Raw genomic sequence first — 57,671 nt, 5'->3', positions numbered from 1 at the left:
CAGGGCCTCCAATAGTAATTTCTTGACCGTCAAATTCATTATTATCTGTTAGAGCCAGCATTATATGAGCGACATCACGAAGGCAAATCCATGAGACCTCAAGTTTTTCGTGATGCGGATAACGAAAAACATTCCGTTCTGTAATGCCAGGTCGTGTCCATGCGGCGAGCAGGTTATCCATATAGATGACTGGCTTGACCGTCACATTAGAGTGCTGTGATTGCTGCAGCCGATTAATCATTTCCCGTCGAACGCGGGGTGCCTGAAATTCTATATCCCCTTCTGCAACATACATGCTGGTGTTAAAGATGATTTTTTTAGGTGCTGCTATATCGCAAGCAGTGAGGAGGTTATCAAACATGCTGAGCAGTTTGTTCTCATCGTTAAAGGAGGATGAGGGCATATTGATTAAAACATAATCCACTGCCTGCAAAGCGAGAATGATGTCCGATTTGTTGTTGGCGAGGTCAGCTTTTTTCCAGCTAAGATTTTCGTTTTTTAATTTTGCCTCACGGCTTAATGTACGTGACTGGCCAATGGCTGCCACCTCATAGCCTTGCTCCAGAGCGGCGAGAACTTGTTGATAGCCTTGCTGGCCAGTTCCGCCGATGACACATAATTTCATTAGCTTTCTTTTGCGGTGATGGCGATAAGGTCTTTATAGCCATTAATATAGATAATCAATGCAATTGGCGCCGAGAAAAGACCAAGCAACCCCATTGATAAGCCGACACTCATTGGATCCTGAAAAATATTCTCTGTAAAGAACGCAACGAATGTTGGGCCTAAACCCATGCCCATGACATTGCCAGTTACAACAAAGATACCAGCAACCATTCCTCGCATTTTATTAGGGGATATGGTTTGAAGTGTAACTGCTAACTGCGGGAGTGGTATGGTAACAAAAAAACTTGCAAGCGCTAAGAATATTAAGCAGTTCATTCCATCACTCTGTTGTCCGGCAATAAATAAAAACATTGCAGTAAGAGTGGTACTCATCATGAGCATCAATAAAGGATAACCCTTCAGATTAAAATGCTTCATTATTCTTGCAACTAAGGGTGAGGACAAAACGCCAAGACTGCCGGTTACTAAAGCCACAAGGCCATAAATTCGGCCCGCATCTGAAATATCCCACTCGTGAATACGAATTAACAGAGTTGGGGACCATGCTTGAATACTGTAAAGCAGAATAATCATAAACGGCGAACCACCTAAGAAAGCTAAATAGACCTTCCAGTTTTTCTTCATGAAACTTAAAGCTTCTGATAATGGCATTGCATCATCTGTCTCGGTTGCTGAGGCAGTTCTTTTTGGTTCTTTAATACACGCGTAAATTAAAGCAAATATTATTCCCGGGGCTCCACAGATTATGAGCGTTACTTGCCAAGGTTGTAGGATGCCGAATACAGGTATTTCAAGAGGTGGTGAGGATTGAGAAATTTCAATAACTTGCGCGCCCGCTATTAATGCAATTCCAGCTCCAAGATAAGGTGCCATTGAAAAAATACTCATCGCCAATGCTAATTGATTTTTATTAAAGATGTCAGGGAACATCGACCAAACTGCCGGAGTAAGCGCAGCCTCTCCAGCGCCAACAAAACCTCTTGCCAATGCAAGTTGCGTATAATTTCCTGAGAGACCAGCAGCAATAGTCGCAAAGCTCCAGACTAGTATACCTCCGATGATTACATAAATTCTCGAAAATACATCTACCAGTCTGCCAATTGGTATGCTCAAAAGCACATATGGGATTACAAAAATCAAACCCTGAAGATAGCTAATTTGAACATCTGAGAGGTCCATATCATTTTTAATAGGCTCAACAAGGAGGTTTATGACCTGCCTATCAACAAATGAAAATGTGTAAGTCAGAGTAAAGAGTGCTAATAACGACCATGTATAAAATCTATTGCTTGATTGATTTTCAGCTTCATATGACATGTAAGGTACTTTCATAATCAAAAAGGAAATCAAAACTCCAACAAAATATTGTAACTTGCAAGTCTCATTTGGAATAAATTTTGTGATTTTGGATTTTAGTTTTTATACTTGATAGGCCCAGAGCCAATAAATAGATTTATATTATGATTACTCTTAAAGAGCTAAAATACGTAACGCTTTTAAATAAACATAAAAATTTTAGTCAAGCCGCAAAACACGCTGGAATTTCACAGCCAGCTTTAAGCATGGCTATTTCAAAACTTGAGGAAAAGCTTGATCTGAATCTTTTCTATCGTGATACGAACGGCATGGTTCGTTCTAATATTTATAGTGATTTCTTATCTAACGAGGGTGGCAATATAGTTAAAAATGTCGACGATGTTTTGTTCCGGCTCAAAAGTATAACAAAAAAAATACAGGCAGTGTTGTTTTTGGTGTTGGAAATATTGTAGCTGAGAGTATTTTGCCTGGCGCTTTAAAAAGTTTTTGCAGTAAAAATCAAGAAGTCTATCCCAATTTTATCAGCGGATATTGGTATGAACTCAGGGAAAAGCTGCTCCGACAAGAGATTAATTTTTTTATAACTGCTAATCATCTTGATGCAGTTGACGAAGAAATTACTCAAGAAGATTTTATCAATTTGAAGGTAAACTTTTATGCCCGCGTTGATCATCCGCTAACAACGCTTGATAACATTAAATGTGTTAACCTAATTGAATATCCAGTTATTACATATCATACTGTTAGTTCTAAAAAATATATCTTTGACAGACTGGAAACTCAGCAGCAAATCGATAAGCTTGAAAAAAACTTTCCTGCAGGGAATTTAGAAAGTGTAAAGCTTGCAGTACCCATAGTTTCTGAGACAGACTACTTGATTATGTCACCTGAAAAATTTTTTAGTAATGAAGTTAACCAAGGTCTGTTAAAAGTATTAGAAATAGATGATTTTGATTTAACTTTAAAAATAAAGCTAGTCACCAGGTCTAATGCAATACTGTCGCCCATTGAATTGGAGATGGTTGAAAGCCTTGCTTTGGAAAGAGACGCTTTTGTTGGCTTTCAAAGTAATAATTAAATATACTATATAAGTTTTCCTTATAAGCGATAGGTTACTTATAAGGAAGGCATTTTTCAGTTGCTTGTGCATCAAAGTTGTTAAATATTTTTAGGTAAGTAATTTATTTCGGAGGGGAAAATGATAACTAAATTACCATTAAAAAAGGTTCTGGTATCCGCATCAGTTTTAATGACTGCGTTTGCCGGAGCAATGTATAGTGAGGCTAAGGCTCAAGCAATTGATGAAATTGTTGTCACCTCACAGAAACGTGCCGCGGGGATTTCCGTTCAGGATATCGCGACTAGTGTCACAGCAGTGAATGCTGATTTAATTGAGGCTACAGACTCGATTGATCTTACAGATGTTGGCAGATTAGCTCCAAACGCTACGCTTCACCCATCCGCTACTTTTGCATCCACACCTAATTTTCTAATCAGAGGTATCGGGGTAAGTGGTACTACAAGATCTCTTGATCCATCAGTCGGTGTCATCGTCGATGGTGTCTATCTTGGTTTCCCAGTCGGTGCAAACCTTGATATGTTTGACAGAGAGTCTGTAGAGATTTTGAGAGGCCCTCAAGGTACTCTGCTTGGTAGAAATGTTACTGGTGGCGCGATAGTTGTAAGAACAGCCCGACCAACAGGTGAATTTGGTGGTAAAGTTAACATAGTTGCTGGTGATTATGACCGACTTGATGTATCCGCAAGTATTGAAGGTCCGCTGGTTGAAGGCAAGGTATCTGCCAAAGTTGCATTTATGAGCCGGAGCCGTGATGGTTACTGGGAAGATAATAACGGAGGGACAATTGTTCCTTCTGTAGCGTCAACAACATTTCGTGGTGGAGCTGCAGTTACTCTTGCAGGGGAAGGTCCCTCAGGAACTAAGCCTGACGTTGACTTAACTATCGTCCGCCCAATGCTCTATTTTACGCCTAGTGATAACTTGGATATAACTCTAATGGCTGAGTTCTTAAGAGATAAGAGCGGCACAGCTAATAGTAGAAATTTCGTTCACCCAACCGCCGCCCCAAGACTTTCTCAATTATTTGGTTATACACCTCCTAGTGATCCCTATGAGATTAATCACAACTTAATGGGTGGCAATGACCTTGAAACGGATACATTTATTGCAGAGTTCAATTATCAAACTCAGAATGGTAAATTGACGGGTATAGCCTCTTACAGAGAGCTGACTTACGACTCAAGCACAGACTTTGACGGAACTCCGTTTACTATTTTCCACTTCCCTGATAACCATGAGGAGCAGGAACAGACCACCATGGAACTAAGGTATGCTGCAAACGTTTCAGATAAATTAAGTTATGTGGTCGGTGTAAGTACTTTTGATCAAGAATTCTTTGTTGGCGAAAGGCGTCTAATTGGCTCACTTGATATATCTGGCGCAACAGAACTTGAACATGAGACAATGGGTATATTTGCTGAGCTTGATTATATGATGACAGATCAGCTCAAGTTAACAGTTGGCGCACGTTATACAGAGGAGGAGAAAGATGTCCTCTTTAACGCCATAGGCTCATGCAATACTGACTTTACAGGATGCCAAGGTGCTAACGCCGGTTTAACTAATGGTGGTAAATTTGACGACACCACACCGAAGGTTGCTCTGACTTATTTCGTTAATGATGATGTTAATGTATATGCAAGTTACACCGAAGGTTTCCGTAGTGGTTCCTTTGATGCTCGTGCTCGCACTACTGACTCTTTCTTAAATAGCCGCCCTGGTCCTGAAACAGTCGAGAGTTTTGAATTAGGTTTCAAGTCATTACTAAACGATGACAAACTGCTTTTGAATGTCGCTGTCTTCTCTGCTAAATATGATGACATTCAAAAATTAGCACTCGAGCCATGTCAACTCGGCACTCCAGGTTGTGACACTGGTAACATCCAGAGACTTATCAACGCTGCAGAGGCAACGATTGAGGGTATTGAAATCGAGACTAAAGCCTTCGTTACAGATAGTTTAGTTCTCGAGGGGGCGCTAGGTTACACAGATGCAGGTTATGACAGTTTCTCTGGTTTTGATGCTGACGGCACACCAGGTTACGATCCAGTAACTGATCCCGCTGCTGCAGCTGCGTTGGATTTCGAAAGAGTGCCAGAGTTAACCTATACTGTGGCCGCAAGCTACAATGTCCCAATGGCAAGTGGCTCAGAGCTCGATTTCAGAGTTTCATATGCCTTTACTGATGATTTCACTAATGATGCCACAGGAACTGCGGCAATTGCGACTGAGTCATATGGACTGCTAGATGCCAGTGTTTCATACACGCGTGATAGTGATGGCCTGAAGCTCACTCTATTTGGTAAAAACATTACTGACGAAGAATATCACGACTTTGCTCTAGATAATGCACTAACCAGATTGACATGGGGTGGCACACCATCGACGTATGGAGTTAAGGCAGCCTACTCATTCTAATTGAGTTAGTTTCTGTAAATTTACGGGCCGGATATAATTATTCGGCCCGTTTTTTTATAAACACATGTCACCACGAGGGTTTTAAATGAAAAGTTTTTCTTTATTTGTTTATTCTCTTTTATTGACACTTATCTTTTACCCGCAAGATTTATTAGCTGAGGGTAAAAATGATTATGAAAAAGTACTCCTTTGGGGTGACTTACATGTTCATAGTAATTTTTCATTTGATGCATATTCTTTTGGTAATACCGCTCTTGGCCCAGATAAGGCATATGAGTTTGCCAAGGGGTTACCTGTAAAGGCGCCAAATGGTGAGCTGGCTCAATTAAGTACCCCACTAGATTTTTTATTGGTTTCTGATCACGCAGAATACCTAGGATTATTTTTGGGACTAGAGCGGGATGACCCAAAATTAAAGAATTCTGCTCTGGGTCAGAGATGGCTGAATTATTTTCAATCAGGAACCCAAGCGCCTATTTCACGCGAATATGTTCAAATGATTGAAAGACAAAAAGATATTGAGTTACTGCCAGAGGATTTTAATAAGAGCGCTTGGTCAAAATTATTAGACTTTGCAGAAAGATATAATGAGCCGGGTGTTTTTTCAGCATTGATTGGATTTGAGTGGACGTCAATGATTAATGGAGACAATTTGCATCGAGTCGTCGTTTACAGGGATGGAATGTCCAAGGCTCAAAAAATGCTTCCCTTCTCGGCCTTAGATAGTCCTGACCCAGAGGATTTATGGAAATTCATGGGGAAATACGAGCAGTCAACTGGAGGTCAGGTAATTGCCATTCCTCATAATGGCAATGTTTCCAATGGCGTAATGTTCTCTGATAAACGTGTTGATGGAAGTGATTTTGATGCTTCATATTCAGCAAAAAGACAAAAATGGGAACCTCTTTACGAGGTGACCCAAGTAAAAGGCGATGCTGAAGCCCATCCATATCTTTCTCCGACAGATGAGTATGCAGATTTTGAAACTTGGGATCAGGGTAACCTTCGGATGGAACCAAAAGACAAAAAAATGCTTCAGGGAGAGTATGCCCGCGCCGCATTAAAAAACGGTTTGGTCTTATCAAACAAATATGGCACCAACCCGTTTAAATTTGGTTTAGTTGGGGGAACCGATACGCATAATGCTTTGAGCACATCCGACGATGAAAACTTTTATGGAAAATTTGTTGACTCACTTCCTAGTGAAGAAAGAACCAGCTCTAGTTTGGGAGACAGGTTATGGGATAATTGGAGATTATCAGCTTCTGGGTATACTGCAGTTTGGGCCAAGGAAAATACCAGAGAAGCAATTTTTGATGCCTTGAAAAGAAGAGAGGTATACGCAACCTCTGGACCTAGAATTTTACTTAAATTTTTTGGAGGTTGGAACTATGCAAGTGAGGACTTAGAAGCTCCAGAATTTTTTAACAAAACTGCATATGAAGACGGGGTTCCTATGGGGGGGAGTTTTACCAATCTAAATAGTGAGGCGAAACCTCGTTTTGTTTTCAAAATATCTAAAGATCCAAAAGGCAGCAAAATTGATAAATTTCAAATAATTAAGGGATGGGTTGATGAAGACGGACAGATTGGGGAAAAAGTTTTCACTGTAATGGAGTCTGCTGATGGTAAAGGCCTAGATACTTTTGTTGGTATTTGGGTTGACAAGGATTTTAAGATTGATCAAGAGGCTTTTTATTATGCCAGAGTCCTGGAAGTTCCTACTAAGCGGTGGTCAACTTATGATCAAGAAAGATATGATGTTTCATTAGATCCGGAAATACCAACTTTAATTCGTGAAAGAGCCTATTCCTCTCCAATTTGGTTTGAACCCAATCGGAAATAAAATTCAAAATGTTTGAATTGGTTTTTTAAATTTTATTATAGGAAAGTTAATTTGTTAAATTCGTAAATGTTCAATTCATTAAATAATTTGAAGGCCAAATACGTCTATAAGAATAACTTATAGGATGATTATTTGCATATAAGTTTTGATGTATATAATTGAAAATATAGGATTTTTAACTTCTAATTAAAAATTAGATAAAAATAAATTACATGGAAAATCTTCATGACAGGTAGGCTGAATAAAAAATCAATTATTGTAACTGGTGCTGGTTCAGGTCTTGGTAGGGCTTCAGCAATTAAATTAGCGGAAGAAGATGCGCAGGTCTTTTGTGTTGACGTTAATCCTGAAACCGTCAAAGAAACTTCAGATATAATCACTTCCCGAGGCGGAGTTGCATCTCACCATCAGGCTGATATGTGCTCAGAAACTGAAATCATTGCGATGGTTACAGAGGCTGAAAAAACCTATAATGGGATTGATGGATTGTTAGCAAATGCTGGTATTGCAGGTACCGGCGCAGCCCATGAGACTTCTTTGGAAGATTGGGATCGTCTCATTAAAGTTTCTTTAACTGGCAAATGGTTGTGTGCGAAACATGTGATACCGCATTTTATTGCTCAAAAATCAGGTAATATTGTGTTTCAATCTTCTATTTGTGCACTGAATGGTTTCCCAAAATTAGTTGCCTATACAGCCGCAAAAGGGGCAATTGCAGCAATTACTCGTCAAATGGCTTCTGATTATGGGGAATATAATATCAGAATAAACGCGATAGCACCCGGCACGATTGAGACTGAACTTGTTCGAGAAACTTACAAACAGAGACTTGAAGCCGCTAAAAGTGATATTACAGTTGATGAGAGCTTATCTCAGACGGCTAGTCGTTATCCCCTTCGCCGACTTGGACAGGAAATGGATGTTTCAAATATGTCAGCTTTTCTTTTTTCAGAAGATTCTAATTGGATGACAGGCGCCGTTATTCCTGTAGACGGTGGTTACACAGCTAGGTAATGGTAGGTGTACATGAAAGGTAAAAATTTATCAGATATAGATTTGTTCACTGAAGAGGTTTCAGATTGCCCTTTCCCTGCTTACAAAGAAATCAGGGAAAGTGGGCGTGTTTACCAAGAGCCACGCTATGACAATTATGTCCTGACCCATCATAATGATATTCAATCATTAAAAAATGATCAGGTTTTTGATGCGCGGCACGGTGTAGACCCTGCAGGAAGATTCTCTGAGGGGACGTACCCTGATATCAACCGAACTGATCCACCACGTCATGCAAAAATGAAAGCTTTTCTGTATAAGTCGTTTTCGCCTAAGGCTATTCAATCTTGGGAAGATGAAATAAGCAAAATTTTTGTTGAGCATTTTGACAACATTGCATGCGATAATTCTGAACAGTCTTTTGATATTGTTCACCATGTTTGTTACCCAGCGCCCGCTGCTGTTATATGTCGTATGCTCGGATTTTCAGACGATAGACGGGAAGATTTCCAACGTTGGTCAGCTGCATTAGTTGAGAGGTTGGGAACAAACATTTCAGAAGAACAGAGAAACGCACTTATAGAAATGGCGCGTTTCATTCGGTTAAAGGCTGAAGAAAAAGAAAAAAATCCAGGCAGTGATCTTATGACTGAGATAGTTTTCGCTGAGGTAGATGGAGAGAGACTTTCTCGCGAAGAAGTTGTAGCCAACGGGGTTTTCTTTTTGGCTGCTGGACATGAAACAACCGCAAATTTTCTCAGTAATTTTATTTACCAAATTTGTACGATATCGGGTTTGTTTGAAAGTTTGCAATCCGACAGAACCTTATTGAAACCGGCTCTGGAGGAGTCTCTGCGTCTAGAGAGCCCAGTTCAAAATATTTGCCGAACTGTTAAGGATGATATGTCAATTGATGATAAATTTATTTTACAAAATGACCGGGTGATGTTTTCACTTGGCGCAGGAAATCACGATCCAGATGTTTTTGAGTGTCCCGAGGATTTTAATTTAAACCGGGACAATCTTAATCAGCATCTGGCTTTTGGCTATGGTCATCATCAATGCTTAGGCGCGAGATTGGCACGTCTTGAGGGTGAAATTTTTGCTAATATCCTTTTAGATAGATATGAAAAAATTGAACTCGCAGGAGATTTTGAACGTCAACCAGGCAATGTTATGAGGGGGTTTAAGTCCCTTAGCATTAAATGTTCATAAATTTTTAAGGTTTGTAATGCTATCAAGATCAGATAATCCAACACTAATAGACTTGCTAAAACATGCAGCAGAAAAAAACCCAGGCGGGCTTTGTCTCAGTATGGATGGGGTTAAATGCAGTTTTTCTGATCTTTATCAGGGGGCTTTAAAAAGAGCTGAGTGCTTAACTAATCTAGGTGCACAAAATGGAGATAAAGTTGGCATTCTCTTACCAAACGGAATTGAATATTTAGAAATCTTTTATGGTGCGATGTTAGCTGGATGTATTCCAGTTACAATCAATAACAGATATAAAGTAGCTGAACTCAAGTATGTGCTATCCCATGGTGATGTTAGGTTTCTTTTCACAAGTGCAGCGCAAGAAACCAATTTTTTAAATACATTGAATGAAGCTTTTTCTGACTTGGACGATACCCAAAATAGTCAAAATTTATCAGATGCCCCGGTTCTGGAAAAAATTTATATTGTTGAGAATCCACCAAATTCAGATATTTCAGATACATCATTTCTTTCAAATTTAAATAAAGGCAATTTCAACCCGCCTATTATTAAAAGTGACGATATTGCCTTTATAATGTTTACTTCTGGGACGACGGCTAATCCAAAAGCATGCTGCCTATCACACAGGTCGGTTGTTGGTAATGGATTTGCACAAGTTGAGCGATGGCAGATGACGGAAGAAGATCGAATGTATGACCCCTTACCGTTTTTCCATATGTCGGCAATCTTACCATTAACAGCATCCATATGTTCAATGTCATCTTTGTATGCAACAAGGTATTTCAGCGCTGATGAGGCTGTTGAGACTTTTATAAATGACGAAATCACAATTGGGTTTATTGCATTCCCTACACTAACAAATGAAATAATTAATCATCCAAAATTTGATGGTGCGGCGTTATCTTCTGTTCGGCTCGTCAATAATGTTGCGCCAATTTCTACTCTTGAAATTTATGATAAGTCTTTCGAACACGGAGTTGGTGTTTCTGCTTTTGGAATGACAGAGGCCGGCGGCGTTATTTGTTATGGAGATGTCGATGATAGTTTGGAGAAGCGTTTGAACACATGTGGCAAGCCATTTCCAGGAATTGAAGTTAGAATTTCGAACCCTGAAAACCCTAGTGAGGTGCTTGGTGCAAATCAAAAAGGTGAAATACAAATACGTGGATATTCCCTTTTTGAAGGATATTATAAAGATGAAGAGGCAACTCAGAATGCCATGACTGATGATGGGTGGTATCGTTCTGGTGATTTAGGTGCGCTAGATGAAGATGGCTATTTATCGTATCTCGGTCGTTGGAAAGACATGTTAAAGATTGGTGGCGAAAATGTTGCCGCACTTGAAATAGAGTCTCACATCAATACTCACCCTAGTGTTATTCTCTCACAGGTTGTCGGTATTGAAGATGAACGATATGACGAAGTTGCAGCTGTTTTCATTGAAGCGGTGCCAGGTGCAAACGTTTCTTCTCAGGACATCATTGACTATTGTAAAGGTCAAATATCCAATTTTAAAATTCCAAGATATGTCGTATTTGTTAACGAATGGCCGATGTCAGCGACGAAAATTCAGAAGTTTAAGTTGAAATCATTTGACCTTGGAGAAAAATATTCTCCGTAACCCAACTTAGATTTCCTGTTTAATGTAGCGATCAATTTCACGATGTAAGTGACGGATACGGTCTTCCTGCTCACACCAGAGCGGGCCGTTAAATCCGCGTGATTTAACACCCTGCTGGACGCTGGCAATCAAATCCACATCTTGATTAAGCACCTCTCCAAGATCAGCCTCCATATCGGCGCTGAAATGTTCAATCTCAGGGCGAATTGCGCCGGTCACATCCATGCCTTCAGGAAGACCCATCCAGCCGGGTACAGTGTAACCGGGGTCATCAACATAACGGAACATGGTCATTGTGTCGTAATAAAATCTTTCAGGGTCAGTGGCATGCGGCACAAATCGCATCAGGAAGACGCCCTCAGGGTGCATGCCGATTTGAACATTCGGAAAAAAGCCAGTAGCCCAGCTATCGGTGAGTTGCCCGTCTGTCAGATTATCATAGAAATCGAGACCGAACTTTTCACCACGTTCGCGTTTAGCTTTTTGAATAGCGACACGCACATCCTGAGCTGAGCCCTTAAAGTTCTCGGGATCAATGCCTGCTTCCATCATCATGAAGGTTTGATAGGGATCAATTGTTTCCTGATCTGCCACCCGGTGGGATTTAACTCCAATCGGCACAATCATTCGGCTAAAACCATTCGGATAAAGATCTACTTGCACAAAATCTTCCATAACGCCTTGTGTTTGAGGGTGAATATGCGGCAGGTGGTAGGACTCATAAAACGCATCCACGCCAGTCTTCCAATTAGCCATCCATTCTGTGCGCACATGGCGTATGACATTCATTTTATCGATTTCGTAATTTTCAATATATCCCTTCGGCAGGCCAATCCACTCCCTGAGGGGCGGCGCATTGCCGTCCATATTGATGAAAATCAGACCGCCAATTGTTTCGCAACGAATTTCAGTAAGGCCAGGACGATGTGCGATTAAATCAGCATCATAGGTTTCTTCATCTGTGATAGATGCAAGCGCACCATCTGTGTGGAATTGCCAGCCGTGAAACGGGCAGGAAAATTTAGGCACATTGCCTTGCTCAACTTGGCAGACACGTTTGCCACGATGTGGGCAGACATTGTAAAAGGCTCGGATTTTATTGTCTTCGTGGCGGACGAGTAGAAACTCTTCATGCCCGTGGCGATGGGTAATAAAATCACCCGGCTCTTTGAGATCCGGCGTGACACCTGCCAATAACCAGACTTTCGGCCAGAGCCGTTCCCATTCTTGTTGCATATAGTCACGGCTGAAATATCGCTGCGGGTCAGGTATATCGGCCCCAATATCATCCGGGCGGGGCATTTTTGCCTCAAGCGTTCCGGGGGGTGCGCCTAAATCCATTGGCCATTTCACATCTAACTTTTCAGACATTCCAATCTCCCAAAATAAACTATGCACTCTTCTCGATACGGAAACCTTTGCGGGGGAAATGCAAATATATTTCCCCGACATCAATTTGTGTGCGACGTATAATTATTTCTTCATCATTGGCCATTTCAAGAAATCCTGCAACAGGGACAATGCCATAATCATCAGGTTGGATTGTCACAGGGTCACCCGGCTGACATCCAGACATGTCCTCTTTATGTGTGCCGAGACGGAAACCACCCGCATTATTTTGTGCTTTAACCGCAATTTCTAGGGCATCAGACGACCCGATATCGGTACGTTCGCCACATCCAAACTTATCCATGCGGTCATACCATCCTGAAATATGGGGAAATTTAGCCAGAAAGTCCTCGCTGGAGGGGATGTTTCCCCCAGCCATCCAGATATTCATATAGGCATTAATATCCCCCCATTCTGCATTATCGCCGAACAGAAATGCGCGTCCGTCCGCAAGCTGGTGATTAAGCTGGCTGGCAAAAGTAATAAACTGACTGCGAAAATGTGGTGCATCTTCTGCAAAATTTTCAAAATCAAGAAAAGTGAAATAGGCAGCTCGGTCAGTGACGACATCATCAGGCAGATATTCTGCATTTTCGTACAGCGACAAAGCTGCACCGGGACGGAACATCATATCACTCCATTGTTGAATTGCGAGATTAGCCATTAGACCGGATTGAAATACCGACGGCGAAGGGTGCAACATATCAATAATGCGGGCTATGATGAGCGTATCGCAAAAAACATCCCCCCCAATTTGCATGACGGGTATACGTCGGTAGCCGCCGGTAAGGGCAGTCATATCGGGTCGGGGCATCACCATGGATACTTGAACAGATTTCCAGGCCATGCCTTTCACTCCAAAAAGTTTGCGAATTTTTTCGCCATATGGGGACGGATCATGATGGTGCAAAATAAAATCAGTCAATATCTCGTTCTTTCGTGTTCGATGATGAAGCGCCTTCAGACATTGCTATAACCATATTTTCATATGGGTAAACTCCTCAAAACTATAGAAAAATATATGTTCTCAGCAACTATCTATTGTGCAAAAATAACGCATCTGTGGCGATTTGCACTGTTTAGGCTTATCGAAATTTTGAGCTATGCTAAATAAAATTACAGTCTGAATAGTATCTTTAAGGGAGATGAATATGGGTCGAGTGGAAGGTAAAATCGCGTTGGTAACCGGCGCGGCAATGGGGCTTGGTCTTGCAGATGCAACTATGCTCATTGAAGAAGGTGCACGCGTTCTGCTTACGGATATCAATGTAGAGGCTGGGCAAAAAGCTGCCGATGCGCTTGGAGAGAATGCCGCTTTTGCTAAGCTTGATGTCAGTAGCCCCGAAGAATGGGCGTCAGCCATTGCGACTGTTGAAGAAAAGTTTGGTGGTTTGGATGTGCTGGTAAATAATGCCGGTATTGTGATTGTCGCTGATCCTGAAAGTTGTACTTACGAAGATTTCAAGAAAACAAATGCGATTATGAATGATGGTGTTTTTCTAGGTATGCAATCGGCACTCCCTTTGCTTAAAAAGAGTAAAAATGGCTCCATCATTAACATGTCGTCTACTGCCTCACATCTTGGTTACCCCCCCTTCTTTGCTTATTCTGCTGCCAAAGGTGCGGTGCGTTCCATGACAAAATCTATGGCGATACATTGCCAGATGACAAATCTACCTGTCAGATGTGTTTCAATTCATGCGAGTGGGATTGAAACGCCGATGGTGCAAACTGTGCAAGGGCGCGGCGATGAAGCACCGATGGAAATTCCGAAGGATGGTATACTTCCGCAGGAGTCTCTTGGGTGTCCAGAGGATGTGGCACGAATGGTGGTCTTTTTAGCTTCAGATGATGCCCGTTTCCTAACAGGTAGTGAATTTATCGTCGATAATGGTCTTCTCGCTCGCCCTGCGGATATTGTGCAATAGTTAATAAATGTCCTGCTAAAGGATAACTAGGATAGGAAAAAATATGGATTTGGGATTAAGAGATAAAAACGTTCTCATTACTGGCTCAACGGCTGGTATTGGCCGGCGGATTGCCAACCTGTTTGCGGCTGAAGGCGCTAATGTTGCTATTTGTTCGCGGACGGAGGAAAGCGTTAAACAAGCCGTTAAGGAAATGAGCCTGATGGCTGAAGGACGCATTGTCGGTGCGCCGTGTAACATTAAAGAAAAAGAAGATTACGAAAAATGGGTCGCTGATATGGCTGAAGAGCTTGGCGGCGTTGATGTTTTTATCCCGAATGTTTCTGCCGGTGGCGGTAATGATAGCGAACGTAATTGGTGGAAAAACTTTGAGGTGGATGTTCTTGGAACCGTTCGCGGTGTTGAAGCTGTTTTGCCACTTATGGAAGAGACTGGTGGCGCGATAACCATGATTGGTACAACAGCTGCCGTTGAGACTTTCATGGAGCCACAACCTTATAATGCGATGAAAGCGTCGCTTATTACCTATGCTAAGCAATTATCACAAGCGCATGGTGAAAATGGTGTGCGTGTGAATGTTGTATCCCCCGGCCCCATTTATTTTGATGGTGGTGCGTGGGATATGATTAAAATCTCAAATGAGAAATTCTACGGTATCACGGAAAAAACCCATGCCTTAGGACGTCTTGGCACACCAGAAGAAGTCGCAAATTGCGTTGTCTTTCTCTCAAGCCAGGCCGCAAGCTGGGTAACAGGTGTTAATTTGGTCGTTGATGGCGGCTACACGAAAAGGGTGCAGCTCTAAAATGAAAGTTCGTCGTCAGCAAAAAATTCAGCGTACTACCAAGAAGCAAGGCAAATATGGCACGCCGGTTGAGGTTGCACCAAAACCTGCTCTCGGCTCGGCGCTCATTCCAAAAGAGCGCTATGTCAGCCCAGATTATATGGCCCAAGAATGGGAGCATATGTGGAGCAAAGTCTGGCTTATGGCTTGTCGGGATGAGGATTTGCCCGAACCCGGCGACCACTATGTGACTGAGATTGGTAATGAGTCAATTTTGTTGGTTCGCCAGAAAGATAACTCTGTGAAGGCATTTTATAATGTCTGTCATCACAGGGGTAATCGTCTTGTTCACAGTTTTGAAAAACCGCTGGAAGCGGCGACGTCTTTCAAGTGTAAATATCACGATTGGGAATATGCCATTAATGGCAGCTTTATGGATATTCCTGACCTCGAGACGTTCCCGCAAGGTGCGCCGCCCTGTGGTGGTTTGACTGAACTCCCATGCGATAGCTGGGGGTCATTTGTCTGGTTCAGTCTTAATCAGGATGTCGAACCGTTATTGGATTATCTCGGTATTATTCCGGAGCATCTCAACCCGTATCATTTTGAGCGCATGGTGTTGACCAAAGCACTCACGGTTGAGTGGGATTGTAATTGGAAGGCATCAGTTGATGCTTTCAATGAAAGCTACCATGTTCAAGGCATTCATAAGCAATTACTATATTACCTTGATGACCTTGATATTCAGATTGACTGCTATGAGCGTCACAATCGGTATCTGATTGCCTTTGGTGTGCTGAGTCCTCGCGTAGTTGCGCCAGGTGAAATTCCACCAGCGATTAAGGTGGTGATGAAAGATGCGGGCATGGATCCCGCCTCATATGAAGGGTCCGTTCACGATATTCGCCACGCAGTACAGCAATTTAAGAGAGAAAATGGCCCGGCGCAGGGTAAGGATTATTCAGCTTTGAACGATGATCAGCTTACAGATGATTATCATTATATGATTTTCCCGAATATCACTATGAATGTGCATGCGGATGATTTGATGTTATTCCGTCAGCGTCCTCATCCTGAAGATCCGAATAAGATGCTGTTCGATTATTATATGTATGAATTGCCGGATGCGGAATTTGACGAGGAAGAATATCGCCGCCCGATTCACAAGCAATATAAATATGGTGAAGTCTCTCTTGGGCTGGTGATCAATCAAGATGCTTATAACCTTCCCTTTGTGCAAAAGGGTATGCAGAGCGAAGGATATGAAGGTCTTTGGATTGGCGATCAGGAACTGCGGATTCGTCATTTCCACGATACGCTGGAAAAATATTTGAACCCTGACGCTACAAAGAAGGCTGCCTCAGGCAAAAAAACAGCGTCTAGAAAAACCAAGAAACAGTAGTCTAGAAAAGGTAAGGTCTCACCATGTTTCCCCAGCCGCTAATGAATCATACAATCATTCAGATGGCCTATGTTGTCCGCGATATTCGTGAAACCGCCAAGGACTGGCAGGAGACTTTTGGTATCGGCCCGTTTTTCTTGCTGGAAGATATTAATATTACCGATCCACATTATAGAGGTAAGCCGCAAGAGGTGGATTTCAGTGTTGCGGTCTGTCAGACGGGCGATATTCACGTTGAATTTATTCAGCAAAATTGTGATAGCCCGTCATGCTACCGCGATATGTTCGCGGCGGGTGAGGAAGGCTTCCACCATGTTGGTATTATTGCGGAGGATTATGAAAAGGAAGTGGCGCGTTACACCGATATGGGTTTTGAGATTGCCTTTAACGGCGCTATGGGGCCGATGGATTTTTGTTATGTCGATACGTCAAGCAAAATGGGATGCATGGTTGAGGTGCTAGAAAACCAACCCTTTATCAATAATTATTTCAGCAATCTTCGCAAAGCAGCAGAGAACTGGGATGGCTCTAATCCTATCCGCAGTGCTGCAGAGCTTTTTTAAAATTAAATATTAAATAGTGATATTCGTCGGGTACAGTGACTTAAGGTCGGCTGAGGCCCTTTTTCGGGTCGCCGATAATATCGTAGAAACTCAAATCCATTTCCTCCGCCAGACAATCAACAATATCTGGAACAATACGGTCGTGAAAGTCAGTCGCCATGTGATACTCAAAGGCTGATTCATCCGTGAAAGTGGCGACGCAGTAATAAGTGTTCGGGTCATCGCGCGACTTGATAAGCTCGTAAACAGGGGTTTCAGGCTCATGAGCATAGGTAAGGTCGCGCAATTCAGTTTGTGCGTTTTCAAATTTCTCCCGTTTGGCGGGGTCAATTACAAGTTTAGCAAGAAAGGCTGTCATGTCTTTTCCTATCAAGTAAGCGGATCAAGGTATTCGCGCTCATAGCCTCCGTCGAGACAGGGAATCATATCAGCTGCGATTTCTTTAAAATGTTCAGTTTCCTGATGTGCCTGATCATCCGCTTCAGTTTTGAAACTTTCGATGACGGCAAAGCTGTTTTCTTCTCTTAGGCGGAAAAACTTGTACATCAGACAGTTTGGTTCATGTTCGGCGACGGCCTTTTCCATGCGCTCGCATGTGTCGATAAATTGATCTACCTTGTCAGGAAAAACCTTCATGCGCGCGATAAATGTGTGTGCCATGATAAACCCTCCGAAATACCTATGTATATTTTAGACAACATCCTCGTCACACGATAAGTTAAATAGAGCAAGGCGACAACTGTTGTAAAATTACAACTAAAGATTTCAACAACTCTGTCAGGACATAAAACTATTTAAAACAGAGGACTTAGAGGTTAGATTTTGTCATAGGCTATAGTCCAGACTTATCGCTTCGTATGATAATCGGTCGTAGGTCTTTTATTTAATTAATATTTGGGGTGTGTATTTTCATATTCCGATAAAACCTTTTTTGGAGGAAGAAATGCTACTTGTTCAGAAAATACTCGGTGCTAAATCACCACGTCTTCTGACATCATTTTTCGTTGGCATGTCCGTCTTTGTTTCATCTGGTGCTTTCGCACAGATTGATGAGGTCATTGTGCGTGCGTCTAAACGTGAAACAAATCTGCAGTCAACGCCAATTGCAGTTTCAGCTATTCAGGCTGAAGATGTGAATTCACTAATTGCTAGAGATATTGGTGATGTTGCTGTGTTAGCACCAAACTTTTCAGCTGCTAAAATTACTGGATTCAATGCTGCAGGTTTCTCAATGCGCGGTGCTGGTCAAACAGATATTATTGTTTATTCAGACCCACAAGTTGGTGTCGCGATTGATGACTTTATCGTCCCGCATGTTCAGACACAACTTCTAGATGTCTTTGACATTGAGCAGGTTGAAGTGTTACGCGGTCCTCAGGGTACACTATTTGGTAAAAATACAACAGCGGGTATGGTTACACTTAGAACTAAGCGTCCAGATTTAGATGAAGCAAATGCCAAATTTAATGTTCTCCTTGCTGATTTTGGCCGCCAAGAAATTCGTGCTGCAGTTAATTTACCAATAACCGATAAAATTGCTATTCGTGCTTCCGGTCTTTTTGCAGAGTCTGATGGTTATTATAAAGCCGGAGGGCTTTTGATGGATGCCCCTGCAATTGATCCAAATACACTATTATTCAGTTCATTCCCACCTGCTGATGGTTCAACCGGTGACGGTCGTGATCTGGGTGGTGAAGATGTTTTCTCTGGGCGTTTCAAAGTTCTTTACGAAGCAACCGACAAACTTACTGCTTTACTACAATATGAAATTATTCGAGACAATTCAGATGCAGTCCCATCAGTAAATGATACACCTGCCGATATAGACCCTGCAACAGGGCTTACTCGTTTTGCATGGGCGGGAGGAATTTTTAATGCACCAGTTCAGCCAGGTGATCCTTTGAACAATGCGGCATCTACTGACAGAGATGATAATCTATTGAATATGTCTCAGGGTCACCAAGTTGATGTTGATGGTCTCTATCTCAACCTTGAATACGCTATGGACAAAGGTAATGTGTTCTTCATGGCTGGAAAAAGAGAACAAGATTCACTTCTACCTAGTACTTATACAGGTGTGAATGGTACACTTTCCTTATTTGATGCAAACCGAGCAGATGTTCGTGAAACAACCCAATATGAGTTGCGTTACGCCTCTGATCTCGGGGGTAATCTTGAATATGTTACTGGTATATTTATGCAGGAAGACGATACAACTTTCTGTGTGACACAAATACTTGGTTTCCTTGATTACTTTGCAAATGTTGGTGGTGCACCTCCATTCCCTGGTACATATAACAATACGCCACTTGTACTCTGTAGTGCTCAGCAGCAGGAAGCTCAGGCTGTATTTATTGATGCCACTTATGATGTGAGCGACAGACTCTCACTTAGTGGTGGTTTCCGTTACACAGAAGAAGATAAAGCTTGGATCGGTCGTAATCGAGTACCTTTTCAATCTCTTACAGGTGGGTTTGATGTTAACTTGACGGCTGCAACAATTGGCGGACCTTTGGCTGCTGCTGACTTCACGACATATTCTGCTGGTGTTCTTGGGACTGATCAAACTTGGGAAGAAGATAGCTATCGTTTCACAGCATCTTATCAAGTATCTGACGATGTATTCTCATACATCACATATGCCAGAGGCTTTAAGTCAGGTGCGTTTAACGACCAAACAGGCACAGTTGCTGCATTGAGTGCGGCCAATATTGCACCTACTAACCCTGAATATGCTGACTCAATTGAAATTGGTTTGAAATCGGACCTCTTTGATAATCAGCTTCGTTTAAATGTCGCCGCATTTAATGTCGAGTACACAGATGCTCAGCGTCAGATTGCAGCGACTTTTGGGAACGATCAGGAAACACGCTTCTTCAACGCTGCTGAAGCTACTGTGAATGGTATTGAAACTGAGTTTACCTTTGTACCTGCCAAGGTTCCGGGTTTAACAATTCAGGGTAATTTATCACTACAGGATGGTGATTTTGACAAGTTTGAGGCCGACACCAATTTTGACGGCACAATCGATGTTGACTTCTCCGACCGTCCATTGACCAGAACACCTGAAGTCCAGGCTGCTCTGCAAGTCTCTTATGAGCAGGACTATGGTGATATTACTGGTCAAGCTGTGATGACAATCTTCCACGAAGATGATCAAGTCAATAACTACTCTGATCTCGGTGAAGCTTATGACACTGTTCTTGAAAGCAAAACGCTGATTGATGTGTCCTATGCGTTGATTGACAACAGCAATAACTACAGCGTCCGTGCATTTGTAAAAAATGCTACTGATGAGCGCTACCGCGTTTCATCACAGCCGGTTGCTACATTGTGGGTGTTCTCACAATATGGCCCACCACGTACAGCTGGTGTTGAAATGACGTTCGACTTCTAAAGTTAGTTTATACAAATTTAAAGGCCGGTTTCTTTTGAAGCCGGCCTTTTTTTATACTGTAAAGAAAAGTAGCTATGAAAATCTGTTCATACAGATAGACTAATTTTAAGTGCTTACTATAGGAGGGTTCTATGTCTGACAGACAATTATTATCAGGTCGCAAAGCTATCGTAACGGGCGGTGCTTCAGGCATTGGTGAGGCCATTGTGCTGGCTTATGCACGCGAGGGGGCACAAGTATTGGTTGTGGATTTACCCGATAGCGCGGTCTCACAAAATTTTACAGATGTTGAGGGTGTGACGCCACTGGAACAAGATATTACTGAAACAGATGCGCCACAAAATATCGTATCGGCGGCAATAGCGGCGATGGGCGGGTTTGATGTCCTGGTAAATAATGCCGGCATTTCCTGGCCGGATAGTGTCGAAGGAGAAGGCGAGGAGCTATGGGAAAAGACCATGGCGATTAACGTGACCTCAATGTTTCGCATCACACGCGCTGCCCTGCCCGAATTAAAGAAATCCGATACCGGACGTATTATCAACCTCGGCTCCATCATGTCTGATATGGGTGGCCCAAATCTCTTTGTTTATGGCACGTCGAAACATGCTGTTGCCGGTATGACAAAATCCATGGCTGTCGATCTCGGTCAATATGGTATTACTGTGAATTATCTCCAGCCGGGCGCAGTGGTGACAGCTTTGTCAGCTCCTTATTTTGAGGATGAAGATTTCCGTAATTACTGGATTGAGAAAGCCCCTGTCGGGCGTCTGGGTCAGCCGGAGGATGTTGCCCATGCGGCAGTTTTCCTGGCTCAGAAAGAAAGCCAGTTTATTTCCGGTCTTGGCTTGAATGTCGATGGTGGGGCGATTGTAAAATTCTAGCGGTTATGACTATTTGAAATATTCCGGTTTACCCATAGGCCACACCCAGCCGTGTTGCGCCATCCCGCCATCAACGGTGATAACTTCACCGGTAACGAATTTTGAGGAGGGGGCGACGAGATAAATTGTTGTCTCCGCCACATCCCAGACATCGCCAAATCGTTTCATCGGATTAGCTCTGTGAAATTCTTGCAGTGCCTCTGGCGGATACTGTGTCACGCCTTCGGTTTCAATCGCACCGGGGGCAATACAATTCACACGAATGTTATGTTCAGCCCATTCGGTAGAAACAGTTTTCGAGAGATAAATCACACCTGCGCGCGCAGCACAGCTATGTGCGGATTGTGGCATGCCGCGCTCCACATAGGCAGCGATATTAATGATATTGCCTTCTTGTCCGGTGTCGCACCATTTTTTGGCGGCTTCCTGCATCATCCACCATGTGCCATTCAGATTGGTGTCAATGACAGCCAGCCAGCCCTTTCGCGAGAAATCAATCGCAGCCTGTGAGAACTGCCCGCCCGCGCTGTTTATCAAAGCGTGAATGGTGCCGTGGCGATCAAAGATATCTGTAATAAAGTTTTCGACATTTTCAGGGTCACGGATATTCACTTGGGCATATTCAATATCGCGTCCGACATGTTGCCTGATGCCGTCTTTAACTTCTTGAAGCTTCTCTTCGCGACGCCCACAAATCACGACATTGGCGCCCAAACGTGCTGCCAGAAAAGCCATAGCGCGTCCCATACCCGTCCCTGCGCCGGAAATAACAATCGTCTGACTCGTGAGCAAATCTGCGCGGTAGACGGTTGAGGCCGTCGCGAGCTCCTCAATGGACATGCCTCCATATTCAGAGGACTGAAGGGGCTGGTTTTTGTCTGACATTTGAATATCCTATTCGTTCATCCCAAATATTGATACCGCGGCAACATTTCTGTTCGGAATGCCCCCAAGATTATGCGCTAGTCCAAATTTGGGGTCTTTAAGCTGTCGGTCATTGGCACGACCAAGCAGTTGTAGATAAATTTCATAGGTCATGCGCAGTCCTGATGCGCCGACGGGATGACCGAAACATTTAAGACCGCCATCAATCTGACAGGGAATGTCACCTGTCGCATCAAATCTGCCATCCAGAATATCATTGGGGGCCTTGCCGTCATCCGAGAGCCATAGATCTTCCATCAGCACAAGCTCAGTAATAGAGAAGCAATCATGAACTTCGGTCAAACTGATATCCGCACGCGGATTACTGATACCGGCCTCGGCATAAGCGCGTTCTGAGGCTTTGCGCGTTGTGACCGTCCCTGCGCCGTCCCAAGACTGGTGACCCATTTCAACACCATTGGAGGGGGATAGTTGCATGGACTTAACCGTAACAAAATTTTCACCGACAAGATCTTTGGCGATTTCCGGGCGGGCAACAATCGCGCATGAGGCTCCGTCCGATACGCCACAACAGTCAAATACACCCAATGGATAGGCAACCGGGGGGGCGTTGAGAATCTGTTCGATAGACAGTTTTTTGCGTAAATGTGCTTTTGGGTTTAAAAATCCGTTTTCATGGCTCTTCCAAGAAACATGTGCCATGGCCTTTTTAAGGTCTGCCATATCCAGCCCGTATTTATGGGCATAGGCTGCGCCAAGTTGTGCAAAGGCGCCTGGCGGGGTAAAGCCGGGCTGATAAAGGTCTTCAAATGTCCCTTTTGTTCGTTCAGGGAGACCGGCAAAACCAGTATCTTTTAATTTTTCACATCCGACGGCGAGTGCAATGTCACATGCGCCAGCCGCTACGGCATAGACTGCACCGCGCAGGGACTCCGTTCCAGTGGCACATAGATTTTCAACACGGGTGACGGGGATATTCGGCAAGCGTAAATATTGCGACAGCGGATAAGCAGATTTGCCGACATTTTGTTCGTCATAAAATACCCCAAACCAGGCAGCATCTATGCTCTCTTTTTCAATCTTTGCATCGTTAAGAGCTTCTTCAAAAGCTTCGGTGATGAGGTCTTCGGGGCGCGCATCCCAGCGTTCGCCGAATTTACTACAACCCATGCCTATGATAGCGACTTTGTCTTTAATACCTTCAGCCATGTCAGTCCTTCGCCTTACACTTTTCTCTGAGCGGCAGCTTTCCAGAAATATCTGTGGAAGCCGCGCTTGTCATCAATATCCTTAATACGGAAATCCATCTCAACTTTGTCTCCAATGGCAATATCCCCGGGGGCAAATCCTGTCATTTCGATAAACATATTACCGCCGCCCTCAAAGGAGATATTTCCGTAAATTAATGGTGGGTTGCGGTTAAAGGCCATCCAATCTTCCGTAAAAGATTTCACCGTGGCAGGTATATCGGCAAAACGGTAATATTGCTGGGTATCAAGTGCGTTACACTCTGGGTTCACGCATCGTCTGGCTTTGGGGAATTGAGGCGTACCACATGAGGTGCAGATACCGCCAACAAGGCCGTAAATATCGCGGCTTTTGTCAAAAGCAACGGTTTGAGCGGTGCGATTATCGCGCTCTGCGCGCATCCCCCAATCCGGGTGGAATTGCCCGTTAGAGGCCAGGAAACGCGGATAATTATCCTCAATCCGTAAATTAGTCATAAAGTTCTGAACTGTGATAGATGCCTGATAGCGCGTAATTTTTTCGGTTGTCCTCAGAAGAATGGCATCCATTCCTTGACCAAACCCGGTCAATAAAATCAGACTATCCGGCGTTGCGCGGTCAAGGCAGTCATTCAGCATAAGCAAAGGGTGCGCGACACCTGAGAAGCCACAATCCGTAAACAGTGCATCCGCAACAGCGTCTTCTTGAATACCGCATTTGCGGGCAATAGCACGGGCATGAGACGGATAAGCGACAGGAAGAATAAAGTGGTCAATATCCTCAACGCTCAGATTATTTTCTTCCAAAAGTGTCGTAATGAGAGGCGAAACGATTTTTGCCAATCCCTCTTCACGCACCCAGCGTTCTTCCAGCACATAATCCGTACCGCTTTCTGCAGTGCGGTAATGGTCAACGAAATCTGAACGCACAGATTGGGTAGCAACTAATTCGGCAATTACATTTTTAGATCCTGTTAGTATGGCCGCACCGGCATCTCCAGCCAGCATTTCCATGACATTTGCAGGCTGAACAGGTTTTTTTTCGCCCGCGGCAATTAGCAGTCCATCGCTTTGATTGTGACAGGCCGTGACCAGTGGGGCGAGTGCTGCACGTTGACTGCCCGATGAGTCGTAACAATGTGTGTGGTCAGCTAAATCAAGCGCAGCCGCAACGATACCGGCATTGGAACGATCAAGAAACGGGGCTGTGGTCGAGGCAAAACTGAGTTGTTGAACTTGTGTATTATCGGCGGTTTTTAGCAATTGGCGAGCGGCGGCGACGGCAAGCGTCACTGCGTCTTCATCCCAATCGGCATAACTTCTTTTGCCTTTGGCGTATGCCTTTAAGCCGCCTTGTATCCAACCAATCTGGTCAAAAATAGACTGACGCGAAATTGCTTGAAACGGCAAATAGCTGCCATATGCGATAAGTCCAAAATTTGCCATCGGATACCCTTTATTCCCCGGCTTTGGAGGCGTAAGGGTCCATGATATAAGGCCCCATTAGGGGCTCAATGCGCGTACCCTCTGGGAGGTTCTCTTCGCCAATCAGCCTATCCAAATGTTCGTGCCAGTGATAGATGCGTCTCTCCTGATATGAAAGAGGTGTGCCTTGAAAGCCGTCTGACTCAACAGAGATTTGAATTTGTTCGGCGAATTGGGTGTCTTCTTCGAGGATTTTATCAAAATTTCCCAGACGCGTCTCCCAGATGTCAGATAATGGGCCGTCCCCCCAATCAGGCGCAACCCAAATGACCTCAATTTCCATCGTGTTAATGGTTTTAGGCCAGAAGATAATTAATGAGTTGCCACTGGCATAAGGCGGGCAGACAATATTAGGATAAATATTATATGAGAAATTATTTACACGCCCAACTTCGCCAACAGTCTCGACTTCAGGTAGGCCCTCAACGCCCGGGTCAACCCAGTTAGGATCCCGATGCGGCGTAACCATTCGTGAATGACCATTTGGCCATAGCTCAATATATGTGCCCAGATGATCCAGAAATCTATCGACGGTTTTTTGGTGAATGGATTTCAGGTGGTATGTCTCCTGAAATGCATCCAGCAGGATTTTAACATTGCACTTAATATCCAATGTTGTTTTTCTGACAAGGCGCATATTTTCACTCTGGAACTGCGCCATATCTGTTGGTACCGGATGAAGATAATCCATCAGTGGCTTTGCATCTTTATCAAGATTGATGAAGACCATTTTGCCGAAAACTTCAACGCCGACCTCAACCAGACTGTGACAGGACTTGTCAAAATCAGGAAAATCACGTGGGTCGCGCATGTTAATCAGATGTCCTTTATCGTCATAAGACCAGCCATGATAAGTACATACGAAAAGATTGCGGCGGCCTGTCTGCTCGCGCACAACTGGCGCACCACGGTGGCGGCAAGTATTGTAAAAGCCGCGTAATTTATCATCACGTCCGCGTACGATAAAAATCGGCGACCCAATGCGTTCCCAGAGATAAAAGCTGCCCGGTTCCGGCAACTCATCCATATGACAGGCGAAGAGCCAGCTTTTTTTCCACAGATGCTCTATTTCGAGATCAAAAAAAACCTGATCGGTATATCTTTTCGCAGGAATTGGAGGCAATTTTGGGAACCCTGGGGGCGGTCCCTCCCGAGATTGCTCATAAGCCATACCTTCTTCTAAGGTTTTTATACGTGAGGCGTCCATTAAATGTCCATTTTATTTAGTAATAGGATTTTCTTATACATATAAAAGATATGCGTATAACTCTCAATCAGGTAAAGTATTCATGCCTATAAGAAAGACTTATATAGCTCGCAATCAGTCTAGTACAATTGTATATAATAAATATTAACTGAGAACTTTATAATCTGTAATTAAAAAAATATGTCTAATTTATTGGAAAATATCAGAGTGATCGATATTGGCCGTTATGTTGCAGGCCCCTATTGTGCAACGCTTCTGGGTGCGCTTGGGGCAGATGTTATTCGGGTCGAGCGCCCGGATGGTGGAGAAGATAGGTTTATTTCGCCCCTTTCTTTCGATGATAATGGGCAGCCCGGCGAGGGTGGTCTGATATATCAGACCGGATGGGGTAAAAAATCACTATCACTAAATCTTTCGGACGAACGTGGGCGTGAGATTTTAGGGAAGTTAGTCGATACCGCAGATATTGTCGTAGCAAATCTGCCACCCGTGGCGCTCCGGCGCCTCGGTTTGGACTGGGAAACAGTGTCCCGGCGTTGCCCTGAAATTATTCTGGTGACCCAAACTGGTTTCGGTGATACGGGACCTGACAGCACTAAGGGCGGATTTGACGGTATCGGGCAGGCCATGTCCGGCGCGATGTATCTGACAGGAGTCCCCGGTAATCCGGTTAAGGCTGGTGCGCCCTATGTAGATTATGCAACGGCACTGATGTCGGCATTTGCAACCATGGCCGCGCTGAAGGAGCGTGATAAGACTTGCAAAGGCCAGCATGTTCAGACTTCCTTATTGAACACAGCACTGGCGGTGATGAATGCACACCTCATTGAACAGGGTGTCACAGGAATTGACCGTGTTGGAACGGGCAACCGGGTACAGACCTCTGCGCCGTCGGATGTGTTTGCAACATCGGACGGGCACATTCTGGTGCATACGGTAGGTAACAATTTGTTCAAGCGATGGGCAGAGACTGTTGGTAAGCCGGAGCTTGTCGAAGATGAACGGTTTCAGTCTGACCAGCATCGTGGCGATAATAATGATGTTTTATGCGACATCATGGCCGCGTGGTGTTCTCAACGTACAACTTCTGAGGCATTAGCACTGCTTCAGGAAAAGGGCGTGCCCAGTGGGCCCGTTTTGTCGCTGCAACAAGCCCTTGACAATCCGCAGGCTGGTGCCATGTCTTATTTTACATCTGTTGCGGTCAATGGAATGGAAGGCAAGTTTGCCCCCGTTTTGGGTCTGCCGGCACAGTTTTCATCATTGACCCCCAACGCGCCGACAGCGCCGCCGGAAATCGGGGGTCATAACGCAGAAATTTTAAGTGAGCTTGGACTGTCCGACGCTCAAATTGAGGAACTTGAAACACAAGGCATTATCTAGCCGATAGGGAAATATCATGGATTTCAAATTAACCGAAGATCAGCAAGCATTTCAGAAAACTGCCAGAGATTTCGCGCAATCGGAATTACCGGAAGCTGCGCAAATTTGTGAGACTGAGGCATCACCTCCGACACATGAACTCATTCGCAAATATGGTGAGATGGGCTTTCTGGGCATTAATGTGCCTGAAGAATATGGCGGGCTTGGTCTTGGTAATATTGACGCGCTGATAGTCCTTGAAGAATTTGCCAAAATTTCTTCAGCCATTGCGTTTCCTGTTTTTGAATCCTGTGTTGGTCCCGTCAAAGCGATTGAACATTTTGCTGAAGAGAGCTTGAAGAAAAGAGTCATCCCAGAAGTCTGTTCTGGTGAAATGATTGTGGCGGTAGCCATGTCTGAGCCGGATGCTGGCTCGGCTTTGACGGATTTGAAGACCAAAGGACGCGTGACTAACGATAAGGTGATTTTGAACGGGCTAAAAAGATGGTGCTCCGGCGGCGGTCATGCGGATGGTTATGTTGTTTATTGCCGTTTGTCCGATGATCCGGGCGCGAAAGGCATTGGTGCTGTTTTTGTCGAGAAAGACGCGCCAGGCATATCTTTCGGCCAGCAGGAAAGTCTTATGGGTTTCCGCGGAGTCCCTTCTTGTGACATTTTTTTGGATGATGCTGAGGTGCCTTTAGAAAATATTATTGTTCCGGCAGGCGGATTTAAGAAGCTGATGGAAGCGTTTGATCTTGAGCGTTGTGGCAATGCCACCATGGCGTTGGGGCAGGCTTCGGGTGCGCTGGAGGATGTGATGGTCTATGTGCAGGACCGCAAGCAATTCGGAAAACCTATTGTCGATTTTCAGGCTGTCCAGATTAGGCTTGCGGAGATGCAAATGCGGGTTGAAGCGGCACGTCTGCTTATTCATCGTGCGGCCTCTAATGCGGAGGATAATTTGCCGAGTATTCTCGACTCTTCTGTTGCCAAATGTTTTGCCAATGAAATTGCGCGCGAAGTAACTTCCAACGCCGTTCAGCTAATGGGGGCTTATGGCTATTCCAAAGATTTCAATATGGAACGCCGGATGCGCGACTCATGGGGCTGGGGTATTGCTGGTGGTGCCATTGATATTCAGAAGGTGAATATTGCCTCCGCTATGGTGGGTCGACGTTTTAATCAACGTGCCCAATAAGGTCAAATTAAGGCTTTCTGCAGGAGTTTAAGGTGTCCGATAATTTTGTGTTGGCAACGGGGGTGGATACCCTTGAAGAAAATGAAAATCGCGCTTTTGATTTAAATGGTGTGTCGGTTCTAATTTGCAAAACCGTTGAAGGTATCTACGCGGTTGAGAATATGTGTACTCATCAACTTCAGCCGCTTGAAGGTGGGCGCATTCGGGGATGTTTCGTTTTCTGTCCGCTTCATGGGCAAAGGTTTGACCTAAAAGACGGCTCACCTATTGGTGCCCTGACAAAAAAACCGATACGGGTTTTTCCTGTTAAAATAGAAAATGATGATATTTATGTTGATATGAGCGCCTAATCTTCTGTGAGATAGCGTCTTTGTAACTCTTCGATTTCCACGGAACCCAGTTCGAGGCCTTCTTTGAGGAAGCTCTCGACGGAACCATATTCTTCGTGAATCGTCTCAAAACCGGCATTTAAGTAATCGGCCTGGACTTTCATAACCGCATCCAATAAATCGTCCGCGATGTCTCTCTCAAGACGTTCTTTGAGGTTCTTCTTGCGAATTTCAGTGGAAGCCGCTGTTAGAGTGTTCGTCAGCAAATAATCCTTCATGATGGTGTCTTCCGGCACCTTAAGTGCTGATAAAATCATTGCAGCGGCAAAACCGGTACGGTCTTTTCCGCCCATACAATGAAATAGAAGTGGGATATTCTCATCCTCAAGAAGTAGCTTAAAGAAATTGGCAAAAACATTATTATGATGGCTAACAAATCTGCGATTGGCAGCTTTCATCATATCATGTAAATGGCTGGCATCAGATAATTCACCACTAAAAAGACTGCGCCACATATCTTCCACAAAAGCGCCGCCCTCAAAAACTTCCATCCATAAGGTTTGGGTGTCCTCAAGTGTATCAGTGCGGCTAGGCGCTTCTTTCCTCTCATGATCTGAGCGAAAGTCGATAATCTTCCGAATATTGAGCCTTTTAAAATAATCTATATCTGCATCGGTTAGGGCAGATAGCCTGTCGGCTCTATAAATGACCCCCCATTTAACGGCCTTGCCATCTTGGTTTATGTAGCCGCCTAAATCTCGAAAATTTCGGGGTCCGTCGAAAGGAAGGCGTCGCCATTTCTCACGCTCATTTTTATCGGTTACGGCAGGAATAGGGCGCGCAGCACTCGGCGTTTCTTGGTGGTCTTGCGAATTTTTATCTAGCATTTGTCTAATCTTATTTGGTTTCTATCCAACACAGGCATATTCTAACGAGGCTTTATAAAAGAATTATGATGCACCTAGTTTAAATCAAGAATTGATTTTAACCAGTCTATAAACGCATCTCCTGTGGCGACACGGTCAATATCTTTTGCGTTCAACATTGAGAGTGCTGCCCCGGTTTCGAATTGTATGGTTTGAGTGGCGCGTTTTGATATATCTGTGTCCGCTGACATTTTCCCGAGGCTTTTCAGTCGTGAAAAAAGCTTTTCCAGATATCTGATACGCGCTGTTTCAACTTGTCTGAAGCGAGTTCTGAATATCGGGTTTTGGGCTGCAAACCCCATTAATTCAAGCCGCACCCGCCAGTGGTCTTTCGCTGTTTCTTCATAGGGCAGGCTTTGTTTGATCGTTTCAAGAAAGGCAAGCGCAGGATTTGGATGATTGGGTAGCAAGACACCCTGTTGCATAGCAGGTAGAATTTTATCGCTCAAAACTGCGCTGATTAAATCTTCTCTAGAACTAAAATGATATGTCAGCGTGCCGAGCGAGCAATTCGCATGACTGGCGATATGCCGGAATGTCAATCTGTCTAGTCCCTGTGTAGAGATAAAGTTATAAGCGACCTCAATTAAACCTGCCGAGCCGATACGACGGGTATTACTTTTTGGCACTTTGTCGCCTGCTTTATCGCCCAATTTATCATATGCCTTGACTGACATTATACCTCTATAATGCCTCTTTCAATGAGCCCGTTTATCACGCGCTCAGCCGCATCTTCAACACTCATCTCCGCAGTGTTAATTTCTATTTCAGGGTTTTCAGGCGCTTCATAGGGGCTGTCGATACCTGTAAAGTTTTTCAAATTCCCGGCGCGCGCTTTTTTGTAGAGCCCTTTAGGGTCTCTGGTTTCAGCAACTGATAAAGGTGTGTTCACAAAAATTTCGATGAATTCTCCCTCTTCCATAAGGTTGCGGGCCAGTTCTCTTTCAGCCCGGAAAGGGGAAATAAATGAAACGAGCGTAATTAATCCGGCCTCAACCATCAGCTTTGAAACTTCGGCGACACGGCGGATATTTTCTACGCGGTCCGCGTCAGTAAAACCGAGGTCGCGGTTAAGGCCATGACGGACATTATCGCCATCTAAAATAAAACTATGCCGTCCGGTGGCATAGAGGCGTCTTTGAACCTCATTGGCAATCGTGGATTTGCCGGATCCCGACAAGCCGGTAAACCATAAAACAGCAGGGTTTTGACCTTTTTGCTCCGCATTGGCAGCCTTATTGATATCGAGATTTTGCCAGTGAATATTGGCTGCCCGCCTGAGTGGGAAGTTTATCATACCCATGCCGACGGTGTTATTGGTCATACGATCAATCAGAATGAAGCTGCCGGTTTGGCGGTTTTCAGCATAGCTGTCAAAAGCAATCGGGCGGTCAACGGCAAGTGTACAATTACCAATCTCATTAAGTTGTAATGTCTTCGCCGGAAGTTTTTGCAGCGTATTCACATCTGTTTTATGCTTGGGCGCGTTGACAGTTGCGGAAACAAGTCGAGAGCTTGTTTTCATTCTGTAGGAACGTCCGGGAAGCATTGGCTCCTCTGATAACCAAATGATGGTGGTGTCAAACTGATCGGAAATTTCCGGCGGGGTTTCGGAGGTTGCAATCACATCGCCGCGCGAAATATCAATCTCATCAGTAAGGGTCAGTGTCACAGACTGTCCGGATACGGCTTCATCCAAATCGCTATCCATGGTGACGATACGGGCGATTTTACTCTGTTTGCCAGATGGTAGAACGCGGATATCATCCCCAGGGCGAATAATGCCGCCAGCAATGCGCCCGGCATAACCCCTAAAATCCAAATCTGGCCGGTTGACCCATTGCACGGGCATACGGAATGGCAGGCTGGTTTCTTCAGCTTCAACATCCACCCCCTCTAGATAACCGAGCAGGCTTGGCCCTTCATACCAGGGCATGAACCGGCTACCGTCAACAATATTATCGCCGACAAGAGCTGAGACAGGAATGGCATGGAGATTAGGAATATCTAGTTGCGCGGCAAAGGCTTTGAAATCCTCAACAATCTCGTTGAAAACATTCTCGCTGTAATCAACTAAATCCATCTTATTCACCGCCAGAACAATATGGCCTACACCCAGCTGGGAAGCGATGAAGGCGTGGCGTTTTGTTTGGGTTAGAACACCTTGGCGCGCATCTATCAGCAACACTGCCAAATCTGCCGTGGAGGCACCGGTTGCCATATTGCGGGTATATTGTTCGTGACCCGGCGTATCGGCGACAATGAATTTCCGGTGTTCAGTGGCAAAAAAACGATATGCAACATCAATGGTGATGCCTTGTTCGCGTTCTGCTGCCAATCCGTCGACCAAGAGAGCGAAGTCAATATTCTCACCCTGAGTGCCAACCTTTTTTGAGTCCTGTTCAAGTGTGGTCAGTTGGTCTTCAAAAATCATTTTTGACTCATAGAGCAATCGCCCGATGAGAGTGGATTTGCCGTCATCAACGGAGCCGCATGTGATAAAACGCAAAAGGGATTTATTTTCATGCGCCTTCAAATAGGCGTCGATATCGTTTGAGATTAAATCGGATTGGTGCATCAGAAATACCCCTCCTGTTTTTTCTTCTCCATTGAGGCGGCTTGGTCATGGTCAATGACACGCCCTTGGCGTTCTGAAGTGCGCGTGAGTAGCATTTCTTGAATAATGCCCTGTAATGTATCGGCTGTGCTTTCAACTGCGCCTGTTAGCGGGTAACAACCAAGTGTTCTAAAGCGGACATTTTTGAGCATTGGTTGTTCGCCGTCATTAAGTGGCATGCGGTCATCATCGACAAAAATCAGCGTGCCATCGCGCTCAACAACAGGACGTTCGGCAGCAAAATAAAGCGGTACAATAGGGATTTGCTCAAGATGAATGTATTGCCAAATATCTAATTCAGTCCAGTTGGATAGTGGAAATACTCGAATGGACTCACCCTCATGTTTTTGAACATTATAAATGGACCATAGCTCCGGGCGCTGGTTTTTCGGATCCCACTGATGTTGAGCTGACCTGAAAGAGAAAATGCGTTCCTTTGCACGACTTTTTTCTTCATCCCGGCGTGCACCCCCGAAAGCGGCGTCAAATTCATATTTATCAAGCGCCTGTTTAAGTGCCTGTGTTTTCATGATATCTGTATGAACCGCAGATCCATGGGTAAAAGGGCCAACGCCGTCCGCCAATCCGTCGGGATTGGTGTGGGTTAGCAACTCCAGGCCGAGCTTCGCAACCAGATCATCCCGAAAAGCGATCATTTCCTTAAATTTCCAGCCAGTATCCACATGTAGAAGCGGAAAAGGGGGTTTAGATGGATAAAATGCTTTCATAGCCAGATGAAGCATTACAGCGCTATCCTTGCCGATTGAATAAAGCATGACGGGGTTTTGAGCCTCTGAAACAACTTCACGCATAATGTGAATGGCTTCTGCCTCAAGTCTTTGAAGATGTGTCAGGTGAATTTGTGCGGTTGCAGACATAATAAATCTTTCTTTTGAAGTCGCTAAATTTGCACAAATTAGTGTGAATTACAATCAAGTTCGTACGAATGTACGAATAAATATTATTTATGCCTCTTCCCCCGTTTTCGTTCACTTATCGCATTGTTTTGGCTTGTAATCTGGATTGGGTTGGATAATCATGGCTACAATTAAATTCAATGAGGGACACATGGCTGCAGTATTTGAAACACCAAATGATATGCTGGGTACTGAGGGACAAACACTCGGGACGTCAGAATGGATGGAAATTGACCAAGATCGCGTCAATATGTTTGCCGACGCGACAGGCGACCATCAATGGATACACGTTAATAAAGAAATGGCGGAACAAAGCCCGTTCGGGACAACTATTGCACATGGTTTTCTCACTCTTTCCTTGTTGCCAATGCTGATGAAAGAGACCTATACGATCAATAAGGTCGCCATGGGCATTAATTATGGGTGTAACAAGGTGCGCTTCATTAATCCGGTGAAAGTCGGTTCGCGTGTGCGCGGTACATCCGAAGTCGTATCCGTTGAAGAAGCGGGTGGCGGTATTCAATTAGTTGTTAAAGCGACCATTGAAATTGAAGGCGAAGAAAAGCCAGCATGTGTGGCCGAGACGGTCACACGCCTTTTTGGGTGATAAAAAATCTTAACGCTTAGTGCTTGAAGTGGCGCATATTTGTGACCACCATTGCGAGACCTGCCTCATCCGCAGCGGCGATCACCTCATCATCGCGAATGGAACCGCCCGGTTGAATGACCGCAGTTACCCCAGCTTGTGCTGCGCTTATAAGTCCATCCGCAAAAGGGAAGAACGCATCTGATGCGACAACCGACCCTTTTGCAAGGGCTTCGTCTTCCGCCGCCGCTTTAGCGGCATCCTCAGATTTACTGGCAGCGATACGCGCACTGTCAATCCGGCTCATTTGTCCTGCGCCAATCCCGACTGTTGCGCCGTTTTTGGCATAGACAATTGCATTAGACTTCACATGCTTGGCGACACGGAAAGCAAATAGCATGTCCTCGAGCTCTCTTTCATCTGGCTGGCGCTTCGTCACAACTTGAAGCATATCCCGACTAATCCGACCATTATCGCGGTTCTGTACTAACAAGCCACCGCTTACGGTTCTGACATCCAGTCCTGCTTCGGCAGGGTCGGGCATGCCGCCAGTGAGCAAGAGGCGCAGATTTTTCTTCTCGCCAATAATAGCCCGGGCCTCTTCATCTGCGTCTGGAGCAATAATAACTTCCGTGAAAATGTTGGTCACCTCCGTTGCAGTTTCGGCGTCGAGTGTTTTATTAAGCGCAATAATCCCGCCAAAAGCACTGACAGGATCGCATTTGAGGGCATTAGCAAAAGCCTCCAACATACTCGCTGCAGTTGCTACACCGCAAGGATTGGCATGCTTAATAATCGCACAGGCCGCTATGTCGGCATCCATTTCGGCAACCAATTCAAAGGCCGCATTGGTGTCGTTAATGTTATTGAAGGAAAGTTCTTTACCTTGGATTTGTTCTGCCGTAGCAACACCGAAACGTTTCGGGCCGCCAACATAAAAACCGGCATTCTGATGCGGGTTTTCACCATATCTGAGTGATTGCTTCAAACGCCCGCCAAGACTGCGGTAATCAGGTTCGGTGGATGTATCCAGTTGGTCGGCAAACCAGTTAGATATGGCGGCATCATAAGCTGCCGTTCGTGCATAAGCCTTTTGTGCCAAACTTTTACGCAAACTGCCCGTCAATTTTCCGTCATGTTCAGCAAGCGCTTCAAGGACTGCGGTAAAATCTTGATTATCGACGATGACGGCAACATCACCATGGTTCTTTGCTGCTGCGCGGATCATGGCAGGGCCGCCAATATCAATATTCTCAATACATTTATCAAAATCGCCGCCTGCCGCGAGCGTTTTCTCAAACGGGTAAAGGTTCACCACCAGCATATCAATGGGCTGGATGTTGTGTTCTGTCATAGCGGCTTGGTGTGTTTCATTATCGCGTATGGCGAGCAGCCCACCATGAACACCAGGATGGAGCGTCTTGACACGCCCGTCCATCATATCTGGATAGCCGGTTAATTCTGACACATCACGAACGGTAAGCCCTGCTTTGGAAAGTGTTTCTGCCGTGCCACCGGTCGAGACGAGTTCGATATTTTTTTCTGCCAAAGCTGTTGCGAAATCGACAATGCCATCCTTGTCGGATACCGAAATCAAGGCTCTTGAAACCGGACGTAAAGAACTAACCAAACCTATATCTCCTTTTGAATGACATTATTTTTTCATAAATTGAACTTTTAAAACGGCTTAAAAGTAAACGGGCAACATAGAGTCGATATGCAGGGATTCGACGGGCCGAGCAAGGTAAGTCCGCCTCACTTTTACTCAATGTCGTGGGCAACTTTCAGACCCCAATTGATAAAAGCACCATTGCTGTCAGGCATGCCAGTCAGAACGATTTGGTTGCTACGCACCGGATAGCCATGCTGCCCCATATAAACACTTTCCATGACTTGCATGCTCTCCAGATGTGTCCCACTGCACAGAAATATCCAACCCGGGCCTCTTTTATAGGCGAGTAAAACGGATTTTCCGTCAGAGGATGCGGAGGCATTAATATTGGGATGAAGGTGAAACCGAATGGCAAATTTAGATGGTGTTTGGGTTTTGCCGGATGGGAGAAGTGAATCCTCTCCCCGAAAGTCATATCCATCCGTCATCAGATAAATGCGCCGATGGTGCGAATAGCCGTTTAATTTCGCAAACAAATTATGCGAGGCTTCAAGCCAGGTGCCTCCGGAGTCTTCGATACGTCTTGCGACACATTTTAAATTTGATGTTGATAATCTCGTCCCAAGCATTTTTTTGGAGAAATCGCTTTTTATAAAAAAGTTTGATGACAAGCTTGGAAAGCTCAGCGTGTTATGTGCCGCTGGGGTGCGCGACGCCTCTCGCCACTCATTGCCATTTACAAGATTAGGCCCACAATTAACAAAAATGCGTTGGGTATTATGTGCGAACTCGAACGCCAATGGTGCGATATGGGCGTTTTGGCTATAGGTCGCCGGTGGGGTCTTGCCGACATCCATTATAATATGGCTTTGGCCAGAAATAAGTTTCTGATAGCCGCTGGCAGTTGCGTATTGAAATCCTTTAGAATTTTTTGGCTTCAGTTTTTTGGCGGCATCTATCATAGACTTCTCACCCTGTGTGCTGCCGTTGAAGACACAGAATTGACCGTCCGGAAAGCAATAAAAATCAATCGCTGAGGAAATGAGGTTACAACTTGCATTGATATCCTGCGGGACTTCAATATGTCTCTGTTGCATGGCGAGACGAATGGCAGTGAGATCCATCAGAAGTTGCGCGAGGTGTTTTGGCTCGCGGCTGATATGACCGCCATCTTGTAATATTTGTTTCTTTAATTCACGACATAAAATTCTGATACCTGTTTGAAGCCGACCACTCCCGCCAGTTATCGCAAAGGCAGAATAGGTCAGGCCGCAAGCAGACACGATGCGGGCATATCCAGGCAGCGTGCTTTCTACCATATGTTCCAGATAGCGCGCTTGTGTCCCCATTGAAGTCAAGACTTTGGCACGGTCTATGGTTGTCATGAACGGCATGAGAAACGGTAAAGCTTGACTCCAGACCATCAGTCTGCGCGCAATAATTTCAGACCGCCAAGCCAGCCGATTGCTCAAGCTGGTGTAGGTGACCCAATCCTGAATAGCTTGAACGGCAATCATGTTTGTCTTGGGTGTGTTGAGCGCGATGATGTGTTGCAACCAATCAAAGCTTTGCAAAGACATCGCCCATTCTTCATTAGGTGGGCGCAAATAAAATGGATTGTTACCAGGTGCGTTAACAATCGCCCCGCGCAAAGAATAGTCACCATTAAGCCAAGCTTCCCCCCTTGCCGGATTGCCAGGGTTTAAGGATGTTGGATAAGAGATTCCCGGCTCAGGATAGGGGCCTTCCAGTAAGGGCTTCTTAGGTAAATATATGAGAAGCCAGCGTTTACACTTCCAGAAAACTCTGAGAATAAAGGCGGCTATCAAATCAGTATAATGCATTAAGCAAAACCGCTTATTGTTTTAGCCGGAGGGCCTTAGAGCCCTGATGTTATCAGCATAGGCTTGCCTTCCGTTTTGGAATACGGCAGTTCCCGCAACAAGTACATCGGCCCCGGCGGTAATAATTTCCTCGGCATTTTTTGAATTAACGCCACCGTCAACTTCTAGTTCTATCTCCCTTCCGGCAGCAGTGATGAGGTCGCGAATACGGCGAATTTTTTCTAATTGAGTTTTTATAAATTTCTGTCCACCAAAACCGGGATTGACTGACATGACCAGGATGAGATCAATATCCTCAATTAACTCTTCAAGTGCCGCGATTGGTGTTGCCGGATTCAAGGATATACCGGCTTTGCATCCCGCCGCTTTAATCGCTTGGACGGTTCGATGCGGATGCGGCCCAGCTTCGGGATGAAATGTAATGATATCCGCCCCTGCCTCGGCAAATAAATCGATAAAGGCATCCACCGGAGATATCATAAGATGCACATCCAGCGGCTTACTGGCATGCGGTTTTATTGCTTTTACAACGCCTGGTCCGATGGTCAAATTCGGAACAAAATGCCCGTCCATGACATCCACATGAACATAATCGCAACCGGCCTCACATATCGCAGTAACTTCTTCCCCAATACAGGCAAAATCTGCCGCAAGGATGGAAGGTGAAATTTTTACTCTGCTTTCGGGACTCATGGATTCCCCTAAATATTAGCGAATTATTAAATGATTAAAGCAGTTTAATGCTTGTAGCAAGCTACTGATAAGGGGTTATACAGGGTTTTATCGCGGGGTCTATCTAAGAGCCTGTTTAGGAAGCTTTAATCTTTTTTAAGACACTCGCAAAAAACCCATCCATGCCGCCCTCATCACGCCAATCTGCCGGCGTGGTTCGTAAATAACCAAATGCGCTGCCTTTATTCTGATGTCCGCATAATTCATCGGGCAATCCAGTTGGGGCGCAGGCCTCATAATTTGGATGTTGCTCAAGAAATTCTTTTAGTTGTTCTTCGCCCTCTCGCGGGTCAAGTGAGCAGGTCACATAGGCTAGAAACCCACCGACTCTGACCCATTTGTCTGCACGGTTGAGCATATTTTTTTGAATTTCTGTCAATTTAAGAACTTCTTTCTCTCTCCGGTGCAGGGGTAGGTCAGGATGACGACGGATGGTACCTGTTGCTGAACAAGGCGCATCCAATAAAACAGCATCAAATGTCTTCTCCTTGAGGTAGGGTATGGTGTTTTCCATTACATCTGCTTGAATGATCTCTGCTGTAAGCAAGGTGCGTGTCAGATTAGCTTTGAGCCTATCTAATCTGGAGGCAGAAATGTCAAGCGCAGTCAGATGATGTCCCCTGGATGCAAGTTGCATGGTTTTACCGCCTGGCGCGGCGCAAAGGTCAAGTATGGTTGCGTCTATTTGTTTGTTTTCTGCAAGAAGCTTATCGAGCCAGATAACCGGCAAGGTGGCGGCATAATCTTGCACCCACCAATCGCCCGCCTCAAAACCCGGCAAGGTTTCAACATCAACTGCATCCATTAGCCGAAGCACATTGGGGGATAGCTGATGTATGTTTATGTTGGATATATCTGATTGACTGAGTGCGTTTATAAACAGTGGCATGGCTTCAGCAGATTTGAAACAAAGATCCAATGGCGGTTTCTGGCAGTGTATATCGGCTATGCTTTCAGCTTTCTCGGAGCCATAATTTTCTCGCCATTGGGCCACCATCCATTCTGGGAAATTGGATAGCGGGTCGTAGCTCAACCCGTGTTTCTGAGTGTCGTCCTTGTTGGTCTTGTCACTATTTTTTTTCTCAGTAACGAGTTTTCTCAATACAGCATTTATTAGCCCACGATAGGGGGCTTCTCCACGGCCGCATGCAGTGACAGTTTCTGCCACGGCGGCATGGTCAGGAATGTCCATCAATAAAATTTGTACAGCCCCAATTTGTAGCAATGCGCGCGCCAGGTGAGGTCGCCCTGGAATATTGCGTTTGATATATTTTGCTAATATGGCGGTAATGTCGCCGCGTCGCCGCAGGGCAAACATGACCATGGCTTTGGCGAGACGACGGTCAGGCGGAGACAAATCTGACAGTCTGTCAGCGGCCTCATCCATTGTCTTTCCTCGCTCTATAGCCGCCAGCATTGCGGCTGCTGCGCGACGGCAATTCGGTTTTTTTGTCATTCTCTTACCAATCTCCTTGGCATTTCGCCGATATGATACCATATAAGCATCATGACGACTGAAACTGAAAATGCCGATACACGCCGCCGTGATGCCGCCAAGCGCGCGCTTGAAGAAGCCGCACATCGACGGCAGGAAAATATCAAATCACAACTCCCCCCAGAAAAAGGCGGGCAAGAAGGCCCAGAACCCACACGTTATGGGGACTGGGAGAAAAAAGGCATCGTCACAGATTTTTAATCTGAATTACGCCGATTTATTTTGGCGGTTATCGATTAAATCCTCAACCACCCCCGGATCTGCGAGTGTTGATGTATCGCCGAGATTAGAAAAGTCATCCTCAGCGATTTTTCTTAAAATACGCCGCATGATTTTGCCTGATCGTGTTTTAGGTAAGCCGGAAGCGAATTGAAGAAGATCAGGCGCAGCAACTGGCCCGATTTCCTTGCGGACCCATTGCACCAAGGTTTTTTTCAAATCATCATCGCCTGTGAGACCAGCATTGAGCGTGATATAGCAATAAATGCCCTGCCCTTTAATATCATGCGGATAGCCGACAACCGCTGCTTCAGCTACATCGGGATGCGCCACAAGCGCGCTTTCAATTTCTGCTGTGCCGAGCCTATGACCGGATACATTTAGTACATCATCAACACGGCCTGTAATCCAATAATAGCCGTCCTCGTCACGGCGGCAGCCATCTCCGGTAAAATATGTGCCAGGATATTGCACGAAATAAGTGTCGATGAATCGCTGATGATCGCCGTAAACGGTACGCATTTGTCCGGGCCAGCTATCTTCAAGGCATAAATTACCTGATGTTGCGCCCTCCAGAACCTTGCCGTCGGTGTCCATCAGCACAGGTTTAATGCCAAAAAATGGCCGTGTTGCTGAACCTGGTTTCAATGCCGTTGCGCCCGGTAGCGGTGTAATTAACGCACCGCCGGTTTCTGTCTGCCACCATGTGTCCACAATTGGGCATCGCCCGTCGCCGACGACATTATAATACCAAAGCCATGCTTCAGGGTTAATCGGTTCCCCGACAGAACCTAGCAGTCTGATACTCTTTCGGCTGGCTGATTTAACGGGGGCATCACCCTCGCGCATCAATGCGCGCAAGGCCGTGGGAGCTGTATAAAAAATATTAACCTGATGCTTGTCGCAGGCCTGCCAGAAGCGGGAACTGTCAGGGTAATTCGGCACGCCTTCAAACATCACTGTTGTGGCTCTGTTCGATAGGGGGCCATAAACGATATATGTATGGCCTGTCACCCATCCCACATCAGCTGAGCACCAATAAACTTCACCGGGTTTATAATCAAACACATATTCATGCGTCATTGAGGCATAGACCATGTAACCGCCGGTTGTGTGCAACACGCCTTTAGGCTTGCCGGTAGAGCCGGATGTATAAAGAATAAACAGCGGGTCTTCAGCAGACATTTCCTCTGCAGGGCAATCGGAGGATACTTTGGTCTTTTCTTCGTGATACCAGACATCGCGACCTGCGGTCATTGTGATATCGCCGCCCGTGCGTTTGACAACAACAACTGCCGACACATCCGGGCATTGTGCTAGCGCTTCATCGGTATTTGCTTTAAGCGGGATTTTCTTACCGCCTCTGACACCTTCATCAGCTGTAATTACGCAAGTGCTTTCACAATCGAGAATACGTCCAGCAAGTGCCTCGGGGGAGAAGCCGCCAAAGACAACTGAATGAACAGCCCCGATACGCGCACAGGCCAGCATGGCATAGGCTGCTTCCGGTATCATGGGCATATAAATCGTGACCCTGTCACCTTTGCGGACGCCATTGGCCTTAAGCGTGTTGGCAAATAGGCAAACTTCCTCATGTAATTGTTTGTAGGTAATATTGGCAGATTGGTCAGGTTCATCCCCTTCCCATATGATAGCGATTTGATCGCCATATTCTTCAAGATGCCGGTCAACACAGTTCCAACAAGCGTTCAGTGTGCCGTCCTCATACCATTTTATAGAAACATCTTCTTTGCTGTACTTCGTGTTTTTGATTTTTGTATAGGGTTTAATCCAGTCTATGCGCTTACCATGCTTGTTCCAAAAACTCTCAGGGTCGGCAATGCTTTCGGCATACATGGCCTGATAGTTTTCATCATCTATAAGTGCTTGCGCTGCCACATCGTTGGTGACCGGAAAAATCGTATCGTCCATTACCCCCCCCCGTTTTAATTTCTTAACTGGCTTTATTTGTCTCAGTCTTAGTGCAATGAGAGCTGTGTCACTCTCATAATGGTTAGTTCAGCCCAGCATCAACCATCCGTCAAGTCTCATCGTTTTGTATTCAGTCAGACTTTTTCCAGGGCAGGGGCCGGCAATGCACATTCCGTCGAGGTTAAACGTCGCGGCATGTGCCGAGCATATCAGGTGCTTTTTATCTGCTGTTAAAAATCGGTCAGGAAAAGTTTCGAGTGGTAAGCCGATATGCGGGCATGCATTTTTGAAAACGCGTATGGCATCTCCTTGATGCCAGATAATCAAATCCAGCCGCGTGGTCTCTTTGCCGCTATCTTTGATGCCATTGTCATCATCAACGTGCTCAATTTCGATGCCTTTGGTTTCCCCTGCCTTCAAATTGTCGAGGGCTATGAGAGGGATAAGCTTGCCTGACTTATGTGGTGTATCTTCCGTGGGCATCAAAAAGCGTTTTGTGTTTTCCCGCTAGGGTCAAGGCCTGCCATTTTACAAACGAATTTCCATTCAGCAGCTGTGACAGGTTGGACGGAGAGCCGAGAGTTATTGACGAGCACCATGTTGGCGAGTTTTTCCTCTGCTTTGATATCGGCCAATGTTACGAATTTCTCAGCTGACTCGAGCGCGACGATGTCCACCATGCCAAATCGACCAGACTCATCTGTATGATCGGGATAATGTTCTTTAATCACCTTGACCGTTCCCATAATGCGTTTTTCATTCACGGAGTGATAAAAAAACCCCTTGTCACCAAGCTTCATATTTTTCATTTGCTTGTTGGCGAGGAAATTACGAACGCCATCCCAATGCTCGCCTTTTTTGCCGCGCGCGCATTGATTATCCCAACTCCAATTGCCCGGTTCAGATTTAAAAAGCCAGTAAGCCATAGACGTCTCCTCTCTAACTGAGATGGAGTTTATCAGGCTTTTGGCAAGCTTCCAAATGAGTGATTCCAGGGATGAATTTCCACACTGTCAAAAAGACCTGCAATTGCATAAGGGTCGGCGGCAGCCCAATTTTCTGCGGCTTGCCGGTCTTCGGCTTCAATAACAAGCATGCTGCCTATGGGCGTTGGTGAGGCGTCAGACTTATCATCTTTCTCTGACATAAATGGGCCAGCAAAAAAAACATTGCCAGCATTTCGAAGATAAGTCAGATGGGCCTCGCGCGTTGAGGCGCGCAGTTTTAGCTGGTTCGGTTTGTCCCAGCAGATAAAACAAAATTTCAACTTACCAACTCCTCTTCAAGCCGTCTTAGAGAATTAAGACAGTGAAGCCTATCAGAAAAATTATGATAATTAAATCTCGCTTGTGAAAGGACGTGCGAGGAGTTGCGAAATCGCCATATCTACGCTGACATGCCCGGCGACAATATCGGCAATGGCGTTGCAGATTGGCATTTCCACTTGATGTTTTGTTGCCAGTTCGATCAGTGCTGGTGCGCTCAATGCTCCTTCACTGACACTTCTACGCGACGCCATAATATCTGCTGCATTAGCATCCTGCCCGCCTTCTCCAAGGGCGATACCAAGGGAATAGTTTCTAGAATTGGTGCTGGTGCAGGTGAGAATTAAATCTCCCAGTCCGGCGAGGCCGCCAAGAGTTTGAGGATTAGCACCAAGTTTTATGCCCAGCCGGGTCATTTCCGCATAGCCCCGTGCCGTAAGGGCGGCGCGGGCACTTTCACCCATGCCGCGCCCGTCAACAATGCCACAGGCAATTGCGAGAATATTTTTAACAACCCCACCAATTTCAGCCCCGATAAGGTCATCGCACATATAAAAACGAAAATGCGGGTGACCGATAGTTGTTGAGATTTTCTCACCCAGCGCCATGTTTTGACAAGCGAGAGTGACAGCTGTTGGCAAACCTTTGGCTACATCAGCGGCGAAGCTAGGGCCGGACAGCACTGCGAGACGGCTTATGTCAAAATAATCGGATGCGACTTCAGACATAAATTTCAGAGATTTTTGCTCAAGGCCTTTTGCGCATAACACGATAATGGCATCGTGACTGATGTGTGGTTTGAGATTGCGTAAGATTTGCGACATGTGTTGTGCGGGCGTAACCATAAGGATGAGGTCACAGTCGGAAAGATCTTGCATGTCCCCGGTTGGAGTGATGTGTGAGGAAAGTTTAATACCAGGCAGATAAAGTGTATTCTCGTTCTGTTGACCAATAGATTGAATGACTGCCTCCTCAAACGCCCAGAGTTTAACAGGTCTTTCGTGGCGGGCAATCAGTTCAGCCAGAGCTGTCCCCCAAGCACCCGCGCCGATGACGCACGGTTTTGTAAATTTAGAGCTTTCTTGCATTTTGTTCTCTATCAGTCGTTTACTAAAAATGTGTTGGTAAATAATTTATTGATTATTCATTATTTTGCACTTAAAAATATCTGATGAGTGACTTGGACTTAAACACAAGAGCACAGATTATTCTGGCGGCTAAAGAACGTTTTCTTCACTACGGTTATCCTAAGACCACAATGGCTGAAGTAGCTGCAGACTGCAATATGTCTCCAGGCAATCTTTATCGTTATTTTAAGGGAAAACTGGATATAGCTATTGAGATTGCGCGCGAAGAGTCAATTATGACTGTTGATCGGCTTCGTCCGCTTATTGACTGTCCTGTTCGTTCAGCTCAGGAGAGGCTTGAGGAAGTAATGTTCTCAGGCTTGAGAGAGAGCTTTCATAAACTTGAAAACAAGCCAAAAGCAGTTGAGTTGGCTCAAATTGTTTCCTCACAAAGGCCTCGTTTTTTACTTGAAAGTCTTCGCCGTGAGCGCCGTGTCATAGCTATCGTTCTGGATTATGGCCGTAAAACCGGCGAATTTGTCGTTCATGATATCTCCAGAACCGCTGCTACTTTACAAGCCGCGACCATGAAATATCACTACCCGCAGCTATTCACGCACCAAACACTTCAAGATCTTGAGGTAGAGTTGTCGGAAATGTTGAAACTCTTCTTCTCAGGATTGGTAAACAACGACCATTTAGAGACAGAAGTAACCCTACCAAACACTCTTTCCCTTTAATATATTTGTCATAATATCCAATTTTTTATGATAAATTTAACTAAATATTAAATCTTTTGTTTAAATAATATATTAGAATCAATAAGTTGTAAATATAATCATCTTTTTTGGTAAATAATGAATAAAAATCAAAATATTTATTGTTTTTTATTTCCAGATACCCTATATTCATAAGTGTCGAGAGCACAGATTGCTTTGAAAGGATATAATGATGAATAAGCGTTTCTTTAAATCTTTGAAGCAGTTTCTCAATGTACCAACGCTGATTGCTGCTTTGCTTGCTTTATACGGCTTTGCGGTTCTTACACAGAACACTGCAGGTGGTTACTTAATCTAATTTGCGAGATTCCCTCCCCTCGCAATCGCCTGAAAAGGCTTAAAACGCTGACGGTTCCCTCCCCCGTCAGCGTTTTTTTTGAGGGAATTTCCTATTGATTATAGCCTGTTAAGTTCCATTAACGGCCATCGCGGGCGTGCTGCCATATTCAGCATACTAAGTTTGCCGATACGCAGCCTCTCTGCGCCCGCCCATGCAATCATGGCAGCATTATCCGTGCAAAGGTGGGGCGGGGCGACATGAAACGAGAAATTTTCTTTGTCACACATTTGCTCCAGGGCCGTCTTAATATGCGTATTGGCTGCTACGCCGCCAGCGACAACAAATTTCAAATGAGCGTTATCACCTGCTTGTGCTGACCGGTCTTGTGAAAACCGACGCATGGCATTGTGACTGCGCTCGACCAGACAATCCGTAATAGCTTGTTGAAGGCTTGCTGCCAAATTCGCCAAATCAGTTTCACTGACGGGTTGCATTTGTGTGGCGCGCACTCGCAAGGCCGTTTTGAGACCTGAAAAAGAAAAGTCACACCCGCCGTCGCCTGTAAGTGGGCGCGGTAAGTCAAAAACGGTTGCATCACCCTTTTGCGCCAGTTTTTCTATTGCAGGTCCACCGGGATAACCTAATCCCATTAATTTTGCGGCTTTATCAAAAGCTTCTCCGGCCGCGTCGTCTAAAGTTGAGCCGTAGGTTTCGTAAAGTCCGTGATCCTTAACGGCTATGAGTTGACAGTGCCCGCCGGATACCAGCAATAACAAATAAGGAAACGCCAAAGGCGCGCATAATCTCACCGTAAGGGCATGTCCCTCAAGATGATTCACACCGATAAAAGGCTTATCAAGAGACAGGGCAAGCATTTTGCCGGTCATTAACCCTACCATGACGCCGCCGACCAATCCTGGTCCGGCTGTGGCGGCGATACCGTCAAGCTCTGTAAGGTTTATATCGGCGTCGGCAACAGCTTGCTCAACAAGCCCGTCAATAATGCTGACATGTCTGCGTGCTGCGATTTCGGGGACAACCCCACCATAAGGTGCGTGAGCATCTATCTGGCTATGCACGCAATTAGATAGAATTTCACCGGGGCCATCGGGTTTTTCAGGGTCAAGCCGAATAACTGCAGCCGCTGTTTCATCGCAACTTGTTTCAATACCGAGAACGGTCAATGTCATTGTGAAATTCCAGATGATATTGAGTGCGGGTTAGCCTGTTGGCGCATAAGCTTTCTACTTGTTCTAAAGTCCACTTGTCCTAAACTGGTAAGAACTGTAAACCAGACAGAATGAATTGTCTTCCTTATATCAATTTTTGCCAGTGAGGTGGCTTTTTTGAGCCGAATTTTTCATCTTGGTACGCGTAAATCGCCCCTCGCAATGGCGCAAAGTCAAGAAATTGCCCGTTCACTTTGTGCGGCGCATGGCTGGTCTGAGTCGCGTATTCACCTTATTCCCATTGATACTAAAGGCGATATTCTATTAGATCAGGCACTCTCTAAAGTGGGCGGCAAGGGTTTGTTTACGCAGGAGCTAGAGAACAAATTGCTTTCAGGCGATCTTGATTTTGCGGTCCACTCACTTAAGGATTTGCCGACGCAAGACCCTGACGGATTGTGTGTCGCAGCTATTCCGCCACGAGAAGATGCACGCGATGCGCTCATTCTGGCACCGGCACTTAAAGGAATAAAGAACCTTGAGGATTTGCCGCCGCAGACCAAATTCGGCACCGCTTCTTTAAGGCGTCAGGCACAGTCGTTGCGTCTAAACCCCGATTTGGACATTGGCTTACTGCGGGGCAATGTGGGTACGCGTATCAGCCGATTGACACAGAGTAATGAGAACACTGATGCCATCGCAGCGACTTTACTTGCCATGGCCGGATTAAAAAGACTGGGACTGAGTGAGCGTGTCGATAAAATTATGCCGATAGATCAAATGCTGCCTGCACCTGGGCAGGGAGCGCTAGCCTTACAGACCCGTAAAGATGATGCAGAACTGATAGAGCTGCTTAAACCTTTAAATTGTGCCATCACCCAAGCGCAAATCACCGCGGAACGTGAATTTATGGCGCGATTGGACGGCTCCTGTAAAACGCCGATTGCGGCCTATGCCGACGTCACGGAAGACAGGCTGACACTTACCGGACGGTTATTATCTGTAGATGGTCAGATTTGTGCCGATGCAGAGATTACCGGCTCTGTGAATGATGCTGCCGCTTTGGGTCAGCGTATCGCGCAGGATATTCGGGATAACCATCCTGAACTGATACCAGTCAGTGATAAGTTGGGGGGATAGAGCATACGCTCTGAGATGCATGCATATACTATTAACGCGCCCCAAAGATGATATTCCGGCATTAAAAAACAAACTCATTGAGCAGGGCTTCACCGTTTCTGCTTGTCCGATGCTGGATATAAATATCTTGCCTGTCGAAGAAGTGGACTCCCAAACATCACAGATTCTCGATGCAGCGCAGGCCTACCTTTTTACAAGTGCGAATGGGGTGCGGGCGGCCTCTCATCATGGTTTAACGCAAAACTCTGAGCGCCCCGTTTTTGCTGTTGGACCTGCAACGGCGGATGCCTGTAAAGCGGCAGGTTTTCAAACTGTCTCAGAAGCGGGGGGGGATGTCCGGAGTCTTGTTGAGATGATCAAGGGAACGAACACACCTCACATATCAGGTGCGCTGGTTCATATTTCTGGACGCGATCAAACCGGAAATCTTGTCGAACAACTTTGTGATGCGGGTTATGACGCTGCCTCAGTGGTGCTTTATCGCGCTGACACAATTCCCGCCTTTCCGGATAATATCGCAACACAGTTAATTTCGGGTGAGATAGATGCTGTCATGTTTTATTCCTCCAGAACTGCCAAGCATTTTGTTGCCCTTACGACGCTGGCCGGCATCAAACTTTCGATGACAGCCTATTGTTTATCGGAAGCAGTTGCTAAAATTTTGAGGCAAGCAGGGGTTGCGAACATAAAAGTTGCTGCAACCACAACCGAGGAAAGTATGTTGGCGCTGCTGGCTTAGAATTACTGAAATTTTTTTCATTATTTAGGGAATTATTTTAGAACGTTGCAACACACTGATGCAAAAGGCATCATGTGGATAAGTTGTTGTGATTCGCAATTTGAGCAATATATGGCTGCCAGAAAACCAACACGTAAAACGCAAATCAAAACTCGTGGGAAAACCCCGAGATCCAGATCTGTTCCCGGTCAAGGAAACACCTCATCAGGGGCGCGTAACAATGATGTGGAAGCCGAAATTATCGAACCCGAAAAAGATGAGGCTAAAACCTCATCAGCTACATCTGGCAGTGTTCCCCCTTTTATTGATATGACGACACATACACCTCGAAAAAATATAATGCGGCGTCTTGTTTCAACGCTTTTGCTGATTATCGTTACATCAGCCCTTTCGCTGGGGATGACATTTGGTGTCTTGTTTCAGATAGGGGTGTTTAACCCTCAAAATAAAACGCAACTTGAAGCGCTGGAGAATAATCTTCAATCCAAAGCAGATGAATTGAAATCTCTGCAAGACGAAATCAATCAGATTAAAGCCCGCAACGAAGCAGCTTTGACCCTGTTCTCTGAATTTAATGAAAAGCTGACAGGCCTTGAAGATACAGAAAATCTTGAGACACGGTTGGCGGGACTGGACGCGCTAATCTCGGCATTGCAAGAGCGTAGTGATGAAAATAGATCCCTACTTTTGAGTGACGCCAAAAAACTTGAAACCTTATCGCGTTCCGTTGAGGCGCTGAGAGAGAAAAGATTATCTGTTTTACCGCAAGCCTTTTCTGCTGGAGGATCTCAAAAACCCGCAGAACGATTGGCACAAGCAATTATCGGGGGTGGCCCGTTTGAAAAAGAGTTAAAAGCTATCGAAGCTGAAGGGCAATTGAACGCCTCGCTTGACTGGGTTCGACCATATGCGCGTGAGGGCATTCAATCGCTGGAACGCCTGACAGAAACATTTCAAGATCGTATCTCCGGCCTTTTGCGTCTCGCGCCATCCGACAAAAATGGTGATGAGACGACAGAGGGCTGGGCCCAACGCTGGCTTGATCGTTTGATGGATGGATTGGGAGAATGGATTCGTATTAGACGGACAGATTATTCTGACATTCAGGAAGTTAATGCTGCTGCTGGCTCTGCATCTTATCTGGCGCAAATTGAACAGGCTTTGCTTAATGAACAGCCCGCGGAGGCACTTAAGCTTAGTCGTCAATTACCGGCCGACATGCAATCTGACTTGAAGGCATGGATGGAAGATCTACAGGGGTATGTGGAAAGCCGTCGCTTGCTGGTTGTATTGAGCGAACTTGAATCTCCCTCGAAGGGTAAGGAGCAAGTGGAATGAGACGGCCTTTGTTCAACATAATTCTCCTGACACTTATTGGTGTTGTGGCTATTTGGCTTGGTGATCGCCCGGGTGATCTGGTGTTGCGCTGGCCGGGATACGAATTGCGTACAAGTGTTGCTACCGGTATCGGGGTAACGCTTGTGATCTTTTTTATCCTTCTGGTTTTGTGGCGCGGTTATGCCTGGCTTATTAACTGGCCGGAAAGGTTCAAAGCCACGCGCCGCAAGCAAAAAAAGGCACGTGGTGAGGCGGCAATGGCAGGTAGTCTCATGTCTTTGGCTGAGGGTAATGTCGCTGAGGCAAATAGAGCTGCGCTAGAGGCACAAAACAATTTACCCGATAATGGCTTACCTTTATTGCTCGCGGCTCAGGCGGCGCGAATGGACAGTAATCATCGTTTAGCAGAAGAAAAATATAAAGCATTGATTGCTTTGCCTGCTCCGACAAGTAAGCAAAACAATCCAAAGGAACTTGGCTATCGTGGTCTATTTTCTATGGCATTGGCGGAAGGAAAAAAAGATGAGGCACGTGAGCATCTGGAACACACGCTCGCCGCATCCGGCACCAAAAATAAACCCGTCTGGGCGCTGCGTGGGCTTTTTCAAATAGAGGCGGGTGAGGGTAATTGGCAGGAGGCGTTAAAACTTGTTGACCGGCTTGTTGCGCGTGGCGGCATTGAAAAGTCTGACGCCAAGCGATTGCGGGCGGTTTTGTTGGTTGCTGAGGGGCAGGCCCTCGCTTTGCAATTAACGGAAAATGAAAACGCCAAGATACGGGCGCAGGGGTTAAAACTTGTCCAACGTGCAATTATTCTCGCTCCAGATTTTATCCCAGCGCTTGTTCTGGCATCTCAGCTTGCCTCGGCAAATATGAGTGGTAGCGCGGCACATAAAATTATTAAACGTATTGAACAGCTTTGGAAGAGAAACCCACACCCAGATTTGGTGCCCGCTTATCTCGCATTACAACCCGGTAAGTCTGCTTTGCAAAGTCTGAAGCTGGTTCAAAAACTCACTTCGAAAAACCGCACACATTATGAAAGTCGTATCGCGCTCGCCGGCGCGGCAATCAAGGCGCGGCGCTGGAGCATGGCGCGTGTTGCTTTGCGTGAAGAAGCCGAAACACCAACGCGGCGCGTATGCCGATTGATGGCTGACCTTGAAATTGGCGAGAATGAGGATGCGGGGCTTGCCCGTGAGTGGATGGACCGCGCCCTAACGGCTGGGCCCGACGCTTGTTGGATTGGCCCGACGGGGGAAGCGACATCATGGCAGGCTGTGTGTCCCGAAACGGGCCAGATTGATGCCTTTAAATGGGGCTATCCGGGGCAGATGATGTCATCGGCTTCTACAGGGACAGCGCTTATAGGATAAGCGCATCTCAAAACATTAAGAAAATTTTTAGAAACCAAGCCTGTCTGCAGGACAAATAAATTCTCGGTAGGGTATTTGTGGTAACACGCCTGCTTAGCTCAGTTGGTAGAGCAACGCATTCGTAATGGAAGGCCGGAGGTTCAAATCCTCTCGCCGGCACCATCAAAAATTATGTACGTATGCGTATCTATAATTAGGCACGAGATTTTTGCCTATATAGATAGATAAATTGCAGTTATTGATTAAACAATTTGAACGAGTGTCGTTATTATTAATACCCTCCCTAAAGGAATGTACTTTTGTACACACTGGCCTCGTCTTTATGGCGGGGCTTTTTTTATTGCCTTAGTCTAACTTGTAACCCGGCACGTCGGCGAAAGGTTTTCGACTCATGGCAAAAGTACCACTACCGCGCCCGATTTCTTTATTTTCATCATTATAGATAACAGCCTCGGCAATATATTGAGTTTTAGTTCTACTGACGACTTTACCAACGCCTCTTATTTTTCCTGACTGAACTGGCCGTAAAAAATACAGATTGAAACTTGAGGTCAGAAGAAAAAATTCTTCTTCTAAGGAATTGGCGGCAAAAATGGCAACATCATCCATCATCTTAAAATACACAAAGCCATGAATGGCATCTGCGGCATGATGCAGTATCGGGTCGATTTCCATTTCCAATTCTGCTTTACCTTCGGAGATTTTCAGTTTTGATTTAATTAACTCCTGAAAGGGTGCGGCGTGATACATGTTCTCAAGTTTTTTGAAATGTTGTTCTTGCATGATGGTCTCCAAAACCTGTGACACATGAATTACATAAATAATAGATGGGACACTATCAATAGATAGCGATTAATTGATGGCAATAATATAAATATATTTCCTATGTTTTTAGGTAGTTCACTTTTGCTTAGGGCGGCGGTGTAGTGAAGATTGGGGGAAAGCTATGGATAATCGAGATATAGTAAAATCGTTTTACGGTTGTATTTCTGGTGGCGATGCGGCTGGCCTTGAAATGCTGGTGGATGAAAACTTTGAACTTATTGTTCCGAATGCGGGTGGGGTTTTGACGGGTCGATATATCGGCAAATCAAGATTTATGGCGGATATTATCGGGACAGTTTTCGGTTGTGTGAACCCCGAAGACATTGTTTTTTGCAAAAATGTCGAAATCATGTGTGCGGAAGGCGACAAGGTTGTTGCCATTGCTCAGAATGAAGGCATTGCGTCGAGTGGCAAAAGTTACAATCAAGTTTACGCGCATATTGCAACAGTCCGGGATGGAAAAATTACCAAGCTGATTGAGTTTTTTGACACGCATCTTGCCAATCAGGCGCTTTGGAAACCGAGCATGGATGATGTGACGCCTGATGAGGTTTTCAGTTTTTCTCAAATCACCTAGGCAATGAATTTTTGGGTCATTATGAGATGAATATTATCGCTGTTATATTAGTCCTAAGTTTTTAAGATAGTTAGATTGTTTGTAGTTGATTAAATGACCTTTACCCCTTTTGAAATATTTACGCCTATGCACCTGCTGACAATCGCCATTACTTTGGGGCTGGCATTTTTCATTCCGCTTACGTTTCGCGGCCGTAGAGAAGAGACACGCTATACAGCTGGTGTTTCGATTGCAGTTGTCATTGTCTATCATATGATGAGACAGACCATCGATACGCCCTCTTTTGGGTATCCTTGGCAACAGGCCTTGCCGTTACACATGTGCGATTTGTCTTCAATTGCGATTGCGGTCTACCTTGTTTCGCGTCAGCGGATTTATTTTGTGATTGGTTATTTCTGGGGTATTGGCGGCGCGACAATGGCTATTTTTCAGCCTGATTTGCAATATTTTTACCCCCACATTACTTATGTTCCGTTTTTTGTTAGTCATGGTCTAATTTTGTTGGGTGTATTCTATGCGCTTATCGCCTTGCATGAGCGTCCAGTCGCCAGAGATATTCTTACAACGATTGGGATTACGGTTTGTGCGGCACTTATTCTTTATCCGATAAATCTGTTTTTGGGAGAAAATGCAAATTTCTGGTATCTGACAGCAAAACCGCAGGGACTAAATCTTATGACATTCTTCCCCGAGCCGCCATTCCATTTGGTGCCGATTGTGCCGCTGGTCATCTTTGTTTTCTGTTTGCTTTATTTGCCTTTCGGAATCAGGGATTATATTGCTCAAAACCGGTTAGGTGTTTTCTTAAAGAAGCTTCGTACCTGAGCTCATTTCTGATAAACATGATTTTTATTGCTGGTCTTCCGGCTGTTAAAAGAGAGATAAATTATGGGAAGAGTTGAAGGAAAAAAAGCTTTCGTGACAGGCGCGGGTTCGGGTCTTGGACGCGCTATTTCTGAAATGCTAGCCTCTGAGGGTGCTAAAGTTTGCGTAACGGATATTAATCTGGACAGTGCGCAAGCGACACGTGATGCGATTAATGAAAGCAATGGTGATGGGACGGCCTTTGCGTTTGCGCATGATGTTACCAGTGAGTCTGAATGGCAGACAACACTTGAGGAGGGTGCTGAAGCAATGGGCGGAATGAGTATTCTAGTTAATAATGCTGGCATTGGGGATGGCGGCACGATTGAGGGTACGAGTTTCGAACTTTGGGAAAAAGTGCATAAGGTTGATCTCGACTCTGTGTTTTTTGGCTGTAAGTACGCCCTCCCCTACATGCGGGAGGATGCGCCCAGCTCTATTGTGAATATATCGTCCATTGCGGGTCTGATTGCTGGTCACAATATGGCGGCGTATAATTCTGCTAAAGCAGGTGTTTGGATGTTGAGCAAATCTGTCGCCTTGCATTGCGCCCGTAAGAATTACAATATTCGTTGTAATTCTGTGCATCCAAGTTTTGTGGACACGCCCATTTTGGACTCCTTCACGGCTAGTCTTGACCGGGAGTCCCTGAAAGAAAAACTTATTCGTCAAATTCCTCTTGGGCGCATTGGTGAAGTTAACGATGTTGCCTATGCTGTGCTATATCTTGCTAGTGATGAGTCGAAATTTGTCACGGGCTCTGAGTTGAAGGTGGATGGCGGCATTAGTGCTATGTAAAGTAAGGTGTAAGGTTACGCTTGAATATAAGTTGTTACTAAAAAAATTAACTCATACCAGACGGGGAATATAATGCTGGCTCTGTTAAAACTTATCGACACGATTATCACGCTTTACATTTATGTCATTATTGCGAGCGCTGTTATGTCATGGCTAATAGCGTTTAATGTCATAAATACCCGTAATCAGTTTGTTTATAGTTTTTCGCAGGCCGTTAACAGTTTAACGGAACCTGTTTATCGTCGTATCAGGCAATTTTTGCCGCCATTGGGAGGGCTTGATCTCTCGCCAGTAATTATAATTTTAGGGTTGATGTTTTTGCGCGATTTAATGTGGGAAATTTTCACGCCCGGCAGGTTTTAAATGCCTGCTGCGATGATTGACGGTAAGGCGATTGCAGAAGAATTTCGCGCACGTATCGGCGTTGGGGTTGCAGATTTAAAAACAACGCATAATCTGACCCCTGGTCTGGCTGTTGTGTTGGTCGGGGAGGATCCGGCGAGTCAAGTTTACGTCCGCAATAAGGGTGTAGCGACCAAAGCTGCAGGTATGGCTTCATTTGAGTATCGCCTTGATAAAGACGTGTCCGAAGCCGACTTAATCGCACAAGTTACCGCATTAAATAAAGACGATGACGTGCATGGTATTCTGGTGCAGTTCCCTGTGCCGCCTCAGATCACTCAACAAACGATTATCGAAACTATTTCTCCAAGCAAAGATGTGGATGGGTTGAACCCCGTCAATGCCGGTCGCCTCGCCTCGAGATTGGATGCCTTAACACCCTGTACGCCGCAAGGTAGTGTAATGCTTGCCAAGCAGACATTAGGCAATCTTGAAGGTTTGCATGCGGTGATTGTCGGGCGGTCTAATCTTGTCGGCAAACCGGTGGCGCAATTACTCCTGCAAGAAAATTGCACCGTTACGATGGCACATTCAAGAACGCGCGATTTGGCAGATTTATGTCGGACGGCAGATATACTGGTTGCTGCCGTTGGCATACCGGAAATGGTGAAAGCGGATTGGGTCAAGCCGGGGGCTTGTGTGATTGATGTGGGCATTAACCGCATTGATGCACCAGAACGCGGGGAAGGAAAAACCCGTCTGGTTGGCGATGTGGACTTTGAGGCCGTGGCTGAAATTGCAGGGCATATCACGCCCGTTCCTGGCGGGGTCGGGCCGATGACGATTGCGTGTTTGTTGAAAAATACGCTCGATGCCGCTTGTGTGCAGGCCGGACTTGATAAAATAAATCTTTAACCGTTCCGCCTGGCGAGCAGTTTAAGTCGCAACGCATTGAGGCGGATAAAGCCCTCCGCGTCTTTCTGGTCGTAAACTGCATCTTCCTCAAAAGTGACATGTGCTTCAGAATAAAGCGAATAGGGTGACTGCCGCGTGATCACATCGACTGATCCTTTATAGAGTTTCAGCGTTACCTCACCGGTCACATGTGTCTGGCTGGCATCAATGGCGGCTTGTAACATTTCGCGCTCCGGCGAGAACCAGAAGCCGTTATAAATCAGCTCGGCATAACGTGGCATCAAATCGTCTTTGAGATGCGCTGCTCCCCGGTCAAGGGTTATGGATTCTATGCCCCGATGAGCGGCCAGCAGAATAGTGCCGCCGGGTGTCTCATAAACGCCGCGTGATTTCATGCCGACAAATCTGTTCTCTACTAAATCCAGCCGCCCGATACCATTTGCGCCGCCAAGTACGTTCAGTTTTTCCAGCAAAGTCGCGGGGGACATGTATTCACCATTAATGGAGACCGCATCACCGGCTTTAAAGCCAATGGTGATTTCAGTCGGTATATCCGGCGCGTCTTCGGGCGCGATGGTGCGCTGATAGACATAATCCGGACATGGCATCGCCGGATCTTCCAGCACTTTACCTTCGCTGGAGGTATGCAGGAGATTCGCATCGACAGAAAAAGGCGCTTCGCCGCGCTTATCCGTCGGGACGGGGATTTGGTTTTGTTCGGCATAGGCAATGAGCTTTTCACGGGAGTTTAAATCCCACTCCCGCCACGGCGCGACAACTTTAATGTCGGGATTTAGGGCATAATAGGAAAGCTCAAATCTGACTTGATCATTGCCCTTGCCTGTCGCCCCGTGACAGACGGCATCCGCGCCGGTTGCGGCGGCGATTTCCACCTGCCTTTTTGAAATAAGCGGCCGCGCAATAGATGTGCCGAGCAGATATATGCCTTCATAAATCGCATTGGCGCGGAACATGGGAAACACATAATCACGCACGAATTCTTCGCGCAAATCTTCGATAAAAATCTCTTTAATGCCCAGAATTTCGGCTTTTTGCCGTGCTGGTTCAAGCTCCTCGCCCTGTCCTAAATCTGCTGTGAAGGTGACAACTTCACAGTCATAGGTCTCCTGCAACCATTTCAGGATGATGGACGTATCCAGCCCGCCGGAATAAGCCAGCACAATTTTTTTTATTTGATCAGAGAGCATAGTTTCTCCAACTAGGGATTATCTTAACTAACTTATCTAATATATGTATTATAATTATGAAGTTAACATTTTCTATCAAGTTTCATAAGTAAAATTTAAATCACTATTAGCTCAACTTAAAAGCAGATTTTATAGATTCCCTATAAAAAACTCTGCTGCATCTGAAGAGGCATTCTTGAATAGTGGTTCCAAATATAAGTCAAAATGACCACAGTCATAGTATTTCTTGGTCACACATTCACCCGCAATGTCAGCAAATGCCTCTGTCCCTGAATTATCAACTGTTTCATCCTTCTTGCAGATTTGCAACATTATAGGAGTATTAAATTCTCCGGCAATTTGTATTGGGTTATTAGTATGTGTTTCCCCTTTGGCAAAGCTCAGCACAGCAACTTTGTTAATCCACATTGGGCCGCCAACTTCATGAAATTTCACTGACTCGTCGCTAGGAATAATCGACATGCGGCTGGGATCAGTCACAGGCAGGCACGGGCCACGCAGACCGACGAGATTCATGAGTGCTGCTGTCATGGCAAGGCGTTTTAATCTGTTATTCTGTGCCGGACTGCGTTGTGACATGCCCAGCTTGATTGTTTTTGGATTATCCATCATCGGACATTGTGCGACGACAGCGCGAATATTCCCGTCATCATTCGCGACATGCGTTGCCAGCCCCCCGCCAAAAGATGTGCTCCAAAGCACAATACGATCCGGGTCAATATTGGGGAGACCTCTGGCATAGCCTAGCACGTGATGCCAATCCTCCATCTGATTAGGGACATTGATATATTGTCGCAAACGTCCGCCGCTAAAACCGAAATTGCGATAATCAAATGTAATGGCGGTGAGACCCGCTTCAGCGAATTTCTCTGCAAAAGCAAAAAGGCGGCTATCCATAGTGCAGGATAATCCATGTGCAAGAACAACTGCCGCACCATTCAGACGATTA

At 45.4% G+C, this 57,671-nt stretch carries 56 protein-coding genes (2 of these 56 only partly in view); 29 read left to right on the top strand and 27 right to left on the bottom strand.

Annotation, left to right across the window (positions count from 1 at the left end; genetic code table 11):
- Both RS24_RS07095 and RS24_RS07090 read right to left on the bottom strand, forming a co-directional pair.
- Positions 1–625 carry the 5' portion of an SDR family oxidoreductase gene (locus tag RS24_RS07095; protein ID WP_021777521.1) on the bottom strand. The gene continues 299 nt to the left of window position 1, outside the view, so only the first 625 of its 924 coding nucleotides appear in the window; the start codon lies at positions 623–625; its stop codon lies beyond the left edge, outside the window.
- Positions 625–1,944 (bottom strand): spinster family MFS transporter, encoded by a 1,320-nt coding sequence (locus tag RS24_RS07090; protein ID WP_051295609.1) that lies wholly within the window; start codon positions 1,942–1,944, stop codon positions 625–627. The genes RS24_RS07095 and RS24_RS07090 overlap by 1 nt, the downstream gene beginning before the upstream one ends.
- A 143-nt stretch (positions 1,945–2,087) precedes the next feature.
- On the opposite strand from RS24_RS07090, the gene RS24_RS07085 reads away from it, so the two are divergent.
- The 7 genes from RS24_RS07085 to RS24_RS07055 all read left to right on the top strand — a co-directional run bounded on the left by RS24_RS07085 (position 2,088) and on the right by RS24_RS07055 (position 11,118).
- On the top strand, positions 2,088–2,396 hold the full coding sequence (locus RS24_RS07085) for a helix-turn-helix domain-containing protein (protein WP_021777519.1): 309 nt from the start codon (positions 2,088–2,090) through the stop codon (positions 2,394–2,396).
- A gap of 11 nt (positions 2,397–2,407) precedes the next feature.
- Positions 2,408–3,022 carry a LysR substrate-binding domain-containing protein gene (locus RS24_RS07080; RefSeq protein ID WP_021777518.1) on the top strand — a complete coding sequence of 205 codons (615 nt, stop codon included), beginning with the start codon at positions 2,408–2,410 and terminating at the stop codon, positions 3,020–3,022.
- A gap of 120 nt (positions 3,023–3,142) precedes the next feature.
- A complete protein-coding gene (locus RS24_RS07075) occupies positions 3,143–5,443 on the top strand; it encodes a TonB-dependent receptor (protein ID WP_021777517.1) in 2,301 nt (766 codons plus the stop codon).
- A gap of 85 nt (positions 5,444–5,528) precedes the next feature.
- Positions 5,529–7,289: a DUF3604 domain-containing protein gene (locus RS24_RS07070; RefSeq protein WP_021777516.1), complete on the top strand. Its 1,761-nt coding sequence runs from the start codon at positions 5,529–5,531 to the stop codon at positions 7,287–7,289.
- A gap of 225 nt (positions 7,290–7,514) precedes the next feature.
- Positions 7,515–8,303: an SDR family NAD(P)-dependent oxidoreductase gene (locus RS24_RS07065; RefSeq protein ID WP_021777515.1), complete on the top strand. Its 789-nt coding sequence runs from the start codon at positions 7,515–7,517 to the stop codon at positions 8,301–8,303.
- 12 nt (positions 8,304–8,315) lie between these two features.
- On the top strand, positions 8,316–9,497 hold the full coding sequence (locus RS24_RS07060; RefSeq protein WP_021777514.1) for a cytochrome P450: 1,182 nt from the start codon (positions 8,316–8,318) through the stop codon (positions 9,495–9,497).
- Between the two features lie 16 nt (positions 9,498–9,513).
- On the top strand, positions 9,514–11,118 hold the full coding sequence (locus tag RS24_RS07055; protein ID WP_021777513.1) for a class I adenylate-forming enzyme family protein: 1,605 nt from the start codon (positions 9,514–9,516) through the stop codon (positions 11,116–11,118).
- 6 nt (positions 11,119–11,124) lie between these two features.
- Here the strand turns inward: RS24_RS07055 and RS24_RS07050 are convergent, their stop codons facing one another.
- Positions 11,125–12,489 carry an aromatic ring-hydroxylating oxygenase subunit alpha gene (locus tag RS24_RS07050; protein ID WP_021777512.1) on the bottom strand — a complete coding sequence of 455 codons (1,365 nt, stop codon included), beginning with the start codon at positions 12,487–12,489 and terminating at the stop codon, positions 11,125–11,127.
- Between the two features lie 19 nt (positions 12,490–12,508).
- Entirely contained in the window at positions 12,509–13,432 is a 924-nt protein-coding gene (locus RS24_RS07045; protein WP_038300794.1) for a glutathione S-transferase family protein, read from the bottom strand.
- Between the two features lie 226 nt (positions 13,433–13,658).
- Between RS24_RS07045 and RS24_RS07040 the strand changes: the two genes are divergently transcribed.
- The 4 genes from RS24_RS07040 to RS24_RS07025 are packed head-to-tail and all read left to right on the top strand — an operon-like array spanning position 13,659 to position 17,184.
- Positions 13,659–14,435, top strand: coding sequence for an SDR family oxidoreductase (locus RS24_RS07040; protein ID WP_021777510.1), 777 nt, complete (start codon positions 13,659–13,661; stop codon positions 14,433–14,435).
- 43 nt (positions 14,436–14,478) lie between these two features.
- On the top strand, positions 14,479–15,240 hold the full coding sequence (locus RS24_RS07035) for an SDR family NAD(P)-dependent oxidoreductase (protein WP_021777509.1): 762 nt from the start codon (positions 14,479–14,481) through the stop codon (positions 15,238–15,240).
- Between the two features lies 1 nt (position 15,241).
- Positions 15,242–16,621 (top strand): aromatic ring-hydroxylating oxygenase subunit alpha, encoded by a 1,380-nt coding sequence (locus RS24_RS07030; protein WP_021777508.1) that lies wholly within the window; start codon positions 15,242–15,244, stop codon positions 16,619–16,621.
- Positions 16,622–16,662: 41 nt separating this feature from the next.
- Entirely contained in the window at positions 16,663–17,184 is a 522-nt protein-coding gene (locus tag RS24_RS07025; RefSeq protein WP_051295607.1) for a VOC family protein, read from the top strand.
- Between the two features lie 40 nt (positions 17,185–17,224).
- On the opposite strand, the gene RS24_RS07020 is transcribed toward RS24_RS07025, so the two are convergent.
- Positions 17,225–17,542: a putative quinol monooxygenase gene (locus tag RS24_RS07020; RefSeq protein WP_021777506.1), complete on the bottom strand. Its 318-nt coding sequence runs from the start codon at positions 17,540–17,542 to the stop codon at positions 17,225–17,227.
- Between the two features lie 11 nt (positions 17,543–17,553).
- The gene (locus RS24_RS07015; protein ID WP_021777505.1) at positions 17,554–17,844 is read right to left on the bottom strand and encodes a putative quinol monooxygenase; all 291 of its coding nucleotides are present in this window, start codon (positions 17,842–17,844) and stop codon (positions 17,554–17,556) included.
- Positions 17,845–18,127: 283 nt separating this feature from the next.
- Here RS24_RS07015 and RS24_RS07010 point away from each other — a divergent pair, with 283 nt between their 5' ends.
- Entirely contained in the window at positions 18,128–20,581 is a 2,454-nt protein-coding gene (locus RS24_RS07010; RefSeq protein WP_021777504.1) for a TonB-dependent receptor, read from the top strand.
- 131 nt (positions 20,582–20,712) lie between these two features.
- Positions 20,713–21,465: an SDR family NAD(P)-dependent oxidoreductase gene (locus tag RS24_RS07005; RefSeq protein ID WP_021777503.1), complete on the top strand. Its 753-nt coding sequence runs from the start codon at positions 20,713–20,715 to the stop codon at positions 21,463–21,465.
- Between the two features lie 9 nt (positions 21,466–21,474).
- Here the strand turns inward: RS24_RS07005 and RS24_RS07000 are convergent, their stop codons facing one another.
- From RS24_RS07000 to RS24_RS06985, 4 genes are read right to left on the bottom strand one after another with little or no spacing between them, the layout of a single operon-like run.
- Entirely contained in the window at positions 21,475–22,350 is an 876-nt protein-coding gene (locus RS24_RS07000; protein ID WP_021777502.1) for an SDR family oxidoreductase, read from the bottom strand.
- Between the two features lie 9 nt (positions 22,351–22,359).
- Complete coding sequence (locus RS24_RS06995; protein WP_021777501.1) at positions 22,360–23,559, bottom strand: acetyl-CoA acetyltransferase; 1,200 nt, start codon at positions 23,557–23,559, stop codon at positions 22,360–22,362.
- A 14-nt stretch (positions 23,560–23,573) separates the two neighbouring features.
- Positions 23,574–25,022 (bottom strand): 3-oxoacyl-[acyl-carrier-protein] synthase III C-terminal domain-containing protein, encoded by a 1,449-nt coding sequence (locus RS24_RS06990; RefSeq protein ID WP_021777500.1) that lies wholly within the window; start codon positions 25,020–25,022, stop codon positions 23,574–23,576.
- A 10-nt stretch (positions 25,023–25,032) separates the two neighbouring features.
- A complete protein-coding gene (locus RS24_RS06985) occupies positions 25,033–26,268 on the bottom strand; it encodes an aromatic ring-hydroxylating oxygenase subunit alpha (RefSeq protein WP_021777499.1) in 1,236 nt (411 codons plus the stop codon).
- 180 nt (positions 26,269–26,448) lie between these two features.
- Here RS24_RS06985 and RS24_RS06980 point away from each other — a divergent pair, with 180 nt between their 5' ends.
- From RS24_RS06980 to RS24_RS06970, 3 genes are read left to right on the top strand one after another with little or no spacing between them, the layout of a single operon-like run.
- Positions 26,449–27,651, top strand: a complete 1,203-nt coding sequence (locus RS24_RS06980; protein WP_021777498.1) for a CaiB/BaiF CoA transferase family protein — start codon at positions 26,449–26,451, stop codon at positions 27,649–27,651.
- Positions 27,652–27,667: 16 nt separating this feature from the next.
- A complete protein-coding gene (locus tag RS24_RS06975) occupies positions 27,668–28,831 on the top strand; it encodes an acyl-CoA dehydrogenase family protein (protein ID WP_021777497.1) in 1,164 nt (387 codons plus the stop codon).
- Between the two features lie 32 nt (positions 28,832–28,863).
- Positions 28,864–29,181 carry a Rieske (2Fe-2S) protein gene (locus RS24_RS06970; protein ID WP_021777496.1) on the top strand — a complete coding sequence of 106 codons (318 nt, stop codon included), beginning with the start codon at positions 28,864–28,866 and terminating at the stop codon, positions 29,179–29,181.
- Here the strand turns inward: RS24_RS06970 and RS24_RS06965 are convergent.
- The 4 genes from RS24_RS06965 to cysD all read right to left on the bottom strand — a co-directional run bounded on the left by RS24_RS06965 (position 29,178) and on the right by cysD (position 33,581).
- Positions 29,178–30,047, bottom strand: coding sequence for a tyrosine-protein phosphatase (locus tag RS24_RS06965; RefSeq protein ID WP_021777495.1), 870 nt, complete (start codon positions 30,045–30,047; stop codon positions 29,178–29,180). The two genes, RS24_RS06970 and RS24_RS06965, sit on opposite strands and share 4 nt — an antisense overlap.
- Before the next feature lie 74 nt (positions 30,048–30,121).
- Complete coding sequence (locus RS24_RS06960) at positions 30,122–30,763, bottom strand: TetR/AcrR family transcriptional regulator (RefSeq protein ID WP_021777494.1); 642 nt, start codon at positions 30,761–30,763, stop codon at positions 30,122–30,124.
- Positions 30,763–32,667, bottom strand: a complete 1,905-nt coding sequence (gene cysN / locus RS24_RS06955; protein ID WP_038300793.1) for a sulfate adenylyltransferase subunit CysN — start codon at positions 32,665–32,667, stop codon at positions 30,763–30,765. Before cysN ends, RS24_RS06960 begins: the two co-directional genes overlap by 1 nt.
- Positions 32,664–33,581 carry a sulfate adenylyltransferase subunit CysD gene (gene cysD, locus RS24_RS06950; protein ID WP_021777492.1) on the bottom strand — a complete coding sequence of 306 codons (918 nt, stop codon included), beginning with the start codon at positions 33,579–33,581 and terminating at the stop codon, positions 32,664–32,666. The genes cysN and cysD overlap by 4 nt, the downstream gene beginning before the upstream one ends.
- 190 nt (positions 33,582–33,771) lie before the next feature.
- On the opposite strand from cysD, the gene RS24_RS06945 reads away from it, so the two are divergent.
- Positions 33,772–34,227, top strand: a complete 456-nt coding sequence (locus RS24_RS06945) for a MaoC family dehydratase (protein WP_021777491.1) — start codon at positions 33,772–33,774, stop codon at positions 34,225–34,227.
- 16 nt (positions 34,228–34,243) lie between these two features.
- Here RS24_RS06945 and purH read toward each other — a convergent pair whose 3' ends face one another.
- The 4 genes from purH to RS24_RS06925 all read right to left on the bottom strand — a co-directional run bounded on the left by purH (position 34,244) and on the right by RS24_RS06925 (position 39,850).
- The gene (gene purH / locus RS24_RS06940) at positions 34,244–35,836 is read right to left on the bottom strand and encodes a bifunctional phosphoribosylaminoimidazolecarboxamide formyltransferase/IMP cyclohydrolase (protein ID WP_021777490.1); all 1,593 of its coding nucleotides are present in this window, start codon (positions 35,834–35,836) and stop codon (positions 34,244–34,246) included.
- Positions 35,837–35,967: 131 nt separating this feature from the next.
- The gene (locus RS24_RS06935) at positions 35,968–37,662 is read right to left on the bottom strand and encodes a heparinase II/III family protein (protein ID WP_021777489.1); all 1,695 of its coding nucleotides are present in this window, start codon (positions 37,660–37,662) and stop codon (positions 35,968–35,970) included.
- 21 nt (positions 37,663–37,683) lie between these two features.
- Entirely contained in the window at positions 37,684–38,355 is a 672-nt protein-coding gene (gene rpe, locus RS24_RS06930; RefSeq protein WP_021777488.1) for a ribulose-phosphate 3-epimerase, read from the bottom strand.
- A 115-nt stretch (positions 38,356–38,470) separates the two neighbouring features.
- Positions 38,471–39,850 (bottom strand): RsmB/NOP family class I SAM-dependent RNA methyltransferase, encoded by a 1,380-nt coding sequence (locus RS24_RS06925; RefSeq protein WP_021777487.1) that lies wholly within the window; start codon positions 39,848–39,850, stop codon positions 38,471–38,473.
- A gap of 51 nt (positions 39,851–39,901) precedes the next feature.
- Here RS24_RS06925 and RS24_RS06920 point away from each other — a divergent pair, with 51 nt between their 5' ends.
- Positions 39,902–40,090 (top strand): DUF1674 domain-containing protein, encoded by a 189-nt coding sequence (locus tag RS24_RS06920; protein ID WP_021777486.1) that lies wholly within the window; start codon positions 39,902–39,904, stop codon positions 40,088–40,090.
- A gap of 6 nt (positions 40,091–40,096) precedes the next feature.
- Here the strand turns inward: RS24_RS06920 and acs are convergent, their stop codons facing one another.
- The 5 genes from acs to RS24_RS06895 all read right to left on the bottom strand — a co-directional run bounded on the left by acs (position 40,097) and on the right by RS24_RS06895 (position 44,393).
- Positions 40,097–42,040, bottom strand: a complete 1,944-nt coding sequence (acs, locus tag RS24_RS06915; RefSeq protein ID WP_021777485.1) for an acetate--CoA ligase — start codon at positions 42,038–42,040, stop codon at positions 40,097–40,099.
- A gap of 87 nt (positions 42,041–42,127) precedes the next feature.
- Positions 42,128–42,523, bottom strand: a complete 396-nt coding sequence (locus RS24_RS09785) for a Rieske (2Fe-2S) protein (protein WP_021777484.1) — start codon at positions 42,521–42,523, stop codon at positions 42,128–42,130.
- On the bottom strand, positions 42,523–42,966 hold the full coding sequence (locus tag RS24_RS06905; RefSeq protein WP_021777483.1) for an EVE domain-containing protein: 444 nt from the start codon (positions 42,964–42,966) through the stop codon (positions 42,523–42,525). Before RS24_RS06905 ends, RS24_RS09785 begins: the two co-directional genes overlap by 1 nt.
- Before the next feature lie 32 nt (positions 42,967–42,998).
- Positions 42,999–43,307, bottom strand: coding sequence for a YciI family protein (locus tag RS24_RS06900; protein ID WP_021777482.1), 309 nt, complete (start codon positions 43,305–43,307; stop codon positions 42,999–43,001).
- 69 nt (positions 43,308–43,376) lie between these two features.
- Positions 43,377–44,393: an NAD(P)H-dependent glycerol-3-phosphate dehydrogenase gene (locus tag RS24_RS06895; protein WP_021777481.1), complete on the bottom strand. Its 1,017-nt coding sequence runs from the start codon at positions 44,391–44,393 to the stop codon at positions 43,377–43,379.
- A gap of 83 nt (positions 44,394–44,476) precedes the next feature.
- Between RS24_RS06895 and RS24_RS06890 the strand changes: the two genes are divergently transcribed.
- Together RS24_RS06890 and RS24_RS10110 are read left to right on the top strand one after the other, a co-directional pair.
- Positions 44,477–45,112, top strand: a complete 636-nt coding sequence (locus RS24_RS06890; RefSeq protein WP_021777480.1) for a TetR/AcrR family transcriptional regulator — start codon at positions 44,477–44,479, stop codon at positions 45,110–45,112.
- Positions 45,113–45,323: 211 nt separating this feature from the next.
- The gene (locus RS24_RS10110; RefSeq protein ID WP_021777479.1) at positions 45,324–45,449 is read left to right on the top strand and encodes a hypothetical protein; all 126 of its coding nucleotides are present in this window, start codon (positions 45,324–45,326) and stop codon (positions 45,447–45,449) included.
- Between the two features lie 98 nt (positions 45,450–45,547).
- Here RS24_RS10110 and tsaD read toward each other — a convergent pair whose 3' ends face one another.
- Positions 45,548–46,615 carry a tRNA (adenosine(37)-N6)-threonylcarbamoyltransferase complex transferase subunit TsaD gene (gene tsaD, locus RS24_RS06885; protein ID WP_038300927.1) on the bottom strand — a complete coding sequence of 356 codons (1,068 nt, stop codon included), beginning with the start codon at positions 46,613–46,615 and terminating at the stop codon, positions 45,548–45,550.
- 162 nt (positions 46,616–46,777) lie between these two features.
- Here tsaD and hemC point away from each other — a divergent pair, with 162 nt between their 5' ends.
- From hemC to RS24_RS06865, 4 genes are all read left to right on the top strand, one after another.
- Positions 46,778–47,740 carry a hydroxymethylbilane synthase gene (gene hemC, locus RS24_RS06880; protein WP_021777477.1) on the top strand — a complete coding sequence of 321 codons (963 nt, stop codon included), beginning with the start codon at positions 46,778–46,780 and terminating at the stop codon, positions 47,738–47,740.
- Positions 47,741–47,759: 19 nt separating this feature from the next.
- Positions 47,760–48,479, top strand: coding sequence for a uroporphyrinogen-III synthase (locus RS24_RS06875; protein WP_021777476.1), 720 nt, complete (start codon positions 47,760–47,762; stop codon positions 48,477–48,479).
- A gap of 111 nt (positions 48,480–48,590) precedes the next feature.
- Positions 48,591–49,817, top strand: a complete 1,227-nt coding sequence (locus RS24_RS06870) for a COG4223 family protein (RefSeq protein WP_021777475.1) — start codon at positions 48,591–48,593, stop codon at positions 49,815–49,817.
- Positions 49,814–51,193 carry a heme biosynthesis protein HemY gene (locus RS24_RS06865; protein WP_021777474.1) on the top strand — a complete coding sequence of 460 codons (1,380 nt, stop codon included), beginning with the start codon at positions 49,814–49,816 and terminating at the stop codon, positions 51,191–51,193. Before RS24_RS06870 ends, RS24_RS06865 begins: the two co-directional genes overlap by 4 nt.
- A 345-nt stretch (positions 51,194–51,538) precedes the next feature.
- On the opposite strand, the gene RS24_RS06855 is transcribed toward RS24_RS06865, so the two are convergent.
- Positions 51,539–51,976, bottom strand: coding sequence for a PaaI family thioesterase (locus tag RS24_RS06855; protein ID WP_021777473.1), 438 nt, complete (start codon positions 51,974–51,976; stop codon positions 51,539–51,541).
- Positions 51,977–52,139: 163 nt separating this feature from the next.
- Here RS24_RS06855 and RS24_RS06850 point away from each other — a divergent pair, with 163 nt between their 5' ends.
- The 5 genes from RS24_RS06850 to folD all read left to right on the top strand — a co-directional run bounded on the left by RS24_RS06850 (position 52,140) and on the right by folD (position 55,514).
- Positions 52,140–52,595: a nuclear transport factor 2 family protein gene (locus RS24_RS06850; RefSeq protein WP_021777472.1), complete on the top strand. Its 456-nt coding sequence runs from the start codon at positions 52,140–52,142 to the stop codon at positions 52,593–52,595.
- A 93-nt stretch (positions 52,596–52,688) separates the two neighbouring features.
- Positions 52,689–53,420, top strand: coding sequence for a TMEM164-related integral membrane acyltransferase (locus RS24_RS06845; RefSeq protein ID WP_021777471.1), 732 nt, complete (start codon positions 52,689–52,691; stop codon positions 53,418–53,420).
- Positions 53,421–53,483: 63 nt separating this feature from the next.
- Positions 53,484–54,257, top strand: coding sequence for an SDR family oxidoreductase (locus tag RS24_RS06840; protein WP_021777470.1), 774 nt, complete (start codon positions 53,484–53,486; stop codon positions 54,255–54,257).
- A gap of 72 nt (positions 54,258–54,329) precedes the next feature.
- Entirely contained in the window at positions 54,330–54,620 is a 291-nt protein-coding gene (locus RS24_RS06835) for a YggT family protein (protein WP_021777469.1), read from the top strand.
- Positions 54,621–55,514 (top strand): bifunctional methylenetetrahydrofolate dehydrogenase/methenyltetrahydrofolate cyclohydrolase FolD, encoded by an 894-nt coding sequence (gene folD / locus RS24_RS06830; RefSeq protein WP_021777468.1) that lies wholly within the window; start codon positions 54,621–54,623, stop codon positions 55,512–55,514.
- Here folD and RS24_RS06825 read toward each other — a convergent pair.
- Together RS24_RS06825 and RS24_RS06820 are read right to left on the bottom strand one after the other, a co-directional pair.
- The gene (locus RS24_RS06825) at positions 55,511–56,722 is read right to left on the bottom strand and encodes an argininosuccinate synthase (protein ID WP_021777467.1); all 1,212 of its coding nucleotides are present in this window, start codon (positions 56,720–56,722) and stop codon (positions 55,511–55,513) included. The two genes, folD and RS24_RS06825, sit on opposite strands and share 4 nt — an antisense overlap.
- A gap of 129 nt (positions 56,723–56,851) precedes the next feature.
- Positions 56,852–57,671, bottom strand: the 3' portion of a protein-coding gene (locus RS24_RS06820) for an alpha/beta hydrolase (protein ID WP_038300791.1). The gene runs 65 nt beyond the window's last position; only the last 820 of its 885 coding nucleotides appear in the window; the start codon falls outside the window, past its right edge; it ends in the stop codon at positions 56,852–56,854.

Source organism: Candidatus Micropelagos thuwalensis (assembly GCF_000469155.1).
Lineage (GTDB): Bacteria > Pseudomonadota > Alphaproteobacteria > RS24 > RS24 > Micropelagius > Micropelagius thuwalensis.
Note: the sequence above shows the minus strand (reverse complement) of the source record. Positions and strands in the feature narration are given on the sequence as shown.

Bases quoted from the DNA above. Each gene is read 5' to 3' on its own strand.
- RS24_RS07000 (WP_021777502.1), bottom strand. From the start codon at position 22,350: ATGTCAGACAAAAACCAGCCCCTTCAGTCCTCTGAATATGGAGGCATG.
- RS24_RS06870 (WP_021777475.1), top strand. From the start codon at position 48,591: ATGGCTGCCAGAAAACCAACACGTAAAACGCAAATCAAAACTCGTGGG.
- RS24_RS06855 (WP_021777473.1), bottom strand. From the start codon at position 51,976: ATGCAAGAACAACATTTCAAAAAACTTGAGAACATGTATCACGCCGCA.
- RS24_RS06935 (WP_021777489.1), bottom strand. From the start codon at position 37,662: ATGCATTATACTGATTTGATAGCCGCCTTTATTCTCAGAGTTTTCTGG.
- rpe (WP_021777488.1), bottom strand. From the start codon at position 38,355: ATGAGTCCCGAAAGCAGAGTAAAAATTTCACCTTCCATCCTTGCGGCA.
- RS24_RS07040 (WP_021777510.1), top strand. From the start codon at position 13,659: ATGGGTCGAGTGGAAGGTAAAATCGCGTTGGTAACCGGCGCGGCAATG.
- acs (WP_021777485.1), bottom strand. From the start codon at position 42,040: ATGGACGATACGATTTTTCCGGTCACCAACGATGTGGCAGCGCAAGCA.
- RS24_RS06865 (WP_021777474.1), top strand. From the start codon at position 49,814: ATGAGACGGCCTTTGTTCAACATAATTCTCCTGACACTTATTGGTGTT.
- RS24_RS06985 (WP_021777499.1), bottom strand. From the start codon at position 26,268: ATGGACGCCTCACGTATAAAAACCTTAGAAGAAGGTATGGCTTATGAG.
- RS24_RS06925 (WP_021777487.1), bottom strand. From the start codon at position 39,850: ATGACAAAAAAACCGAATTGCCGTCGCGCAGCAGCCGCAATGCTGGCG.
- RS24_RS06825 (WP_021777467.1), bottom strand. From the start codon at position 56,722: ATGCTCTCTGATCAAATAAAAAAAATTGTGCTGGCTTATTCCGGCGGG.
- RS24_RS07015 (WP_021777505.1), bottom strand. From the start codon at position 17,844: ATGGCACACACATTTATCGCGCGCATGAAGGTTTTTCCTGACAAGGTA.
- RS24_RS06975 (WP_021777497.1), top strand. From the start codon at position 27,668: ATGGATTTCAAATTAACCGAAGATCAGCAAGCATTTCAGAAAACTGCC.
- RS24_RS09785 (WP_021777484.1), bottom strand. From the start codon at position 42,523: ATGCCCACGGAAGATACACCACATAAGTCAGGCAAGCTTATCCCTCTC.
- RS24_RS07025 (WP_051295607.1), top strand. From the start codon at position 16,663: ATGAATCATACAATCATTCAGATGGCCTATGTTGTCCGCGATATTCGT.
- folD (WP_021777468.1), top strand. From the start codon at position 54,621: ATGCCTGCTGCGATGATTGACGGTAAGGCGATTGCAGAAGAATTTCGC.
- RS24_RS07075 (WP_021777517.1), top strand. From the start codon at position 3,143: ATGATAACTAAATTACCATTAAAAAAGGTTCTGGTATCCGCATCAGTT.
- RS24_RS07030 (WP_021777508.1), top strand. From the start codon at position 15,242: ATGAAAGTTCGTCGTCAGCAAAAAATTCAGCGTACTACCAAGAAGCAA.
- cysD (WP_021777492.1), bottom strand. From the start codon at position 33,581: ATGTCTGCAACCGCACAAATTCACCTGACACATCTTCAAAGACTTGAG.
- RS24_RS06845 (WP_021777471.1), top strand. From the start codon at position 52,689: ATGACCTTTACCCCTTTTGAAATATTTACGCCTATGCACCTGCTGACA.
- RS24_RS06850 (WP_021777472.1), top strand. From the start codon at position 52,140: ATGGATAATCGAGATATAGTAAAATCGTTTTACGGTTGTATTTCTGGT.
- RS24_RS07090 (WP_051295609.1), bottom strand. From the start codon at position 1,944: ATGTCATATGAAGCTGAAAATCAATCAAGCAATAGATTTTATACATGG.
- RS24_RS06945 (WP_021777491.1), top strand. From the start codon at position 33,772: ATGGCTGCAGTATTTGAAACACCAAATGATATGCTGGGTACTGAGGGA.
- RS24_RS06965 (WP_021777495.1), bottom strand. From the start codon at position 30,047: ATGCTAGATAAAAATTCGCAAGACCACCAAGAAACGCCGAGTGCTGCG.
- RS24_RS06875 (WP_021777476.1), top strand. From the start codon at position 47,760: ATGCATATACTATTAACGCGCCCCAAAGATGATATTCCGGCATTAAAA.
- RS24_RS07060 (WP_021777514.1), top strand. From the start codon at position 8,316: ATGAAAGGTAAAAATTTATCAGATATAGATTTGTTCACTGAAGAGGTT.
- RS24_RS07065 (WP_021777515.1), top strand. From the start codon at position 7,515: ATGACAGGTAGGCTGAATAAAAAATCAATTATTGTAACTGGTGCTGGT.
- RS24_RS07050 (WP_021777512.1), bottom strand. From the start codon at position 12,489: ATGTCTGAAAAGTTAGATGTGAAATGGCCAATGGATTTAGGCGCACCC.
- RS24_RS06920 (WP_021777486.1), top strand. From the start codon at position 39,902: ATGACGACTGAAACTGAAAATGCCGATACACGCCGCCGTGATGCCGCC.
- RS24_RS07085 (WP_021777519.1), top strand. From the start codon at position 2,088: ATGATTACTCTTAAAGAGCTAAAATACGTAACGCTTTTAAATAAACAT.
- RS24_RS10110 (WP_021777479.1), top strand. From the start codon at position 45,324: ATGAATAAGCGTTTCTTTAAATCTTTGAAGCAGTTTCTCAATGTACCA.
- RS24_RS06835 (WP_021777469.1), top strand. From the start codon at position 54,330: ATGCTGGCTCTGTTAAAACTTATCGACACGATTATCACGCTTTACATT.
- RS24_RS06840 (WP_021777470.1), top strand. From the start codon at position 53,484: ATGGGAAGAGTTGAAGGAAAAAAAGCTTTCGTGACAGGCGCGGGTTCG.
- RS24_RS07055 (WP_021777513.1), top strand. From the start codon at position 9,514: ATGCTATCAAGATCAGATAATCCAACACTAATAGACTTGCTAAAACAT.
- RS24_RS06895 (WP_021777481.1), bottom strand. From the start codon at position 44,393: ATGCAAGAAAGCTCTAAATTTACAAAACCGTGCGTCATCGGCGCGGGT.
- RS24_RS07035 (WP_021777509.1), top strand. From the start codon at position 14,479: ATGGATTTGGGATTAAGAGATAAAAACGTTCTCATTACTGGCTCAACG.
- RS24_RS07020 (WP_021777506.1), bottom strand. From the start codon at position 17,542: ATGACAGCCTTTCTTGCTAAACTTGTAATTGACCCCGCCAAACGGGAG.
- RS24_RS06960 (WP_021777494.1), bottom strand. From the start codon at position 30,763: ATGTCAGTCAAGGCATATGATAAATTGGGCGATAAAGCAGGCGACAAA.
- RS24_RS06980 (WP_021777498.1), top strand. From the start codon at position 26,449: ATGTCTAATTTATTGGAAAATATCAGAGTGATCGATATTGGCCGTTAT.
- RS24_RS07010 (WP_021777504.1), top strand. From the start codon at position 18,128: ATGCTACTTGTTCAGAAAATACTCGGTGCTAAATCACCACGTCTTCTG.
- RS24_RS06995 (WP_021777501.1), bottom strand. From the start codon at position 23,559: ATGGCTGAAGGTATTAAAGACAAAGTCGCTATCATAGGCATGGGTTGT.
- RS24_RS06890 (WP_021777480.1), top strand. From the start codon at position 44,477: ATGAGTGACTTGGACTTAAACACAAGAGCACAGATTATTCTGGCGGCT.
- RS24_RS06905 (WP_021777483.1), bottom strand. From the start codon at position 42,966: ATGGCTTACTGGCTTTTTAAATCTGAACCGGGCAATTGGAGTTGGGAT.
- RS24_RS06990 (WP_021777500.1), bottom strand. From the start codon at position 25,022: ATGGCAAATTTTGGACTTATCGCATATGGCAGCTATTTGCCGTTTCAA.
- RS24_RS07070 (WP_021777516.1), top strand. From the start codon at position 5,529: ATGAAAAGTTTTTCTTTATTTGTTTATTCTCTTTTATTGACACTTATC.
- RS24_RS07005 (WP_021777503.1), top strand. From the start codon at position 20,713: ATGTCTGACAGACAATTATTATCAGGTCGCAAAGCTATCGTAACGGGC.